At 39.1% G+C, this 57,671-nt stretch carries 55 protein-coding genes, 3 tRNA genes, 1 other RNA gene and 1 pseudogene (1 of these 60 only partly in view); 26 read left to right on the top strand and 34 right to left on the bottom strand.

Features of this window, described 5'->3' with window-relative positions; genetic code table 11:
• Window positions 1–778 precede the first annotated feature (778 nt).
• Entirely contained in the window at window positions 779–1,666 is an 888-nt protein-coding gene (locus SOI84_RS03520; protein WP_320675029.1) for a Gfo/Idh/MocA family oxidoreductase, read from the top strand.
• 207 nt (window positions 1,667–1,873) lie between these two features.
• Here SOI84_RS03520 and SOI84_RS03515 read toward each other — a convergent pair whose 3' ends face one another.
• On the bottom strand, window positions 1,874–2,257 hold the full coding sequence (locus SOI84_RS03515) for a hypothetical protein (protein WP_320675028.1): 384 nt from the start codon (window positions 2,255–2,257) through the stop codon (window positions 1,874–1,876).
• 292 nt (window positions 2,258–2,549) lie between these two features.
• Window positions 2,550–2,867 carry a hypothetical protein gene (locus SOI84_RS03510; RefSeq protein WP_320675027.1) on the bottom strand — a complete coding sequence of 106 codons (318 nt, stop codon included), beginning with the start codon at window positions 2,865–2,867 and terminating at the stop codon, window positions 2,550–2,552.
• Between the two features lie 318 nt (window positions 2,868–3,185).
• On the opposite strand from SOI84_RS03510, the gene SOI84_RS03505 reads away from it, so the two are divergent.
• Window positions 3,186–4,418, top strand: coding sequence for a hypothetical protein (locus tag SOI84_RS03505; RefSeq protein ID WP_320675026.1), 1,233 nt, complete (start codon window positions 3,186–3,188; stop codon window positions 4,416–4,418).
• Window positions 4,419–4,511: 93 nt separating this feature from the next.
• Here the strand turns inward: SOI84_RS03505 and SOI84_RS03500 are convergent, their stop codons facing one another.
• The 3 genes from SOI84_RS03500 to SOI84_RS03490 are packed head-to-tail and all read right to left on the bottom strand — an operon-like array spanning window position 4,512 to window position 6,928.
• A complete protein-coding gene (locus tag SOI84_RS03500; RefSeq protein WP_320675025.1) occupies window positions 4,512–4,673 on the bottom strand; it encodes a DUF5989 family protein in 162 nt (53 codons plus the stop codon).
• 3 nt (window positions 4,674–4,676) lie between these two features.
• Entirely contained in the window at window positions 4,677–5,069 is a 393-nt protein-coding gene (locus tag SOI84_RS03495) for an SxtJ family membrane protein (protein ID WP_320675024.1), read from the bottom strand.
• A gap of 2 nt (window positions 5,070–5,071) precedes the next feature.
• Window positions 5,072–6,928: a carbamoyltransferase gene (locus SOI84_RS03490; protein ID WP_320675023.1), complete on the bottom strand. Its 1,857-nt coding sequence runs from the start codon at window positions 6,926–6,928 to the stop codon at window positions 5,072–5,074.
• 472 nt (window positions 6,929–7,400) lie between these two features.
• Between SOI84_RS03490 and SOI84_RS03485 the strand changes: the two genes are divergently transcribed.
• Entirely contained in the window at window positions 7,401–8,777 is a 1,377-nt protein-coding gene (locus SOI84_RS03485) for an aspartate aminotransferase family protein (RefSeq protein ID WP_320675022.1), read from the top strand.
• Between the two features lie 52 nt (window positions 8,778–8,829).
• Window positions 8,830–9,282, top strand: a complete 453-nt coding sequence (locus SOI84_RS03480; RefSeq protein ID WP_320675021.1) for a VOC family protein — start codon at window positions 8,830–8,832, stop codon at window positions 9,280–9,282.
• Between the two features lie 45 nt (window positions 9,283–9,327).
• Here SOI84_RS03480 and SOI84_RS03475 read toward each other — a convergent pair whose 3' ends face one another.
• The 7 genes from SOI84_RS03475 to SOI84_RS03445 form a co-directional block, all read right to left on the bottom strand.
• Window positions 9,328–10,077, bottom strand: coding sequence for an acylneuraminate cytidylyltransferase family protein (locus tag SOI84_RS03475; protein ID WP_320675020.1), 750 nt, complete (start codon window positions 10,075–10,077; stop codon window positions 9,328–9,330).
• Window positions 10,078–10,079: 2 nt separating this feature from the next.
• Window positions 10,080–10,865 carry a hypothetical protein gene (locus SOI84_RS03470; protein ID WP_320675019.1) on the bottom strand — a complete coding sequence of 262 codons (786 nt, stop codon included), beginning with the start codon at window positions 10,863–10,865 and terminating at the stop codon, window positions 10,080–10,082.
• Window positions 10,866–11,170: 305 nt separating this feature from the next.
• The gene (locus SOI84_RS03465) at window positions 11,171–12,280 is read right to left on the bottom strand and encodes a glycosyltransferase (RefSeq protein WP_320675018.1); all 1,110 of its coding nucleotides are present in this window, start codon (window positions 12,278–12,280) and stop codon (window positions 11,171–11,173) included.
• A 6-nt stretch (window positions 12,281–12,286) separates the two neighbouring features.
• On the bottom strand, window positions 12,287–13,423 hold the full coding sequence (locus SOI84_RS03460; RefSeq protein ID WP_320675017.1) for a glycosyltransferase: 1,137 nt from the start codon (window positions 13,421–13,423) through the stop codon (window positions 12,287–12,289).
• A gap of 6 nt (window positions 13,424–13,429) precedes the next feature.
• Window positions 13,430–14,050, bottom strand: a complete 621-nt coding sequence (locus SOI84_RS03455; protein WP_320675016.1) for a hypothetical protein — start codon at window positions 14,048–14,050, stop codon at window positions 13,430–13,432.
• Window positions 14,041–14,829: a hypothetical protein gene (locus SOI84_RS03450; RefSeq protein ID WP_320675015.1), complete on the bottom strand. Its 789-nt coding sequence runs from the start codon at window positions 14,827–14,829 to the stop codon at window positions 14,041–14,043. The genes SOI84_RS03455 and SOI84_RS03450 overlap by 10 nt, the downstream gene beginning before the upstream one ends.
• Before the next feature lie 631 nt (window positions 14,830–15,460).
• Window positions 15,461–16,474 carry a glycosyltransferase family 2 protein gene (locus tag SOI84_RS03445; protein WP_320675013.1) on the bottom strand — a complete coding sequence of 338 codons (1,014 nt, stop codon included), beginning with the start codon at window positions 16,472–16,474 and terminating at the stop codon, window positions 15,461–15,463.
• 279 nt (window positions 16,475–16,753) lie between these two features.
• Here SOI84_RS03445 and SOI84_RS03440 point away from each other — a divergent pair, with 279 nt between their 5' ends.
• The 4 genes from SOI84_RS03440 to SOI84_RS03425 all read left to right on the top strand — a co-directional run bounded on the left by SOI84_RS03440 (window position 16,754) and on the right by SOI84_RS03425 (window position 19,863).
• On the top strand, window positions 16,754–17,668 hold the full coding sequence (locus SOI84_RS03440) for a hypothetical protein (RefSeq protein ID WP_320675012.1): 915 nt from the start codon (window positions 16,754–16,756) through the stop codon (window positions 17,666–17,668).
• Window positions 17,665–18,171 carry a hypothetical protein gene (locus SOI84_RS03435; protein ID WP_320675011.1) on the top strand — a complete coding sequence of 169 codons (507 nt, stop codon included), beginning with the start codon at window positions 17,665–17,667 and terminating at the stop codon, window positions 18,169–18,171. The genes SOI84_RS03440 and SOI84_RS03435 overlap by 4 nt, the downstream gene beginning before the upstream one ends.
• The gene (locus SOI84_RS03430; RefSeq protein ID WP_320675010.1) at window positions 18,168–18,899 is read left to right on the top strand and encodes an adenylyltransferase/cytidyltransferase family protein; all 732 of its coding nucleotides are present in this window, start codon (window positions 18,168–18,170) and stop codon (window positions 18,897–18,899) included. The genes SOI84_RS03435 and SOI84_RS03430 overlap by 4 nt, the downstream gene beginning before the upstream one ends.
• Before the next feature lie 67 nt (window positions 18,900–18,966).
• Entirely contained in the window at window positions 18,967–19,863 is an 897-nt protein-coding gene (locus SOI84_RS03425) for an NAD-dependent epimerase/dehydratase family protein (protein ID WP_320675009.1), read from the top strand.
• A 57-nt stretch (window positions 19,864–19,920) separates the two neighbouring features.
• Here SOI84_RS03425 and SOI84_RS03420 read toward each other — a convergent pair whose 3' ends face one another.
• Window positions 19,921–20,877, bottom strand: a complete 957-nt coding sequence (locus tag SOI84_RS03420; RefSeq protein ID WP_320675008.1) for a glycosyltransferase family 2 protein — start codon at window positions 20,875–20,877, stop codon at window positions 19,921–19,923.
• A 370-nt stretch (window positions 20,878–21,247) separates the two neighbouring features.
• Here SOI84_RS03420 and SOI84_RS03415 point away from each other — a divergent pair, with 370 nt between their 5' ends.
• On the top strand, window positions 21,248–22,516 hold the full coding sequence (locus SOI84_RS03415) for a glycosyltransferase (protein WP_320675007.1): 1,269 nt from the start codon (window positions 21,248–21,250) through the stop codon (window positions 22,514–22,516).
• Between the two features lie 131 nt (window positions 22,517–22,647).
• Window positions 22,648–23,265, top strand: a pseudogene (locus SOI84_RS03410) (sugar transferase); the annotation flags it as partial.
• A 7-nt stretch (window positions 23,266–23,272) separates the two neighbouring features.
• Here the strand turns inward: SOI84_RS03410 and cbiB are convergent.
• The 5 genes from cbiB to SOI84_RS03385 all read right to left on the bottom strand — a co-directional run bounded on the left by cbiB (window position 23,273) and on the right by SOI84_RS03385 (window position 27,930).
• Complete coding sequence (cbiB, locus tag SOI84_RS03405) at window positions 23,273–24,301, bottom strand: adenosylcobinamide-phosphate synthase CbiB (protein WP_320675006.1); 1,029 nt, start codon at window positions 24,299–24,301, stop codon at window positions 23,273–23,275.
• A complete protein-coding gene (gene ilvC / locus SOI84_RS03400) occupies window positions 24,289–25,278 on the bottom strand; it encodes a ketol-acid reductoisomerase (RefSeq protein WP_320675005.1) in 990 nt (329 codons plus the stop codon). Before ilvC ends, cbiB begins: the two co-directional genes overlap by 13 nt.
• Window positions 25,279–25,430: 152 nt before the next feature.
• Complete coding sequence (locus tag SOI84_RS03395; RefSeq protein ID WP_320675004.1) at window positions 25,431–26,033, bottom strand: ATP-dependent Clp protease proteolytic subunit; 603 nt, start codon at window positions 26,031–26,033, stop codon at window positions 25,431–25,433.
• A gap of 73 nt (window positions 26,034–26,106) precedes the next feature.
• Window positions 26,107–26,778 carry an ATP-dependent Clp protease proteolytic subunit gene (locus tag SOI84_RS03390; protein ID WP_320675342.1) on the bottom strand — a complete coding sequence of 224 codons (672 nt, stop codon included), beginning with the start codon at window positions 26,776–26,778 and terminating at the stop codon, window positions 26,107–26,109.
• Window positions 26,779–26,853: 75 nt separating this feature from the next.
• Window positions 26,854–27,930 carry a PIN/TRAM domain-containing protein gene (locus SOI84_RS03385; RefSeq protein WP_320675340.1) on the bottom strand — a complete coding sequence of 359 codons (1,077 nt, stop codon included), beginning with the start codon at window positions 27,928–27,930 and terminating at the stop codon, window positions 26,854–26,856.
• 96 nt (window positions 27,931–28,026) lie between these two features.
• Between SOI84_RS03385 and hemW the strand changes: the two genes are divergently transcribed.
• Window positions 28,027–29,304: a radical SAM family heme chaperone HemW gene (gene hemW / locus SOI84_RS03380; protein ID WP_320675003.1), complete on the top strand. Its 1,278-nt coding sequence runs from the start codon at window positions 28,027–28,029 to the stop codon at window positions 29,302–29,304.
• Here the strand turns inward: hemW and panB are convergent.
• On the bottom strand, window positions 29,213–30,031 hold the full coding sequence (panB, locus tag SOI84_RS03375) for a 3-methyl-2-oxobutanoate hydroxymethyltransferase (protein ID WP_320675002.1): 819 nt from the start codon (window positions 30,029–30,031) through the stop codon (window positions 29,213–29,215). The genes hemW and panB overlap by 92 nt on opposite strands.
• Window positions 30,032–30,073: 42 nt before the next feature.
• On the opposite strand from panB, the gene ffs reads away from it, so the two are divergent.
• Window positions 30,074–30,171, top strand: an RNA gene (gene ffs / locus SOI84_RS03370) — signal recognition particle sRNA small type.
• A gap of 11 nt (window positions 30,172–30,182) precedes the next feature.
• On the opposite strand, the gene ftsZ is transcribed toward ffs, so the two are convergent.
• The 6 genes from ftsZ to SOI84_RS03340 form a co-directional block, all read right to left on the bottom strand.
• A complete protein-coding gene (gene ftsZ, locus SOI84_RS03365) occupies window positions 30,183–31,298 on the bottom strand; it encodes a cell division protein FtsZ (protein WP_320675001.1) in 1,116 nt (371 codons plus the stop codon).
• A 166-nt stretch (window positions 31,299–31,464) separates the two neighbouring features.
• On the bottom strand, window positions 31,465–32,265 hold the full coding sequence (locus SOI84_RS03360) for a cell division protein FtsQ/DivIB (protein WP_320675000.1): 801 nt from the start codon (window positions 32,263–32,265) through the stop codon (window positions 31,465–31,467).
• On the bottom strand, window positions 32,262–32,672 hold the full coding sequence (locus tag SOI84_RS03355; protein ID WP_320674999.1) for a hypothetical protein: 411 nt from the start codon (window positions 32,670–32,672) through the stop codon (window positions 32,262–32,264). Before SOI84_RS03355 ends, SOI84_RS03360 begins: the two co-directional genes overlap by 4 nt.
• Window positions 32,673–32,720: 48 nt before the next feature.
• Window positions 32,721–33,782, bottom strand: a complete 1,062-nt coding sequence (locus SOI84_RS03350; RefSeq protein ID WP_320674998.1) for a D-alanine--D-alanine ligase family protein — start codon at window positions 33,780–33,782, stop codon at window positions 32,721–32,723.
• 59 nt (window positions 33,783–33,841) lie between these two features.
• Window positions 33,842–35,191 carry a tRNA (N6-isopentenyl adenosine(37)-C2)-methylthiotransferase MiaB gene (miaB, locus tag SOI84_RS03345; RefSeq protein WP_320675339.1) on the bottom strand — a complete coding sequence of 450 codons (1,350 nt, stop codon included), beginning with the start codon at window positions 35,189–35,191 and terminating at the stop codon, window positions 33,842–33,844.
• 220 nt (window positions 35,192–35,411) lie between these two features.
• A tRNA-His gene (locus SOI84_RS03340) sits at window positions 35,412–35,484 on the bottom strand.
• A 34-nt stretch (window positions 35,485–35,518) separates the two neighbouring features.
• Between SOI84_RS03340 and SOI84_RS03335 the strand changes: the two genes are divergently transcribed.
• From SOI84_RS03335 to SOI84_RS03325, 3 genes are read left to right on the top strand one after another with little or no spacing between them, the layout of a single operon-like run.
• The gene (locus tag SOI84_RS03335; protein WP_320674997.1) at window positions 35,519–35,959 is read left to right on the top strand and encodes a DUF4359 domain-containing protein; all 441 of its coding nucleotides are present in this window, start codon (window positions 35,519–35,521) and stop codon (window positions 35,957–35,959) included.
• Between the two features lie 12 nt (window positions 35,960–35,971).
• Window positions 35,972–37,216 carry an amidohydrolase family protein gene (locus SOI84_RS03330; RefSeq protein ID WP_320674996.1) on the top strand — a complete coding sequence of 415 codons (1,245 nt, stop codon included), beginning with the start codon at window positions 35,972–35,974 and terminating at the stop codon, window positions 37,214–37,216.
• 30 nt (window positions 37,217–37,246) lie between these two features.
• The gene (locus SOI84_RS03325; protein ID WP_320674995.1) at window positions 37,247–38,590 is read left to right on the top strand and encodes an FAD-binding oxidoreductase; all 1,344 of its coding nucleotides are present in this window, start codon (window positions 37,247–37,249) and stop codon (window positions 38,588–38,590) included.
• Window positions 38,591–38,625: 35 nt separating this feature from the next.
• Here SOI84_RS03325 and SOI84_RS03320 read toward each other — a convergent pair whose 3' ends face one another.
• The 4 genes from SOI84_RS03320 to murA all read right to left on the bottom strand — a co-directional run bounded on the left by SOI84_RS03320 (window position 38,626) and on the right by murA (window position 42,488).
• Window positions 38,626–39,882: a bifunctional folylpolyglutamate synthase/dihydrofolate synthase gene (locus tag SOI84_RS03320; protein WP_320674994.1), complete on the bottom strand. Its 1,257-nt coding sequence runs from the start codon at window positions 39,880–39,882 to the stop codon at window positions 38,626–38,628.
• Complete coding sequence (locus tag SOI84_RS03315) at window positions 39,879–41,096, bottom strand: aspartate aminotransferase family protein (protein ID WP_320674993.1); 1,218 nt, start codon at window positions 41,094–41,096, stop codon at window positions 39,879–39,881. Before SOI84_RS03315 ends, SOI84_RS03320 begins: the two co-directional genes overlap by 4 nt.
• Window positions 41,072–41,153: transfer RNA gene (locus tag SOI84_RS03310), tRNA-Leu, on the bottom strand. The genes SOI84_RS03315 and SOI84_RS03310 overlap by 25 nt, the downstream gene beginning before the upstream one ends.
• A gap of 39 nt (window positions 41,154–41,192) precedes the next feature.
• Window positions 41,193–42,488: a UDP-N-acetylglucosamine 1-carboxyvinyltransferase gene (murA, locus tag SOI84_RS03305; protein ID WP_320674992.1), complete on the bottom strand. Its 1,296-nt coding sequence runs from the start codon at window positions 42,486–42,488 to the stop codon at window positions 41,193–41,195.
• Window positions 42,489–42,687: 199 nt separating this feature from the next.
• Here murA and SOI84_RS03300 point away from each other — a divergent pair.
• The 6 genes from SOI84_RS03300 (at window position 42,688) to SOI84_RS03275 (ending at window position 47,096) form a co-directional block, all read left to right on the top strand.
• Window positions 42,688–42,771 (top strand) — tRNA-Leu (locus SOI84_RS03300).
• A gap of 37 nt (window positions 42,772–42,808) precedes the next feature.
• On the top strand, window positions 42,809–43,057 hold the full coding sequence (locus tag SOI84_RS03295) for a hypothetical protein (RefSeq protein WP_320674991.1): 249 nt from the start codon (window positions 42,809–42,811) through the stop codon (window positions 43,055–43,057).
• Window positions 43,058–43,088: 31 nt separating this feature from the next.
• Window positions 43,089–43,919, top strand: a complete 831-nt coding sequence (locus SOI84_RS03290) for an RNA methyltransferase (protein WP_320674990.1) — start codon at window positions 43,089–43,091, stop codon at window positions 43,917–43,919.
• Window positions 43,916–45,361, top strand: coding sequence for a dihydrolipoyl dehydrogenase (lpdA, locus tag SOI84_RS03285; RefSeq protein ID WP_320674988.1), 1,446 nt, complete (start codon window positions 43,916–43,918; stop codon window positions 45,359–45,361). Before SOI84_RS03290 ends, lpdA begins: the two co-directional genes overlap by 4 nt.
• Before the next feature lie 65 nt (window positions 45,362–45,426).
• Complete coding sequence (gene trpC, locus SOI84_RS03280) at window positions 45,427–46,311, top strand: indole-3-glycerol phosphate synthase TrpC (protein WP_320674987.1); 885 nt, start codon at window positions 45,427–45,429, stop codon at window positions 46,309–46,311.
• 98 nt (window positions 46,312–46,409) lie between these two features.
• A complete protein-coding gene (locus SOI84_RS03275; protein WP_320674986.1) occupies window positions 46,410–47,096 on the top strand; it encodes a hydantoin utilization protein A in 687 nt (228 codons plus the stop codon).
• A 24-nt stretch (window positions 47,097–47,120) separates the two neighbouring features.
• Here the strand turns inward: SOI84_RS03275 and sodX are convergent, their stop codons facing one another.
• The 3 genes from sodX to SOI84_RS03260 form a co-directional block, all read right to left on the bottom strand.
• Window positions 47,121–47,501: a nickel-type superoxide dismutase maturation protease gene (gene sodX, locus SOI84_RS03270; RefSeq protein ID WP_320674985.1), complete on the bottom strand. Its 381-nt coding sequence runs from the start codon at window positions 47,499–47,501 to the stop codon at window positions 47,121–47,123.
• Window positions 47,473–47,946, bottom strand: coding sequence for a superoxide dismutase, Ni (gene sodN / locus SOI84_RS03265; RefSeq protein ID WP_320674984.1), 474 nt, complete (start codon window positions 47,944–47,946; stop codon window positions 47,473–47,475). Before sodN ends, sodX begins: the two co-directional genes overlap by 29 nt.
• Before the next feature lie 94 nt (window positions 47,947–48,040).
• Window positions 48,041–48,643: an FKBP-type peptidyl-prolyl cis-trans isomerase gene (locus SOI84_RS03260; RefSeq protein WP_320674983.1), complete on the bottom strand. Its 603-nt coding sequence runs from the start codon at window positions 48,641–48,643 to the stop codon at window positions 48,041–48,043.
• 196 nt (window positions 48,644–48,839) lie between these two features.
• On the opposite strand from SOI84_RS03260, the gene SOI84_RS03255 reads away from it, so the two are divergent.
• Window positions 48,840–50,318 (top strand): apolipoprotein N-acyltransferase, encoded by a 1,479-nt coding sequence (locus SOI84_RS03255; RefSeq protein WP_320674982.1) that lies wholly within the window; start codon window positions 48,840–48,842, stop codon window positions 50,316–50,318.
• 11 nt (window positions 50,319–50,329) lie between these two features.
• Here SOI84_RS03255 and mnmA read toward each other — a convergent pair whose 3' ends face one another.
• A complete protein-coding gene (mnmA, locus tag SOI84_RS03250) occupies window positions 50,330–51,520 on the bottom strand; it encodes a tRNA 2-thiouridine(34) synthase MnmA (protein WP_320674981.1) in 1,191 nt (396 codons plus the stop codon).
• Between the two features lie 81 nt (window positions 51,521–51,601).
• Here mnmA and SOI84_RS03245 point away from each other — a divergent pair, with 81 nt between their 5' ends.
• Both SOI84_RS03245 and SOI84_RS03240 read left to right on the top strand, forming a co-directional pair.
• Window positions 51,602–53,173, top strand: coding sequence for an NAD(P)H-hydrate dehydratase (locus tag SOI84_RS03245; RefSeq protein ID WP_320674980.1), 1,572 nt, complete (start codon window positions 51,602–51,604; stop codon window positions 53,171–53,173).
• A gap of 134 nt (window positions 53,174–53,307) precedes the next feature.
• On the top strand, window positions 53,308–54,249 hold the full coding sequence (locus tag SOI84_RS03240) for an RpoD/SigA family RNA polymerase sigma factor (protein ID WP_320674979.1): 942 nt from the start codon (window positions 53,308–53,310) through the stop codon (window positions 54,247–54,249).
• A 51-nt stretch (window positions 54,250–54,300) separates the two neighbouring features.
• Here SOI84_RS03240 and pdhA read toward each other — a convergent pair whose 3' ends face one another.
• Complete coding sequence (gene pdhA / locus SOI84_RS03235; protein ID WP_320674978.1) at window positions 54,301–55,395, bottom strand: pyruvate dehydrogenase (acetyl-transferring) E1 component subunit alpha; 1,095 nt, start codon at window positions 55,393–55,395, stop codon at window positions 54,301–54,303.
• Between the two features lie 141 nt (window positions 55,396–55,536).
• On the opposite strand from pdhA, the gene SOI84_RS03230 reads away from it, so the two are divergent.
• Both SOI84_RS03230 and ffh read left to right on the top strand, forming a co-directional pair.
• Window positions 55,537–57,519, top strand: coding sequence for an IMS domain-containing protein (locus tag SOI84_RS03230; protein WP_320674977.1), 1,983 nt, complete (start codon window positions 55,537–55,539; stop codon window positions 57,517–57,519).
• Between the two features lie 64 nt (window positions 57,520–57,583).
• On the top strand, window positions 57,584–57,671 hold the start of the coding sequence (ffh, locus tag SOI84_RS03225) for a signal recognition particle protein (RefSeq protein ID WP_320674976.1). 1,376 nt of this gene lie beyond the right edge of the window; 88 of the gene's 1,464 nt are visible here — the first part of the coding sequence; the start codon lies at window positions 57,584–57,586; its stop codon lies beyond the right edge, outside the window.

The raw sequence follows: 57,671 nt of genomic DNA, 5'->3' as shown, positions 1-57,671 counted from the left end.
TTTAGCCATTAGTCATATTCATCATTTGACAAGTACTTATAAGCCATCGCAGAGGATTATTGAAGCAAGTTCTTGGAATCTTCTCAGCATGTAAGACCAAGAAAACCGTCCAAGGGTAGTTTCCGATTTAGACCCATTGTTACTGTGTTTCTACTCCGAGCAGGATCTACCTCCCTCCACCCCCCCCCACACACACTTTCTTTGTAGTTCACCCATTAATAGTCAAGCAAATTCAAAAGCGACTTCTTAGTAAAGACAGCATATTGACAAACTTCTTTTTAGCAGTGATGGTCCTTTTCCTATTTCTCCAAAGGAATTTGATCCCATACATTACGAGATGAAATTCGATACTCGTTTATTTTTTTTAAACTAATTAAAGTCAGAACTCAAAGACGGCTTCTTTCTCAAGCTAGGACTAGAAATTAAAACTGTAGTTGTCTTATGCGACATTTACAGTAAGATTCTTGAAAGTTAATTACCAATGCAGATTCCGAATGTCGAAACAATCTGGTTTGGGTGCATAAAGATATTGAAAATTGGATTGAACTCAACCTTTAACAGACGATTTGAGAATCCTAGCTTTCTTTACCCAGAAGGTATTAAGTCGTTTCGATAAGGTGCTAGTATGATTTAAAGATTTATGGGTATAATTGTTCTAATAGGTTCTCATGGATGTTTCAATTTTCCAAGATGATGGAAACCCTCTATGTTTCACTAATTAGAAATAGTCCTCAGTAGTAATAATGAGCCGAATGTTTCTACCACGGATGGTTGTTCAATGAGATTTGTTATTATCGGTTATGGAAACTGGGGTTCTAGAGCTGCAAAAGCAGCATCAGATTTACTTGATCGTAATCTAATCTTTATCATTTCAGCAACAAATTCCAAAAAAGCACTTTCAGATGGTTTTAATATAATTGAGAGCATCGAAGAATTAAACAATAATGATAAGTGCTATATCACATCAAGCCCAATGAGGCATTTTGAAGATATTAAAGAAATTCGAAAAACTAGCTTTTGTGAATGTCTAGTTGAAAAGCCATTTGTTACCTCATTGGAGAAAATTAAAATCCTCCAGACATCTGGAGATCTAACTAATTGTTACTCAGCACAGGTTCATAGATTCATGAACATTATTCGATTTTTAACAATACAAAAAATAAAGCCTTATAAAATAGTTGTAAAATGGGCAGATATTTCTAGGTCTGATTTAAATCAAAAGATAAGTTATCACTTGGATATTTTGCCACATATCATTGGAATTATTGACGAGGTTATTGGTTCATACCATGAGTATAATAACATTAAGGACGTATTTCATACTGAGGATAATTTTAAATGTCTAATCATTAACAAAGAAATAGAACTTGAAATTAATATTAGTAGAAACTGTAAAGAAAGAAAAAGGATATTTGAATTCTATGGAGAAAAAATTTACTTTGTAAATCTTGACCACCAAACAGTAACTGAGAATAAACGCATTTCCAATAAACAAAAAATAGAAGGAGGTGGCCTAAGACCAATGCTATTCGATTACATTCAGAAAAGAGATGGAACCTGGCAAGATAAAAGAGTAAGTATTAGTAATGCCTATAAATATTTGAAGGCTTGTGATAAAATAAGTTCACTATTAGGGATTGACAATAGACAATTTGTTGACAGTTGAAAATTATTTTTAGCACAATCTTTCATTTTTAAATTACTGAATCGTTGTTTTGGAACGCCTATTAGCTCAATGAAAAATATTGAATATACGTCGCTAAAAAATTCGAAGAAATCTATCAACTTTTTATCCGTATTTACATTAATCCCTAAATATGAATGTGATATTTTTCAATTACATTTAATACTATCCCAAGAATTATCTAATCCTTTATCTCCCTTTAAAAGCACAAACCTGATTTATCACACCCATAATTAATTTGTCGCCATTTGGATCTTTCCATTGCAAATCCCCGTTAAAGCCCCTTCTGCCTATCGCAACATCTTTGAATGTTTTTTCATCACAATTAATATTCATTGTGTAAAGTATATCTTTTGTTATGCTAGCTTTATTTTTTGGGATAAATCTACTATAAACTTCTATAGAGCTATCTTCGTTGTCCTTGATACTTTTTTTGTCCCATAGTTGCCTGCCAAATTGACTTTTAGGAACTTCAACCCACTCGTGTTGTAGAGCATATATCTTTTGAGGGCAAAGAGCAATTAAATAGACTAAAAGTCCAAAATAAATTATTTTGCTCAGAATTACCTTCATTGATTTGAAAAAGTTCCATTGACATCTATACTAGCTATTTATCTTCCGCTTTCATTTGCTTTTCATGAAGTATCAAATGATAGATCATTCAATTATTGTAGGTTATTCATTTACCTCCAAGCTTTATTATTCTGATTTTCTTAATTTGGCGATAGTATTTTGACTCTAGAAAGTAGAGTTCTAGTAATAGCTTTCCCTATCCTCGTTAAATAACTTTGATTAGTCTATTAGACAACGTTAAGATGATTTATTGTTTGAGGAGTATAGATTCATATGTTTTGATTATTCCTGATTAAGCGTCTGCATTTTCAAATTGTTTTGCTAGTTTGAAAGCTTTTCTGATAATTAAATAAGCTCCGTATAATCCAGCGATCAACGGTAGAATTATTAGTGGATTAGGACTGTAGTTTGAATAGTTCTTAACTCCGTCCACGTATTCAACTCCTGAACACTTCATATAGAAAAAACTTGTACAAATTATGCCCCATCCAATGATTGAAAGGATTCCTCCTTTTTTGTCACCTTCATAAAATCTATCTAAACCCCATCCCCATCCAATTACTAGCAAGATTCCTCTTGTTATGGCATTTTTCTCTTGCTTGCTTAGCATTGCTAGTTAAAGGTTAATGTACCTAGTAAACATAACTCGTTTTTTGACTTTGTGTAAATACTTTGCTATGTTTTAATCTTATGTTCTCAAAAGGGTTTTAAGCAACTAAGGACTTGAAGCTGAAAAAGTACCTTTCTCCTCTCATAAGGGACATGTTGAAAATGATTCAGTATGTCGCACCAGTCACTATATTGAAGCTCATGGTCTAATTATAATAAATTCCTTTCCCTATGATCTATATGCAATAATATGGATTAGTAGCAAGCACAAATCTTTCCATAAAAAGCAAATCAATCAACCCTTTCTTATTTATCATTCATGAGTCTTCGCAAAAATATTTTTTTAATTTGTGGAGGTGTCCTAGGAGGGATAATTTTGACTGAGAGTTTCTCATTACTTTTTCTACACTTAGTAAATGTATCGCCAGAAGTAAACGCAATAAATACAAAATCACATAAAGGCTTTCGTTATCATTCTCATAAGCAATTCCGCCTTTCCCAACCATTGCCCTATTTAGGATCAAACTATTTTGATTGGTTTATCAAGGAAGAGTGGTCAGATCAGCACCCAGAATGCTTTAGTGGAATTAGCCATCGAGGTCAAGGCATTTCTTTAACGATGGGAAATACTCCAAATTGTCGTGGGAAGACCATTCTAAATGGTTGGAGAATAACAACTAATGCCCCGAAAGAGTTTAACAAAAGAATATTTATTTATGGAGGATCGACAGCACAGAATTCTGAAGTCCCAAACAATCTTACTATTGCTTCTTATTTGCAGAGAATAGTCAATAATACAGTTCGTGAAAAGATCAAAGTAGAGAATCGAGGTTTTACAACAGTAGTTACCTCTCAACAAAATAATTTCTTGAAACAGGAAAACATTGGGGAGAATGATATTGTAGTTTATTACGATGGAGGTAATAATATTTGGCAAGGTGTCGCGAACGGCAACCCTAAGGGAACAATAATAGGAAGTAATACAAGTCAAAGAAGATTGGTTACATTCAAAAAAAATCTCTCGAATCTCAATACTTACAAGTTTTTAAAGTTAATCAAACCCAAAAAAAATAAACAATGCCTTATTTATAACGAGCCTGATGCTAGACAATTAAATGAAAGGGCAAATCGGTCCTTTGATCAACTTAAGGAAGATTTGATTTATGCAAGAAATTTCACAACTGATAAAAAAGCCTATTTCATTCATCTATTACAACCCCATTTGTTTTCTGTCACTCTGGCTGAACTTACCAATTATGAGAAGAAACTTTCTCAGACAACTCCCTCTGAGATGATACCTTGTTTTACCCAACTTTACATGAGAACCGGCGATTCTGTTTTTCGAAAAAGACACCAAGAACTCAAGTCATTAAATATAACTTCCTATGATATTGGAGGAGTATTTGCTAATAGAGAACTTAACCCTAATTTAGAAAAAGTAGAAGCCAATAAAGAGATCTATTTAGATTTTATGCACGTAAATGAAGTCGGGAATAAGATAATTGCTCATGAAATATTCCGCATTCTAAAAATTAATAAGTTGATTAACTGAACTATATCCTCTTCTTTTCGACAACTATCAGTCCCCAACCTATTTCTAAAAATAATATTCTTTTGTGCTTTTAATCTCTATTGTACATAATGCCTAAAATATTGTATAGATAAGTGGAGCAACAACAGAACTTTGGGTAAATAAAATAAGAGCACCCATTAAAACTATTGTGATAATCAATGGAGCCAACCAGTACTTCTTACGGACTCTTAAGAGTTCCCATATATCTTTTAGCAACTCCAATAATGCTTCCATGGTTTAAAAGATCCGAGTTAAATCAATTTTATGATTCTTTCTGACCTCTCGATAAGAGTACTCATTATTGATTTTTTTTCTTAACGGATCATACCCTAATAATCGCATAGCGAAAGCAATAGGTTGTAGTACGGCAAGAAAAACTATGCCAAGAATTATTCGACTATTAACCCAACCTAGGGCATGCCCTAGTGCCATCCAGCCTTTGTATGGTGTATTCAGTAGGCTTGGTTTTAGTAACCCAAGGATCAATGCGGGAATGCCTATCAATAAAGTCCAAGCCCTAAATGAATGCCCACCAATTGTGGGCAGAATCCATCCTATAAAAATTGGAAATGCCAATCCTATTAAGATGCCAAATTCACGAAGCTTTTTTGTAGAAATAGAATGTTGCATCGTCAATCTAATTCAAATTCTTGTTTCCAGGTTTCATCTCTTTCTATCTTTGGTTGATTATCCTTGAGGAGTATCTGGTTTTGGAGCACTAGTATATCCATCTCTGTTCTCATGAAACAACGATAGGCATCTTGTGGAGTACAAACAATTGGCTCACCCCTTACATTGAATGAAGTGTTTACAATTGTTGGACAACCTGTTTTCCGTTTAAATGCATTAATCAATTGATAGTAACGAGGATTAGTTTTTCTATTCACGGTTTGAACTCTTGCGGAATAGTCAACATGAGTAATTGCTGGAAGTGATGATTTTGGGATGTTTAATTTTTCAATTCCAAAAAGATTATTTTGCTCTTTTGTCATTTCTTTGCAGAGTTCTTTCTTGACAGGGGCAACTAATAACATATAGGGACTTTTTATATTTAGCTCAAATACATTAGCCACCTCCTCTTCCAGGACTGATGGTGCAAAAGGCCGGAAACTCTCTCTATATTTGATCTTCAAATTCATAACACTTTGCATTTTTTGGTTACGTGGATCGCCAATAATTGATCTTCCACCTAACGCCCTAGGTCCAAATTCCATAGCACCATTAAACCAACCAATAACTTTGCCTTCATCTAGGCTTGTAGCAAGTTTGTCAAAAAGCTCTTCATCTTCTAGCTCCTCAAACGTAGCATTGATTTCCTTTAAATAACGAATGATTTCTTCATTCGTAAACTCACAACCAAGATAGGTTCCCTTCATTGAGTCATTTGGATCTATGATTCTTGGTTGTTTCATGTGTTGATACCACCCTATAAGTGCTGCACCTAATGCAGAGCCCGCATCACCACTAGCGGGTTGAATCCAAACGTTCTCAAATACCTTTTCTTGAATTAACTTTCCATTCGCAACACAATTAAGGGCTACTCCACCCGCAAGACATAGATTCTTAATACCAGTTTCTTTTTTTAGAGATCTTGCAAGCTTGAGGACAACTTCTTCTGTCACGACCTGAATTGATGCTGCTAAATCCATATGAAACTGCGACAGATCGCCTTCACTCTTTCTAGGTGGCGATCCAAAAAGTTTATGAAATTTCCGACTTGTCATTCGGAATCCACGATGATATTTAAAGTAACTTATGTCTAGTCTGAATGTGCCATCTTCTTTAATATCAATCAGATTATTCTTTATCTCTTTTACATACTTTGCTTCCCCATAGGGCGCTAGGCCCATTAATTTATATTCGCCAGAATTAACTTTAAATCCGCAGTAATATGTAAATGCTGAGTAGAGAAGCCCTAGAGAATGTGGAAAGCTGATTTCCCAAAGAGGTTTAATTTCGTTATTGCTCCCAATCCAAGCAGAAGCTGTTGCCCATTCTCCTACTCCGTCCATGCAAAGTACAACTGATTCTTCGAAGGGGCTCGGGAAAAAAGCTGCTGCAGCATGTGATTGGTGATGCTCAGAAAAAAGCAATTCTGGCATGATGGGCTCAACCCCATTAACCAATTCTTGTTGTAAGAGTTTACATTTTTTTGTGAGCTCTGACTTTAAAAAGAGTTTTTCTTTTAACCAAACTTGCATTGCTGCAATGAATGAACGTCCTCCTCTTGGCGCAGCCCCTAGATATGTCTCTAATAAACGTTCAAACGTAAGAAGTGGTTTCTCGTAGTAGATAACCGATTTAATATCTCTAAAGTCAATATTCTGAGACGCAAGGCAGTACTGAATTGCATTTTTTGGGAAACCAGAATCGTGTTTCTTTCTAGAAAATCGTTCTTCCTGGACCGCTGAAACAATCTCTCCATCGCGTAGCAAAGCAGCGGCACTATCGTGATAAAAACAGGAAATTCCAAGTATGTGATTAGTCAATTCCAGAAACGATTGTTTGAATTTGGTTCTGAATTACATTTTACTGGATCCTCAAATCTCTTTCTAAATCTTGATATGAGTGTTTAAATTTGTTTTGCTTCCCCTCAGGTCAATATGACCAACCTCGATATTGAGAGATTAGTCCTCATCTCGAAGCTTTCAACTATATAGAACTTTATTCATAAAGATCTAAAGCCTGAAGCACCTTATCTATCTGCCTTGGGAACGCTAATCAGGATGGCAACAATAGTGCTACTTTGCCAATCGCTTATAGCCATAGAAAAAGAATAACAGTAGCTAAGAGTTATTTTTAGGAAAATCTTTATATGTAAATAAAATCCAAAGCTAATAAGTTTGAATATTTTAATCTTATCGTTTAGCTAAGTCTTGCTCCACGACGATTTTAATAGCGGTCACCAAACTTTAAGTTTCAGTATTTAAGCTCGGGCCCACGAAGATGTAAGATTAAAGTTTGAAACTTTCATTACCAATGAAAAGGTTTTTCTTAGGTAGTACAAAATTAAAGACAAAGCATAGAACTATTTCAACTGAAATACCCAATAAGAGGGATATTGAAGACTTGGAGAATTTATTTTCCAATGAAAGCCAATCTATGCATGGACAATATCCCATGATTTGGGATAAAGCATACGATTGTTATGTTCAGGATAGACATGGAAATAAATGGATAGATTTTACTAGTACTATATTTCTAACCAATGCGGGACATGCCAACAAACAAATTATAAAAGCTATTAAAAAAACAGCTAAAAAATCACTTTTACATAGTTATACCTATGCCACTTCAGAGCGCATTAATTATTTGAATTTTTTAATTCAAAATACTCCAGAAGAGTTTGAAAAAGCATTTTTATTGTCAGCGGGTACGGAAGCTACAGAGGCTGCATTGAAACTGATGCGTTTGCATGCTCAATCTAGGAATAAAAAAAGGCCGGGAATTATATGTATAGAGGGTAACTACCACGGAAGAACGATGGGGGCACAATTGATGAACTCTAATGAATCACAGAAGAATTGGATAGGATTTAAAGATCCAAACATTCATTTCCTCCCCTTTCCCTATGAATGGCAACTAGAAGGTATTGACCCAAGAGAATTTATTCAAGATTCTCTAAATAATCTTATCGCTAGAGAAAATTTAAATCCTAAAGAAGACATATGTGGTTTTATGTTAGAAGCATATCAAGGTTGGGGAGCCTGCTTCTATCCGAAAGAGTATGTACAAGTAGTCCGTGAGTTTTGTGACGAACATGATTTGCTTTTATGCTTTGATGAAATGCAAGCAGGCTTTGGCAGAACTGGTAAATTATTTGGTTATCAACATTATGACGTAAAAGCGGATATTCTATGTTGTGGTAAAGGCTCCTCATCAAGTCTTCCATTGTCAATAGTACTTGGGTCGAAGCAAGTGATGGACCTATCCCCCAAAGGTTCTATGAGTTCGACACATTCGGCAAACCCTATTTGCTGTAGCGCAGCTCATGCAAACTTTAAATTTATTTTAGAGAAAGAGTTAATTAAAAACTCAGAAGAGTTAGGTATCATTCTTCATCATGAATTACAGAGAATACAGGCAAATCATTCTAATATTATTAGCCATGTTCAAGGCAAAGGCTTAGTTGCAGCAATAATCTTTAGAGATTCTAATGGTAACAACTTAACTCAATTAGCAACAGATATTTGCTACCATTCATTACGATTAGGGTTGTTATTAGTGAATACAGGACGAGAATCAATAAAGATAGGCCCGCCATTGTGCATTTCAAAGGAGGCATTGTTGGAAGGAATTAAAGTAATTGAAGAAGCAATTATTTCCTGCAGCCAGTAGTATTGATTCGTTTGGTGCTAAAATATTTTATAAACAAATAAATCACTAACAGATGGCAGTTGTTACCACTTTTATCAGACACGTTGGTCTAGTAGTTGAAGATTTAAACGCTTCAAAGGATTTTTGGATTAACTGTGTTGGCTTTGAAATAATGAAAGAAGCATTGGAGACAGGCAGCTTTATGGATAACATGATGGACCTGAACAATGTGGAAGTTCAGACATGTAAGCTCAAGGATAAAAATGGAATGGTGTTAGAACTTTTGCATTTTAATAGTCACCAGCATAAGCCTCAATCTGAAAGAGAAAACTTGATAGTATATCGACACGGCTTTACCCATGTAGCATTGCAAACTTCTAATATAGATTTATTAATTAAGAATTTGCAAAAATATAATTGCAAGCCTTTTAATATGCCAATGACTTCTCCAGATGGAGCTGCACGAGTAGTGTATTCAATAGGGCCAGAGAATATTCTTCTAGAGCTTGTTGAATTACAAGGCTAATACTGAAGAATCGTTTTCCTAAAATGGGTTCGAATTTTAGTCCTCCTAATTCTCTAGACTTTTAATTCTTGCTTCCGCAAACGCAAGGTCTTCAAAGCAGTCAATATCTACAGGGTACCTTTCATTAGTAATGTAAAACTCAGTTTGATCGTGCATTATCCGCTTATATCTAATTAGCGTTTCTATATTGGTGATATAAAAGTTACCGCTAATAAAATAATTTCTACTTTCGTACTCTTGCCTATTGCTCGACACAGCACAAAAATCATTTGGCTTTTCCTCAATATATGACCAATTCCTCATGTCTTGGTTTAATTTGATGCACTCAGATGGATCCTCTCTCATCTTATTAATTGCAACTAATGTTTCCATTCTATTTGATTGAAATCTTTTTATCGCTAACCGCACCTCTTTAAGATTTCTTATGGGATATGTTGGTTGCAACATTACAATTGAATCATATTTCTTTAAGTTAGAGTTTATATAATTAGAAGCGTGGATTAGACAACCAATTATACTAGAATTATCCATAGCTAGATCGTGAGGGCGTCTAATTTTTTTTGCATTGTATATTTCAGCTCGATCTAATATAGCCTCATCATCACTAGATAAGAATGTGTCATGCTTTAGATTTGATGCAAACTCTAATGTATAATCTACTAGAGGCTTTCCGTTTAAACTTATTAGATTTTTACCAGGAATACCTTTAGATCCTCCTCTTGCAGGAACTATAATTGCTATATCTAAATCGATAGTTGAATGAGACTTAGAGCTCGACATTTCTTTTTTACCCATTATTAAAAGGAGCTTTTGTGAAGCTTGTTTCTATTTAATTCCACCATTTTTCGGTACCATTCACTGTGGCCATCTTTAACAGAATCCATTATGGCATGAAACGAAAGTCTAACTACAAGAACCCGACCAGCATTTCTGGGGACTTGTTTTGCAAAATGGATACTTGTGGAGTGGTGAATAGTACAATCACCTGCTCCCAATTGAGGGTTAAAGAGGTCTAATTTCTCATAATCTGATTTATTTTTTATAGTTAATGAAAAGCCAGGCTTTTCACTTGCTGAATGCTCCATGGTTGTTGATATTGGAATTTTATAATATATTAGGCCTCCTTTATTTCCATATTGCTCATTTAGTGAAATGTAGAATGTGATTGACTTAGCAGACTTTAGCCCAAAATAAGCATTATCCTGATGAGCCGGTATTTCTGATGCATGTGCATAACGTGAATGTAATTCAAAAGCATTCAGGTATACCTCTTCCCCTAGTAAGTCTGAACTTAATTTAAGTATTTTCGAAGAGATAAACCCCTTAAATAGATTAAAATTATATGTTAGTGGCTTATCAAAATATTTTATATACCTAGCTTTGTTGACTTCTTCAACTACTAAACCTCTTTTATCATTCTTATATTGTTCAATTATCTTTGATTCATTATCCTCAATATGGTCCACAACCTCCTTGCAAAATTGATCGGGAAAAATATTATTTATCTGTATTACTGAGAATTCATTAAATGAATGTCTAAGTTTTTCAGAGTTGGCTGAACCATAACTAAAGACCTGTTCCACGGATGCAAAAACATATACTATATTATAGGCCAGGTTTAGCTTATAAGGCTATTTTGAGTTCATTTAAATATGAAAGATACTTTTGCTATGTCGGCTTGGATTCTATATTCATACGCTATCGAGAATGAATCAAGAATTTAGATTAATTTTCTAATTAAAAATACTTTCAATTTATCCTAAACAAGAGAGCTCTTTTTAGTTAACAAATATTTTTTATTCTGAATTCTTCTTTTCCGATAGGTTAAAAAAAAACGCCTCTAAATTTTACTAATTGGAATAATAAAACTCCAAATTCTTTTTAATAATCACTCTAGGTTAAGAACACTATATAGTTTTTTATATCCTGCTTCATATGAATAATATGCTTCATATATGGAACGAAGGGAGATGTCAAACCTGGGTGGTGGGTAATCATGTATTGTGTTAATAGCTTGTATAAAGTCTGATCCCGAAATGCATTCAAAGATACCTTTGTGATCCGGTAAAGTGTATCCGGTGAAAGCCTCTTTAGTTCCAATAATTGCCTTGCCATACTGAAGTGCTTCGGCTACCTTTGTTTTCATTCCGGATCCATCAAATATTGGTGCTATTACAGCAGATGCTGAATTATACCAGGGAGACAAGGACCTCACCGAGCCAACAAACTTTACGTTCTTATGGTTGGCAAATAAGCCACTATATAGTTCGAAACCATTGCCCACTATATAAAGTGATAGAGGGGCCTTCTCCGAAACATTTTTGATATACCATTCTACACCTTGAATATTCGCATAAAATGGTCCCCCAACAAAAAGCAGATAAGGTTCAATAGGAATTATTTCTTTGTTAACTTCCTCCACGCTTCTAGAATCATCGATAACCAAAGGTACAACTTCAGAAGACTCTTTTTGGTATAGAAATTTAAGTTTCTTTTGGTCATGTGAAGTCAATGTTATTGAAGTATGGCTACACCATATACAAAAGAATTCAGCTATGTAATTTGATAATATTATACCTAAGGCTTTGAGAGTTTTCTTTCTAAGAAATGAACCCCAGAAAAATCGTGATTCTACATTATGGAATAAACTAGTAATATGAACATTAGGACAATAAAGCCGTAGGACAAGTGCTATTAACCCATAATTTGAACCGTCAATAAAAACTAGTTCAATATTATTTTTCTTTACCAAAGTAATTATGGAAAATATTCTCGATGGAGTAAGACCATCTAACATCCCCACAATGGAATAAATATATCTAGCAAAGGCGTTTACTGAATAGGGATATGGACAAAATATTAATAGGCTTTCAGGAAACAATTTATGCAATAAGGACCGATAAGTTTGTGACAGTCTCTCTCGACCACCTATAAAACAGTCACTTAGATCTTTTGTAACTAAAAGGATATTTGTCGACCTTGAAAATTTTTTTTTCATTGACAGTCAAACCTTTTCTTTTGACAAAAGGTCGTAGAAAAGCCCTGAATAACGTGGCAATACAGTATCTGTTGTGAATTTAGTTAGGTGAGATTCTAGAGAAGGTGTTTGAAAAGTATCTTTTTTATATATATTAAGAGCAGATAGTATTGAAATAGCAAGTTCAGGTGGATTGGATACTGGTGCTAGTAGCCCAAATTCCTTAGAAACTAAAATCTCTCTTGGGCCATGAGGACAATCTGTAGAAACCACTGGGCATCCTGAAGCCAGTGATTCAATGATAACATTTTGCAACCCTTCCCAGAGGGATGAACATACAAACAAATCTGCTTTGCATACATAGTCCATAGGATTAGGCTTATAGCCAACAAAGTCAACGAGATGACTAATACATAACTCTTTAGCGAGATCTTTAAGTGAAGATAAATTAGGACCTGATCCTATAATCACCAGTCTTAAATCTTTTTGCGCACTGGCGATTGAAAAAGCATTCAGAAGATCATCATATGCTTTCTGCTTAACAAGACGCCCAACACTAATTATAGTCTTATATCCTTTTGGATTACTATTTTCCAGCCATTTATGATATGAATCTTCCTTGATTGGTTTGATATTGGTTGATGTAAGTACCGGATTGTAAATTGTTTCAATAAAACCACTCTTAAACTTAAATGTCTCATACATTTCTTTTGTAAGGCCCTTTGAAACACTTATCATGCATGTAGCACGTGGAAATAAAAACTTTGCCATAGGCTCAAGGATTAGGCGGTCTTTGTGATTATGTGGCGTGGTTAGCTTCTTGACAAATGAGTTATGTGCGCCTAATACAACTACATGCTTCTGGCGTGTGATAATCTTTCCTAAAATTATTATTATAGACGTCATGTAAAGTGTAGATAAAACTATATCCGGCTTTCTTTTTTTGAGATATAAACTATACTGATATAGTAACGAACGATAGGAATTACAGTTAAATTCAATTACTTTTACATAAGGTAATATTAAAGGAGATAATGTTCCACCCTTCATGCACAATAAATCTACTTCCCAACCAAAATCTGGTAATCCATTTGCCAGCTTTATAACTACTTTTTCTGCGCCACCAACGTCAAGTGTAGGTATAAGAATTGCTAACTTATTCATAGATTGCTAAATCAGATATAGCGAGGCAGATGAAGTAGGTTCTTGGGACCAGGTCCATACATTATGAGAGCGATAGAACAATTCAATCTCTTGATAGAAATCTAGGTTGAGACTGCAATTAGCTATTTCGTTGTGGTAGAATGTTTTATAATATCTTGGAGATGAAGGAACATATGATGACCAATTAGTTTTATAAGTAATATCTGATATTAGAATGGGAGTATTGCAACATCTATGAATAAGCTGAAATAGTAATCTATGATCTAAGTGACCATATTCACCAAAAGGGTTATGGGTGAATATTACATCGTAATCCATTGAAGAAATTGTGGATATTATTTCAACTTCGAATCTCGATAGTGATCCGTCTCGAGTATTTGCCAAATAAAACTCAGATGGATGATCTAAAATGCGACAACCTATACCAAGTCTTTGGCAAATGTCTTGGGTTACAAATTTACGATGTTGACACCAAGACCTTAATTTATTGTTTCGATCCGATGATGCAATTAAGAGGTCTTTTTCAATATTCGACTCCTGGAGTATTGGCCACCCACAAATTAGTTCATCATCACAATGAGAAAATAAAAGCAGTACCTTTTTATTTGATAGGAAATCTATTGCCATTTTATCCTTTCTATTATTTTTTGCTTTAATGCCTTAATAAATTTTTTAAGTCTCCATATTCTATATACATCAGAATGACCTATATGTAGACAAATAGCTTCATTCCATATGTGTTTGCTATTGAGATCTTTTGGTGTACATACACACCACTGTGGTGGTAGAACACAGGGTTGGTACCCTACTCCAAGTATTGATTCCGCCATGTGTACAGGACCTCTCCCTGGATTATTAGTGATACGAAGTAGATATTCCTCTAGAACTAAACGTGCTTTTGAATGTCTAGTACTAAATGCGATAGGACTCATATTATATGCAAGTGAAGTACCTAATGTAATGTCATCTTGAATTCTGTATGTTGAATCTGCACCAATTGTTCCATCAACAAGGAGCATAAGTCTTGGATTAAGTGGTAGTGCGAGCCCAAATACTTTCGCTAGTTCAGCTATAGCAGAAAATTTAGGGGAAACAATCAACATGTCAGCATCCATGCTAATAGCATATTCCTCGTTCGAATTCAGTAACCCATATATACAATAATAGTCGTTAGCTCTCCATCCATAACGTGGACCAGATTTCTTGAAGTGAGGATTAACCTTTACAACCTTTATCGATGGATCAAGCTTGATTACTTGATCTGTATAAAGAGTAACTTTTGCATCAGGGAATATCTTCTTAAATGAATCAAGAGTTGGATTTAGCCGGCTTAATGCTGATAGATCAGCCCCACCTGCATTCAATCGAGATGGGCCAAACTCAGAGAGGATCAATTCTATACTCATGATCAGAAATACCTTCTGCAGTAAATATAGGAATTGCTATACGAAAATCTATATCCATTATCCAAAAGCAGGAATGCTAATTCTTTAGAGCCCGATCTCGTATGCATTGAGTAATTTATGACTATAATACATGGATATACCTTTGATTTAAAAAGATTTATAAGAAAGTGATACTCTTTAAGATCCTTGCCAATAAATAGGACGTCAGAGTTAAGCTTGTTAGCCTTTAAGACTAAGCCAATAGAATCTAAGGGTTGTCTCTTTGTGTCAGATAACTTTTTTTTAATTATATCTCTTTTAAAGAGAGGAGTGTTAGAAGCAGCAATACTAATTGGCCCTAAATAGGAACCTTTAGTTAATTCAGATGATGTCCCTGGCGAGATCACAAATAACTCAATATTGATTTTGGAAAAATCAGTTTGATGAAACATAAGACTATATGCGTTTGGTTTGATATCTGCAATCAAGATAGAAACTGTTTTTTGATCGGTCTCATATAAGAATGAATTAAGGAGAAGAGAGAAGAGATCAAAAGGACTCTTTGAGGAATAAAATGGGTTGTTTCGAATCAACTTATATCCAAAAAAAGAAAGGATCTTGTTAATGTTATTCCGAGCAATCAGTGTTAATTTCATTTTAACTGATTTATATCTGAATTAGGATCAATAGAAGGCATATATTTTTCATAGGAAATATATGTATTTATTGAATTCTTTAAATACTCTAAATGAGTCCTCTCAACTTTTTTACGGAGAACGTCATACATGACAAGTAGAAAGGCAGGTACATGACAAAGTATATAATAGAATCTTGGACAAACTGACCCCCACATAGTAGAAGCCTGTTTGTTGGTTAAATCACCATGGAATGAATACCTGATAAATTTAATTGTCCTTCCAAGGATTTGTAAGAATGTAAGGTATTTAGAATGAAATGGAGTCGTAATTGATAAACAGAATGCATGTCCTCTTGCATACTTTATTTTATTATGAAAGGAAACTGAATCAACAGAATTGTATTCTTTTATGCCAAGTACATCAGTGATAACTAATATATTCTGATTGTAGAATTTTGACCAAAGTGAGGACTCTGGGACTATTAAATCTTCTTCTGGAAACCTATTAGACTTTAAATATGTAGACTTGAAAAACAATAGCATATCTTCTTCAATTAGGTGCTTAAACTCTAGGTCAATCAACTTACACTGAAAGTTAATTCCTTTTGTAATTTGTTTATTCAAGACCGAGCTTTTTGTCTTATATAGGGCAGCCACCCCAATAAAGCTATTCATCGACTCAGGAGGAAGGTTTGACCACTCAGATACTAGATTCTCCAATGCATTAGGAAGTAAAATATCATCAGAATCGCACCAAAGGATGAATTCACCAGTGCAAATGGAGAGAGCACTATTGTCAATCTTTGGTTTTCCTATGTGAAGACTGGAACGCAAATAATAGATAGGAAAGGGAGATGAGGAGGCAATTTTTTGAACCATAATTTCCGTTTCATCATCAGATCCATCATCTCCAACTATCCATTCAAAATTTTTATACGTTTGCTCCTGCAAGCAATTGTAAACCCGACCGATTAAATGGCAACGATTCCATGTAGGAGTTATAATTGATATCTTAGGGCTGTAATTCATAATTAGAGGCTTACAATATATATTTTTTTAAGAAGTTCAAAATCCTTAGCGTGTGGTTTTAAGATGTGTAGGCCAGGAATTAAGATTAATGACCGACTCTCTTTCTATCTTACTATAAATAAGGTTATTGGCTATAGCCTGTCTTAACGCCTTTCCTTTCTCTATTGCCTAAAAGTCCAATATTTTCCCTGCACTTTTGACCTTTCTCACTTAAACTATAACTTATATTTACCCTTCAGGAGAATAATGTATATCGCCTCATGCCCTTTAAGGGTCTCCTTGTTTGGAGGTTCAACCGATAACCCATACTTTATAGAGAAATTTGGATATGGTTCTGTCATTAGCTTTTCCTGTGATCTTAAGACGTATATAACCATTCATGAAGATAAACTAGGTTACAATATTGATGCGGGAAAGTATATTATTAATTACTCCCGTAGAGAAGAAACAAACTCTATTAAAGATATAAGAAATGATCCAGTTCGAGTGGTATTAGAACATTTTAAACCCTCTCCCTTAACTGTTTCAATGACCAGTGATGCCTATTCTCAAGGTAGTGGCTTAGCTTCTTCCTCAGCTTATATTAATTCAATGATCAAATGTTTAACCCTTTTTAACCGTAAGAAATTGACGGATGTAGAGATTTGCAGGCTTTCCTACACTCTAGAATCGAAAATCAACCCGTTTTGTGGTCTTCAGGATCCCTACGGATGTGGGATTGGTGGATTCAAGCGAATAGAGTTTGATAAGGATAAAAGTGTTAAATTTAATTTTTTAAATACCGATCTATTTGATCACTTTGAGCCCCATTTGGTTTTTACTGGAATTACACGCAACTCTTTAGATGTGCTCAAGGATGTTACCAATAACATTGAAAAGGCAAAACCAATCCTAGATACCCTATATTTAGCTTATGATCATTTACTCTTACAGAATTATGACGATTTTCTGCAACTAATTAACCAAACATGGACTCAGAAAAAGCAAACCTGTAGTTCTATTATGGCTAATGAACGATTAAGATCTATAGATCAACAACTTAATGAGAATAGTACTGTCATTTCTCATAAGCTTTGTGGAGCTGGTAATGGAGGCTTTTTTCTTGTATTTTCGCACCCCGGCAAGTTGAGCATTCCACTTCAATCCGTTAAAATCTCTGTAGAAACTAACGGAGTTATTGGTAGTACTTTATGAGTAATCCATTTAGTCAATATGCCACAGCACTTCAAGGAGCTCATATTGAGGAAGAGTTTTATAAGTTTCAAATAGCTTGGAACAAATATTCAAAAATTATCGTACTAGGAAATGGAGGTAGCAACTCGGTAGCATCACATGTATCCCAGGACTATGTAAAATTCCATCATAAAAAGTCTTTAGTCTTCTCTGATCCTTCAATGCTTACATGTCTTATTAATGACTTTGGGATGGCAAAAGCCTATGAAAAATTCCTTGGATATTATGCCGATGATTCTACTTTATGCATTTTAATTAGTTCCGGTGGTGAATCTGAAAATATACTTAATTGCATCAAGTATTGTGAGTCTGGATCTATACCTTATGGAATTCTTACTGGATTTAAATCAGATAACAGAGCCAGGCAAATCTCTCCTAACTCTCTTTGGGATTACCATATAAACAGCACTGATTATGGTATTGTTGAGTGTATTCACCAGATTTTTCTTCACGGAGTAGTATGAGATATTGTTTTGATATAGATGGCACAATATTTGATACCCCGACTGATGCAGAAGGTAGACCTGATTATTTTAATTCTGTTCCTATTCCTATGATGCTACAAGAAGTAAATAAATTATATGATCAAGGGCATTACATCATCTTTTTTACAGCCAGAGGTAGGAGTTCGGGCTTAGATTGGTCTAGACATACCAAGGAACAGCTTGATAAATGGGGATTTAAATATAACGAGCTTTATCCTATGTTTTGTAAGCCAACAGCAGATTTATTTATCGATGATAAGGCAATTAATGTAGATGTATGGAAGAGACAATTACCCTTGGTAAAGGGGATTATTGCGGGAGCTTTTGATTTAATACATCCAGGATATATTCGTATGATGAAATTTGCTAAGTTACACTGTAACCATCTCACTATCGCTTTACATGTTGACCCTTCAACTGAACGACCTAAAAAGCTAGCACCCGTCCACACCACACAAGAACGAATAGAAGTTTTAGAATCAATAAAATATATTGATGAGATTTCTCCCTATACCTCCGAAGAAGAATTCCTTTCTCTTTTGCAAAACTATCAGGTAAGATTTTTAGGAACTGATTACAAAGACGGTTCCTACACCGGAAAAGATCTACCTATAAAAATAATATGGGTAGATAGATCTCATAAATATTCCACTACAGTCCTGAAGCATAAGGTCTTTGCTTCATATAAGGACCATTTCGTAATCTAGACTTGTAGAGAGACTTAATTTTTTACTATAATTTCTAGTGAAGTTATTACTTCTGGTCATTTAAGGCATGATTAAAAGCTTGGTAACTGGTGGAGCAGGTTTTATTGGTTCGCATATTGTGGACAAGCTTTTAAATGCAGGCCACTCAGTAATATGCCTGGATAATGAATTTGCAGATAATGAGATATTTTTCTGGAATGATAAAGCACAAAACATAAAAGGTGATATCCGAGACGCTAATTTGCTCTCCGGGCTGCTTCCGGGTGTTGATTACGTATTTCATTGTGCGGCGGAATCTCGAATTGTTCCAGCAATTAAAAATCCTTTGAATACATTAGATATTAATGTTCTTGGAACAGCAAACTTGCTTCAATGTTCAAGAGAAGCAGGTGTTAAACGAGTTATTTTTTCTTCGACTTCATCGGCATATGGACTTAACCCTGTTCCAAATGTAGAGACTCAGCCTGAAGACTGTTTAAACCCATATTCTGTTTCCAAGGTCTCTGCTGAGAAAATTTGCTCAATGTACTCCAACCTATATGGATTGCAAACTATCATATTTAGATACTTTAATGTTTATGGAGAGAGAGCACCTCGGAAAGGTCAATATTGCCCCGTAATCGGTATTTTTCTTCGGCAAAAAGAAGCAGGGGAATCCCTCACAATCGTTGGAGATGGTAATCAAAGAAGAGATTTTGTTTATGTTGGTGATGTGGCAAATGCCAATTTAATAGCAGCCACCAAGGAAATTTCATCTAACCATTTTGGTCAGGTCTATAATGTTGGCAACGGTTATAATATTTCAATAAACGAAATAGCCAAGTCTATTTCCGATGATTTTATTTATGTTCCTAGCCGAGAAGGAGAGGCTTTTGAGAATTTGGCAGATATTACAAAGTTTAAGTCAACATTTCATTGGGAGCCTCAAATGACAGTTGAGAATTGGATTGCTAAACAGATATAGAACTATACTAGGAATTTTTAACTTTAAGAATTCCAAGAGACCTTTATAAGCTGTTAACTACTTATCAATATTTATCTCTTGATTTAGGGCTTTATACATTAGAATATTCAATGTTGCTTTAACTAAATAAATAATATATTTCATGGATAGCAATAATCTTATGCCAGTTATACAGATCCTATTTGAATTTTTATGATATCTGCTTAATACCTTTAACAGATATAAATAATCACCTGCAATAAAGCAGCTGAATTTTTTGATGCCTCTGAATATTTTCTTAGGCTTTACTAAGGTTAATAACTCTTCCTGATTTTGACTGATATAGTTAAGTCCAACACTAAGTCGCCCCTTGGGAACTAAAGATCCCTTAGAGAAGGTGAAGGATTTTCTGTTAACTCTTAAGTAATAAAGAGGTTCCTTGCAATTAGCAAATTTAACCCCTTCCATCGCCATCTTTGTCCAAAGTGAATAGTCTTCTACAGCTAATTCACCCCCTTCCCCGTATATGAACTCCTGAAGAATCTTGCTTTTAGTTAAGATACTTCCATGGCAAAATGGTACTGAAGTAGCAAGTCTAATCTTGAATTCCTTCTGGCTATAAGGAACATCGAAATGTCTTTTTATGAATGAAGTTTCATTAATAGTATAAAAGGAACACCCACATATGTCGGCTTTTTTAGACTTTAATAAGTTAATTTGTTTTTCGATCCGACTTTTATGGCTTATATCATCTGCATCCATTCTTCCAATATATTTTCCTTTTGCAATTCCTATCCCAAACTTTAATGTTTCAATCAGTCCCTCGTGATCTCGCTTGACTAGCTTAATTCTACTATCATTTTTGGCAATGTTTGTTATTATCTCAACGGAGTTATCATCCGATCCATCATCCACAGCAATAATTTCTAGGTTTTGGTACGACTGGATTAATAGTGAATTTATCGCTTGCTCTATATATCTCGAACCGTTGTAGACGGGTAATACTATCGAAACCAGATCTTTGCTTTTTTCCATGGAAGCGAGTTAATGCTTTTTATTTTAATAGCCTTATTATTTTAACGTAAAAAGAGAATTACCTTTATATTCATTCTCAGGTAACCACTATGCCCTCTTGTAGAGGGTTTTTTTGTCTAATATTTACCTTTTGATCTTATAGCAAACTATTCTATTAGTTTATAAAGATTTTTGTTTGAAAAACTAAAAATATTATTATATGATCCGAAACTTTTTATATATACCCTTCCTTTCCTATTTCCTTATGTGCTGCTTCACTTCTAAAATCTTTCCGATTTGATTAAGGAGATAGGGTGTGATATATATAGAATAAATAGAACCTCAGGACTCAATTAATCTCTCGAGCTCTACTCTTCAAAAAAATATCTAGATGACTGCACAAGATCTCACCAATCTCCCATCAAGAATAGCATTAGTGCATGAGTGGTTTTCAGATAGATCTGTAGGAGGTGCGGAGTCAGTAGTGGAACAGATTGACCTATTGCTTTCTTCACTGGAAAGGCAGCCACAGCTTTTTTCTTTGATTGATGACTTAAGTATTTCTAGAAGATCATGGCTGACTGGACGTAAAGTTAAAACAACCTTTATACAACGCCTCCCTTTTGGAAGATCGCACGTTCAACAATATTTACCGCTTCTTCCATATGCTATTGAACAGTTAGACCTTTCTGATTATTCGCTTGTTATTAGTAGTAGCCATCTTGTTGCTAAAGGAGTTCTAACTTCACCAGATCAAATGCACATAAGTTATGTCCACACTCCAGTGCGGTACGCCTGGGACCAAATGAATTTATATCTAAAGCGATCTGCCTTGTCACGTAATGGACTGGAGCCGATTATTCGTCTTTTACTTCATGATCTCAGAAAATGGGATCAACTTAGTGCCACACGTGTTGACTATCTTCTTTCGAATTCACGTTTCACTGCTCGGCGTATAGCCAAGTTTTGGGGAAGAGAATCTAAAGTTCTTCACCCTCCGGTAGAAGTTGAGAGATTCTTTTGGGATAGAGATAGGAGTGATCACTATCTTTGCTTATGCAGACTTGTCCCCTACAAGCGTGTTGATTTAGTTATTAGGGCTTTCAATCAGTTGCAACTCCCTTTGAATGTTGTAGGAGATGGTCCTGAAAGACGATTCTTAGAGAAAATAGCCGGACCTACTATCAAGATTCTTGGCAAGCAAGATGATTCTCAAGTTCAATCCTTGATGTCAACATGTCGGGCATTTGTTTATGCAGGACTTGAAGATTTTGGCATTGCACCTGTAGAGGCGATGGCTTCTGGGGCTCCTGTTATTGGATTTGGACGAGGCGGGCTGCTTGACACCATTCGATGCGCAACAAGTACTTTGGATGCTCCGACAGGAGTTCTTTTCCCAGAACAAAGTGTGCAATCAATATGTGATGCAGTTAGTTGGTTTGAAGAAGAATGTCTTTGGAAAAGGTTTTCTGCTGAATCTTTGAGAATTTGGGCAGAAAATTTTAGGCCTGAAGCTTTTAGATCTAGACTTGAAAAAATCTTGCTAGAGTTATGGTCAGAGCATCAGACAGCTTGTTCCTTTGCGTCGGCTGGCCCGGCTAGGAAATTTGATTTTCCTTGCAAGTCAGAATCAGAAACTAACTTTACAGAGAGAGGTTAAAAGTTCCTTTGAGGATTTATGTTAGTTTTTTCCAAGAGGTTCTTCACATGAAGTTCTTATGTCTAGCACCTGAGGCTCTTAGACTGCTATCTTAAAGTATTTTGATTTTAATTAAGGGAAAAAAAGTCTTTCTTAGCAGGTCTATTAAAAGATCTGGTGATATTGCTTTCTCAACTTTAGTGCTAACTTTCGGATCCCCTCTTTTTTTGTTAATAGCTTTATTCGTTAGGATTAGTTCACCTGGGCCCGTTTTCTATATTCAACCCCGAGTAGGACGAAACTATAGAAGTTTTGGATGTATTAAATTTCGTACAATGAGAGCTGATGCAGATAAAGCATTGTTAAATGTTTTAGAGAAATCACCATCTTTGAAAAAGGAATTTGAGCGTGACTTTAAACTTCGTGATGACCCACGCATTACACCTATTGGGAGATTTCTAAGGAGATCAAGTCTTGATGAACTCCCGCAATTTATAAATGTACTTAGAGGTGAAATGAGTGTTGTTGGGCCAAGGCCAATTGTAACTGAAGAGTTGGAAAGATATGATGAGGTTATGGATATTGTAGCCTCAGTTAGACCAGGGCTAACAGGCTTATGGCAGGTTAGTGGGCGTAATAATTTAAGTTATACACAGAGAGTTAAACTAGATCTAGAATATGCAAAGAATCGCTCTTTCTTAATGGATTTAGTTATAATCGTTAGAACCTTTGGTGTTCTTTTATTGCCAATGGATAGAGGTGCTTATTGAGAGTTTATTAAGGCATGCAGGTTAAACTTAAAAAGTAAATAGCAAGCCAAGTAATTTCAAGATGGAAAATCATTCTTAGTATTTTTTTTATGCTGCGAATTCCTGCTTGTGGGGAATTTTTTGCTAGCAAAGGTTTTTCTATGTAATTACCTTTATATCGATTTTGACCACCCATTCTTACATCTGCACAATAAGCAAATATTGCTTCTGAGAGGCCTGAATTAGGTGATAGATCTTTGGAGCCTTCTTTTATTGACTTTTTAATCACATAAAAATATTTTCTTAAAGGCTTGGAGACTATTGGGAGAGTGATTACAACAATTCTGCAGGGTAACCAAGTCATTATGTCTTCCAGCCGTGCACCTGCAGTCCCTAACCAAAGCAGCTTCCCTCTTCTATAGCCAACCATGGAATCTATTGTGCTAACTGCTTTGTAAATCCAAACAAAGGAAAGTGGACCTGGAAGCTCTAGTGAAATATGCCAAGAATATAGTCCTATAAACATCCAAAATAGAGGAGCAAAAATTCCATCAACTGCGTTTTCACTTGCCGTTTCAGCGGTTGCGCGAAGAATGTCTTCTTTATTTAGTCCACTTACATCTCTTCCAACAATTTTGCCAAGTCTTTCCCTTGCTGGATTTAAATCGGATATTTCATCAAGTTCTGGTATTTTTTTAAGAACAGCTATTACCCCTTCATATAAGCTTCTTGCTGCTAAACCACTACTTAACCCTACTAAAACTAAAATTTGTCCCAAATAAATTGGAATTATTGATCCTGGAAGGGCTAAACGTTCAATTAGCCAACCACTTATTCCGGAAAATAAAATAAGTGTCGTTGTAAGTAATAAACCTCCAAAGCGAAGCAAATGCTTTTTGTCTTCGGAGAATTTTTCAACATACTCTTGGAGGACTTTAATAAGTGAACCCATTATCACTACAGGATGGGGTGACCATGTTGGATCTCCCACCCATAGGTCAAGAAGAACAGCTGTAGGGATAAGTATTAGAAGTGACTTTTCTGTTATTTCAACCAACTGAACATTGAGCGAAGTCCTTTCCCAACTTTCTCAATAGTTAGCTCAGCATCGCGAGTGCGAAACTTCTTCATCTCAGGTTTGCCAGCATCACATTCCGCTACAAAGTTTTTAGCAAAGGTTCCATTTTGGATGTCAGCAAGAATCTTTTTCATTTCTTCTTTTGTATCCGATGTAATTAACCTTGGCCCGCTTACATAGTCGCCATATTCTGCTGTATTAGAGATTGAATCTCTCATTGCAGTTAGTCCTCCTTTTACCATTAGATCAACAATTAGTTTTACCTCATGGAGACATTCGAAGTAGGCAAGTTCCGGTTGGTAGCCTGCATCAACAAGAGTTTCGAAGCCCGCTTTGACCAGCTCCGACAAACCACCACAAAGGACAACTTGCTCTCCAAATAAATCTGTTTCGGTTTCTTCTTTGAAATTAGTCTCGAGGATCCCAGCTCTAGTTCCCCCTATCCCTTTTGCATATGCCATGGCTAGCGAACGTGCGTTCCCTGATGAGTCTTGTTCAATTGCAAAAAGAGCTGGAACACCCTGCCCGTTTTGGTACTCCCAGCGAACTGTATGTCCAGGTCCCTTTGGGGCAATCATAACTACGTCAACAAAATCAGGGGGCTCAATGAGACCGAATCGAATGTTGAATCCATGGGCAAAACTCAATACATTGCCAGCGGATAAATGTGGGGCTATTTCCTTTAAATAAACATCTTTTTGGAATTCATCCGGTAGTAAAACCATGATCCAATTCGCACGAGCTGATGCCTCGCTCACGCTCAAAACTTCTAGGCCATCTGCGCGAGCTTTATCCGCTGAGCGGCTTCCTTCATAAAGCCCTATAACAACATCTACGCCGCTGTCTTTGAGATTTAGGGCATGTGCGTGTCCTTGGGATCCATACCCAATGATGGCAACGGTCATTCCGTTGAGCAGATTGAGATCGGCATCTGTGTCGTAGTAGAGCTTTGCCATCAGCTATGAATTAAAGAGGTATATAAGGAATGAGCTTACGCAAGCAGGCACATATCAAGGTGGATTTTTTCTTTTAAACCAAATAAATTTGATTTTTCCCAAAAGAGCACTAAGGGTTTTTAATGCTCAAAATCAGAAGGTATAGCTTATTTTTAAGCTTCATTTGGGTGGGAAATGACTCGGTCAATTAGTCCATAATTTTTAGCTTCTTCTGCACTTAGGAAGTAGTCTCGATCAGTATCTTTTTCTATTTTCTCAAAGCTCTGTCCGGTTAAGTTGGCTAATGCCTCATTAAGCATTGCTTTTATCCTTAGGATTTCTCTTGCTTCTATTTCGATATCACTTGCTTGTCTTTGGCTTGTTCCACCAAGAGGCTGATGAATCATGATGCGACTATGAGGCAATGCAACACGCTTCCCTTTTGTCCCTGCTGCTAATAAGAATGCCCCCATCGAAGCAGCAAGACCTACGCAAATTGTTACTACATCACTTTTGACATATTGCATTGTGTCGTAGATGGCCAGTCCTGCACTTACAGAACCACCAGGGGAGTTGATATATAAATAAATTGGTTTGCTGCTGTCCTCTGAGTCCAGATAAAGCATTTGAGCAACCAGGCTATTGGCAACACCATCATTAACTTCTTGACCTAGGAAAAGGATTCTTTCGGCTCCAAGTCTTGTGTATATATCAACCCAACGTTCCATCTGACTGCCAGGTAGGCGGTATGGGACGCTGGGAGTACCGATCGGCATGATGAAGGGGAATATAAAGGGATGTTAGGGACTTTTGGGGCTAGAGATTTGATAAAACATGAGATCCAATTGGTTAGGCCAAAGGAGCTGTTACTGGCAAGTCTTTTCGGCTAGTTAAAACGCGATCTATGAGCCCAAATTCGACTGCTTCATTAGGCGTAAGGTAACTCATCCGATCAGAGTCCGCTGTGAGTTGTTCGACTGTTCTATCGGTGTTTTTTGCAAGAATTTCTAGCATCGTTTTTTTGTTGTGTAGAACTTCTTTTGCACGTATTTGAATATCAGTCGCTTGTCCTTGTGCACCACTGCGAGGTTGATGAAGAACGATTGAGGCATGTGGAAGAGCGGCTCGTTGCCCTTTGGCACCAGCCGAAAGAATTACAGCCGCAGAGCCCATTGCTTGCCCAATACAAATTGTGTGAACAGGAGGTTTTATGTAACTAAGAGTGTCACAAATGGCAAAAGCTTCTGTCTCAAAACCAATGGCATCCCCTGTATACCAGCTTGTGCCAGTTGAATTGATGTAGAAATAGATAGGCTTTTCAGGATTGTCAAATTCCAAAAAAAGCAACTGAGCAATGATCAGCTCAGTTACATCCATGCCAAGTTGGCGCTTGGCATCATCGTCAGAGAATAAAGGCAGCCCCAAATAAACGATTCTCTCCTTCAACAATAGTGAGGGTAGATCCGGGGGGGGTGTGCGCATTACGGCTGAATCGCCGTAATAGGGAGCGGACACCGTCATATCGACAAAACATTGCATGGACTAAGGAGCCTAGCTGGAGTGGGGAGGTCTTTGTTGATTCCTTTGGTTAGATTTTTACGCTTGAGGCTCTTTCCCAAGTCGCCCGAACACTATTCGTCCAGTTGGTGACTGCAATGCACCAGTGATAACAACTTCTAATCTTTGGCCGATCGCATGACTTGCTTTTTCGATGACAACCATTGTTCCATCATCGAGATAGCCAATTCCTTGATTGTTTTCTTTGCCTTCACGGACAACCTTTAGTTTTAGGTGTTCACCTGGTTGAACTTCTGGTTGCAGAGCTATTACAAGCTCACTTAAATTTAAGACTTTTAATTTTTTAACCTGAGCAACTTGCGCTAGATTGTAGTCAGCTGTAATTAGAATTCCCCCTGTATCTGCTGTTAATTTTAGAAGTCGCTCGTCAGTACCTTCCCCTTCATATTTTGTACTATTAATGACTATGCGACGATCATAGGCTTCTCTTAATTCTGTTAGTAATCGTAGCCCTCTTCTTCCTTTTCCTCTCTTTTCATTATTACTAGAATCTGCAAGTTGCTGTAATTCATCAAGAACAGTCTGAGCTACAATTATTTTCCCTTCAACCATTCCAAAGGATATTAGACCTTTAATCCTTCCATCAATAATTACACTAGTGTCTAGAATTTTTGCACTTGCTGGGGTGAGGATTCCTTCCGCGACTAATAGTGCTTCAGTGCTATTTGGGTTGAATAGTCTGAGAAGAGTTCTTCCATGTATGTCAGCCAGGTTATAGCCCAGTACTCCGAAGAAGATGTTGCTGAAAACTGCTGCTAATGGTTTTAGTAAAACAACCTCCCAGGGAAGAGGTAGTAGAAGTATCGGGGCGAGGATAAGGTTCGCAACTAAAAGGCCAAGAATTAGCCCTATAGATCTGCTAACAAGGAGGTCTGTCGGCATTGTGCGGATCTTCCGCATAAACCTTGTGCGAAGTTGTTGGAACAACAACCCTGTAAGCAGGCCGAGAAAGCCGCCAAGTCCTGCCAGGATGTATCTGGGGTTTTCAAATTGTTCTATTTGTTTCCATATATTTTCTGATACAAGACCAACTCCTAGCCAGCTAGTTAAAGCCCCCGAGATTAAAAATAGAACTAGGATTAGTGGATTCACGATTAGATCAATATTTGGTGATTCTCGATTTATTTATCAAGGATGCTTGCCCCAGGCTCTTTTAGAGCGGGTTGATGTCCAAAGAAGGTCTGTTTACACATGAATAATGCCAGCGCTGTTAGGGCCCCTCGTAGTGCATATCTTCACATACCTTTTTGTCATAGGAGGTGTTTCTATTGTGATTTTTCAGTTGTACCGCTTGGTGACCGTGCTGGAGGAGGTGTGGGACCAGGTAGTTCGTCCATTAAGGATTATTTGATACTTTTGCATAAAGAGATATCCATTTGCCCATTAGGGCCACCTTTATCAACGGTTTATATCGGAGGTGGAACACCTTCAATCTTGACTCCTGAACAGGTGAGTTCTCTTTTGGAGCATTTGCAAGAGCATTTTGGAATTCAGATGGGGGCAGAGATTACTTTGGAAATGGACCCTGCCAGCTTTGATGAAGATCTGTTGAGAAATTTCTTAGAGGCTGGAATAAGTCGAGTGAGTCTTGGTTGCCAAAGTTTTAATAATGATTTTTTGGAAAGACTTGGCAGGAGGCATAAGCGACTTGATGCTATAAACGCTTGTAAATGGCTAAATAGTTTTCAAGGAAAGGGAATTCTGGAGAGTTGGAGTATTGATTTGATTCAAAATCTTCCTTGGCAGGATCTTGAGGGATGGAAGAAAGAACTTTCCCAAGCAATAGAGACTGAAGCACCTCATCTATCTATTTACGATCTATCAATAGAGCCAGGTACTGTTTTTGAAAAGAGGAGCCGTAGAGGAGAGTTGGAATTACTTGATCATGATTTAGCTGCTGACAGCATGGAACTGACCAGTGTCATGCTTCGTGAGGCTGGGATCTCTCGTTATGAGGTTTCTAATTATGCCAAGCCAGGACATGCCTCTAGGCATAACCGTGTCTATTGGCATGGTGGAGGTTGGTGGGCTTTTGGTCAGGGGGCGACTAGCTCTCCTTGGGGGAGAAGATTTGCTCGCCCCAGGACAAGAGCCCTATATAAAGATTGGCTTATTAACCAAGAAAAGCAGGGTGTTGATTCATCTTTGTTGAGCTTGAATGCCACTACATTTCCACTCGATGAGAAGTTATTGGTGGGCTTGAGATGTCGCGAAGGAGTTGACATTGAGCAAGCCTTTAAAAATTGGGGTTGGGATAAAGCCCAGCGAAAGAAAAATCTATCTACGTTTTATTCGAAACTAAAAACTGCTTTTGAAAAAGGTTGGCTTCTGAAAATCGGTAATCGAATCAAACTTTCTGAACCGGATGGGATGGCAATTAGTAATCAGATCTTGGTTGAGATTCTGTTGTGGTGGGATTCTCTGCCTGTTGATGCTGTTGTTGAACCCAGGCTTGAAGGGAATCAATAAAAATCTGACGTCCTGGAACCAAGCTTGGACTAAAAGGAGGTTGAGTAGAAGTGAGTCCTAGCAAGTCAGCTGTTACACGAATTTGGCCATCACAGTCTTCTCCAGCACCAATACCAATCACAGGAATTTTTAGTAGAGCTCTTATTCGACTTGCGAGTGCTCCTGGAACATGTTCGATGACTAGAGAGAAGCATCCCGAATCTTGGAGTTGGTTTGCTTGTTTGACTAATCTTTCTTGACTACTGGGGTCAATAGCTTGTTGCTGGTAGCCAGTTTTGTGAACTGATTGGGGAGTGAGGCCGAGATGGCCCATTACGGGAATTCCCATTCTCACTAGACGTTCAATAACTATCAGAACTTCTGGTTCTGCCCCTTCTACTTTTACTGCTGCTGCACACGAGTGCTTAAGAAGTTTTCCCGCTGCTGCCACTGCTTCATCTTGTCCACACTGATAACTTAAAAAAGGCAAGTCACATATCACTAAGGGTTGGTTTTTTAGAGGACTATTGAAACCTCTTCCAACTGCTTTTACATGGTGGAGCATCTCTTCTAATGTGACTGGCAAAGTAGTTGCATGACCTAATACTGTCATTGCTAGCGAGTCACCTACTAGGACTACGTCTGCTCCAGATGCTTCAACGATTGACGAGGAGATACTGTCCCATGCGGTAAGGACAGTAATTGCCCTTCCTTTTTTCTTGAAATCAATTAATTCTCCAGGACGCATGTTTTAAACAGATTTTTAATGATGCATTGCTAGCATTAAGTGGACTCGGGCCCATGCGGCTTCGACGCCCAAACCTGGTCAGGACCGGAAGGTAGCAGCCAAATGGGATGCTCGATGCAGGCGTGGATTCCGGGTCACCTAATTTTAGGGATTAGCTTTCCGCCTCTTTCCTTTGTTGGCGGCGACGTAAGAACTCAGGAATACTTGCACCAGGTTCTCTATTCCCAGATCCTTTGCTTGAGGAGGGAGCTAGTTTGTTTTTTGCTCTTTCGCTCCTGTAAGGCTGATTGCTTTGAAAGCCAGTAGCAATAACTGTTACTTGTATCTCTCCTTCTAGTTTTTCATCCACCACAGCACCCACGATTATGTTGGCTTCTGGGTCAACAACGTCATAGACCACTTCTGAAGCAGAAGTCATGTCTTCGAGAGTCATATCAGTTCCACCACTGATGTTGATCACGCATCCCTTAGCTCCATCGATGCTAGCTGCTTCAAGGAGTGGGCTATTGATAGCAGCTTGAGCTGCTTCAAGAGCTCTTGATCTACCTGAACCCATTCCAATTCCAAGTAAGGCAGTGCCTGCCTCAGTCATTACTGAACGAACGTCGGCAAAATCAACGTTGACAAGACCAGGGCAAGTGATGATGTCACAGATCCCTTTTACGCCCATTCTTAAAACGTCATCAGCATTACGGAATGCTTCTTGGAGTGGTGCACCAGAGATCACATCTTTAAGTCTGTCATTTGGAATCACAATCAATGTGTCTACATTTTCAGCTAATCGTGCAATCCCTTCATCTGCTTGACGCATTCGTCTTTTACCCTCAAATCCAAAGGGCTTTGTGACGATTCCAACTGTGAGAGCACCACTTTCTTTTGCTACTTCTGCTACTACTGGGGCAGCCCCTGTACCAGTACCTCCTCCCATTCCAGCAGCAATAAATACCAAGTCTGCCCCTTCAAGGGCTTGTTGGAGTTCTGTCCGTGATTCCTCGGCTGCTTTTTGACCAATATTTGGATTGCCTCCGGCACCTAATCCTCTCGTAAGGCTTTCGCCTAGTTGCACGCGATTTTTTGCAGCAGATTGTAATAACGCCTGTGCATCTGTATTTAGGACCCTATAGGCGACTCCATCAAGGTCACTAATAATCATTCGGTTGACGGCATTGCTGCCGCCACCTCCTACGCCAATGACCTCGATCCGCGCAGATTGACTTGGGCTAATCCCTGCATTCTGCATGGAGTTGGATCTGTTTCCGCTCACCATCTCCATATCAAATAATTTAGTACTGAGGTTTGGAGCAAAGTATCCTCCAGAGACATTCTGTCTAGATTTTCATCATCGTTCCTGCTTTTTAGTAGTTCTGCAACCCTTAGTTATCGAATCCAAGCTTCTTGAAGCAGTTTGAGGATGCTAAAGCCTTTGATAAAACTCATCTGGTAGGCCCGGTAAATTGCAATTCAGGTTTTGAGGGGTCTCTCATGTCAACGATCATTCCGGGTTTGTTGCGAAACTTTGTAGGGAGGTTTCGATTTAGGTGAGCTGTTGCTTTTAACTTTGTAAGTAGTCGCGGGCTATCAAAACCCAGTTCAATTAGACCAAGCTCTTTTGTCTTTAGTGTCATTTCACCATTGGGAGAGATGATGATTTTTTTTAAGGAACTTCCCAGGTGGTTTCTGTGCTTCAAAACTATTGAGAGTCTTTGCTTGTGACTTGGCATCCATCCTTCTATAGAAAGTTGCGTTGCAGGAGGATTGACCTTCCCTAAGAATTTAATTGGAATCCATTCTCCATTTATGTCCACCATGCCTTTTTCTATTGTTTTCCCCTTCCTTCTCATTCCATAAGCAATAGGTTGTTTCTCTGTAATTAAGATTTCTAGACCTGGTGGGATTAAACGTCGGTGGACTATTGCTTTCTTGATTGGTAACACAGTTTTTAGTTTTTTCTCTAAATCATTAGGGCTTAAACTTAAAATTCTTTGTGGCAATTGAAGGCCTGACATATTAATAATAGTCCCTAGGTCTATATTTTTAGTTCCTTTTACTTGAATTTGTTCACTATATATAGGGCTCCATCCGTTCATTATTAGTAACCACAAAATAGAACAAGAAGAGCCTGTGTAAACAAATACGCTCCATAGAACCTTTAGGTTTTTCCTTAGTTCATTTTCCTGCTCTTTGTCTCCTTTAAAGGATTGAGAGTGTTTTATTAATTTCTTTGCACGTCTCACAAGTCGCAGCGCGCATTTGCCATAAGTTGATCCATCCAGCTGCGAGCACGTTCAGCATCTGAAAAGGGTACGTCCATTTCTTGCCCACCACCTATGAGACGAAGTCTGCATCTGCCTTGAGACTCATTAGTTAATGGTGCCTCTCCAGAAGTTAATGCCATTAATTCCACTACCTCTAGTTTTGTGACTTCAAATGACCCTTTCTCTTGAAAATTTCCTGCTTCAAAGCTACTCCAACTAAGTCTTCCTTTTTTTAGTTGAGCTGCGCAAGAACTGTCCAACTTCGCCAACTCTGCTCCTTTAGCCCAATTTCTAAAGAGGTTCTGCCTGCGCCTTTCGATCCAACCAAGCGCGGGTAGAAGCAAGAATGCAAGCAATAAAGGTAACCAGAGCAGACCATGGATCATTTTTGTTCAAAAAGAGGGTTTAGGCGGGTGGAGGGGCGTTTTAGGTTCTTATTCTGTCGCTGTTTCTACCAATTTGCTCACTAGTTCTTCGAGCGTTACACCTGAGGCTTCCCATAGCCTTGGATACATGCTTTGAGATGTAAATCCTGGCAGGGTATTAACTTCATTTAAAAAAAGCTTTTGATTCTTCTCTTCATAGAAGAAGTCCACTCTTGCCAGGCTATTTACTCCAAGGGCATTACAGGCCTCTATCGATAATTTTTGGATTTCGTCTACAAGGGTTTGTTCAATATTTGCTGGAATAATTATTTGACTAGAATTACTTAAATATTTGACCTCATAGTTGTACCATTCGGCTGAATATTTAATTTCTCCAACCATAGAGGCTTTTAGATTATTTTTCCCTAGAACGCCACACTCAAGCTCTTTTGCTTTAATACCTTCTTCAATAACTAATCTGTTGTCGTAATTTGAGGCTTCTATTAGACCTTTTATTAGTTCTTTTTGGTCTTGTACTTTGCTGATCCCAACAGAGGATCCAAGATTTGCTGGTTTCACAAAGTATGGGTAGATAAGTTGTTTCTCTATACGTCTGATTACTTCCATAAGAAGTTCTTGATTATTTAAATCTTTGGCGTTTACTCCTAAATAGTTAACTTGTGGAAGACCTGCTGCAGTGAAGGCTGTTTTCATTGCTAGTTTGTCCATGCCTAGGGCAGAGCCAAGTACATTTGAACCTACATAAGGCTTTTTCATAAGTGTGAAGAGCCCTTGAATAGTTCCGTCTTCACCATTTGGGCCATGAAGAACTGGAAACCAAATATCAATATCACTAGTTTGATTAGGTAGTTGAGTTAATCCAATATCGGAAGGGCTTTTAGGCTTGTGAGGGATTTTTAAGTAGTTTCCGCTAGATAGGATTTCATTGGAGATTGTGTTTTCATGCCAACAACCCTGTTGATCGATATAAACGGGGATTACTTTATATCGATTTGCATTTCGACCACTACGCAATGCTTTTATAACTGTTACTGCAGACTGGATAGATACATCATGTTCTCCACTGGCTCCACCGAACACCACTCCTATAGAAGTGAATGAGGTATGCATAAGTTTAAAAGTAGAGGGGGTGTTTCATTAAAATTATGGGCTTTTATCAATTTTACTGGTCAAAGAGGAGTCCCACTAAGCGAGAACGATCTCACATTGTTTATTAACACATCCACTAGATCGCCAGGGGTATAAGTTGACCCATCAGGACCTTTTGAATCGAAAAATGTGATTCTGTTGGTACGTGTTCTTCCCATTAGCTGATTTGGGTTCTTAGGGTTGAACCCTTCTGCCAAAACCTCTTCTTTTTGGTTTGAATATCTAAGGTTCTTTTGTAATGCAATCTTTTCAACTAGTGAGTTGATTTTCTTAAGACGTTCTATTTTTAATTCTTCTGGAACTTGATTGGACCATTCTGCTGAAGGCGTGTTAGGTCTAGGTGAATATGCTGCGGTATTTATTTGATCAAAACCTATTTCCTCAATTATTGAAAGTGTTTCACGAAATTGTTCATCAGTTTCTCCAGGGAAGGCAACTATTACATCAGAACTGATTGCTGCATTAGGTGTTTTTTCCCTAATCTTTTGAATGATTTTTAGATACTTTTCAATGGAGTAACCCCTTGCCATTTTTTTAAGAATTTCATTGCTTCCACTTTGAAATGGGATATGGAAATGCTCGCAAACCTTTGGAAGGTCAGCACAAGCAGAGATAAGCCTTTCTGTGAAATATCTAGGGTGACTAGTAGCAAAACGAATTCGTTCTATTCCCGGAACATCATGTATGAAACGTAGAAGATCCGTCAATGTATTTTCCCTTCGGCCTTCAGGAGTTATGCCAGGAAGATCTCGACCATAGGCATCAATATTTTGTCCTAATAAGGTTATTTCTTTGTATCCAAGCTTTGCTAGGGTTTCGATTTCTAAGCGGATAGCGTCGGGCCTCCGAGATTGTTCTTTTCCTCTTACTGAAGGTACAACGCAGTAAGTGCAACGTTCATTGCAGCCGTAAATAACATTCACCCATGCGCATACATTGCTGTCTCGGCGAGCTGTGGTTATATCTTCAAGAATGTGGTGATCATTTATTGCAACCACTTGTTGACCATTATTAACCTGCTCAAGAAGCGTCTCTAAACGGTTTGCATGTTGAGGCCCCATTACAAGATCAATTTCAGGCACTCTTCTTAGCAATGCCTCTCCCTCTTGCTGAGCCACACAACCTGCTATTACAAGTGTTATGCGTGGGTCTTTTTGTTTCCTTAGGGCTTGTCTACCAAGATAGCTGTAAACTTTTTGCTCAGCATTATCTCTAATGGTACAGGTGTTATAGAGGACAAGATCAGCTTCAAGCTCTGCATTAGCTTGGGTATATCCAATCGATTCAAGAATTCCAGCCATTCGCTCTGAATCGGCCTTATTCATCTGACAGCCAAAGGTCGTAATCCAATAGCTTCGTCCTTGGCCCATTTCAGCTATAGGCTTGTTAAGGAGTTGAATTGAAGATAAAGCTGTCAAGGTGGGGGCGCATTTAGTTGGGTTTAGGAGACTGGTGAATCACTTCTTAAGTTTGACCATTAAATGAGGTAATTCTATTTCCTCTATGAAAGCTCTTAGATGGATTCTTGTTTGGTTCAGAGGGTTTTCTTTTAAGATTGGATTTGTGGGTTGATTGTTTTAATAGTCAAAGGGCGAGCGAGGGGATTCGAACCCCCGAATAGCGGCGCCACAAGCCGCTGCCTTAACCACTTGGCGACGCCCGCCGCGTCTTTAAGAATTTACCAATTCATGGGGTAAGTGAATCTCAAAAACAAATTTGGTCATAATTGGGACCAGCTCGGAATCTCTTTGTTGGGTTTTGTAGCGATTGCAGGTTGTGCGTCGGCATTGTTTTATACCAACCCTTCTCTGGAAGAATACAGTTCCTATGCTGGAGGAAAATTAGTCAAGATAGGAACCGAAGAATTATGTGACAGGGGTGTGTTCCCCAAGATGTCGAACCTTTTTTTGGAGAATTGTCCAAAGTTAATATCAACACAAAGAGATGCTTTGGGAAATATCACAGCAAAGTTCACAACCAGATGGAATTTTGGCTTGTTTAGTCTCTATACAACAAAAGTGGGAGGAGAGGACTTCCTTGCCTTTTTGGATTTGCCCGAGTACAAAATTAAAACTTTTGGAGTGGCAGGGCAGTTTCTCTCTTGGGGAGTTCACGTTAAAAGGGTGGAATCCAATTAGCAGTGACCTTATATGAATGAATTAGAAGCGTTAGTTCCAAGAAGCCTAATAGTGCTTGATCGGGGGGGGTCCTGTTTAGTAGGGGCAAATTTTGAGGGACTTAGTCATATTCGTTTGGGATGGGATTCAGGTTTTATTAGGACAATTGAGGAGGTGAAAGGGGCCTCCAGTTCACCTGGTCAGTTATTACTTCCAAGATTAATTGAGCCCCATGCACACCTTGATAAGGCTTTCTCTTGGCCTGATTACCATAATTTTTCTGGTCATTATTTTCAGGCCCTTACTGTTAATCATCAAGAACATAAGGTACGGAGTAAGCAGTGTGTTTTGGAGAGATCAGAACGTGCAATAAAGCTTGCAGTTGGGAATGGAATAAGAGCAATTAGAACTCATATTGATAGTTTTGGAGATATTCGGTCCCCATCCTGGGAGGCTTTGGTCGACATTAAAAATCAATGGAAACAAAAAATAGAGATTCAGCTGGTTGCCCTTACCCCTATTGACTTTTGGGGAACGAATAGCGGTAGGCATATGGCAAAAGATATTGCGAAATCTGGTGGATTAATAGGGGGAGTTGTTCCTTCCTCACCGAGAAGGGCTTCTTTAAGAAAAGATTTGAAAAAGATGCTAATCATTGCAGATGAATTGGGATGTGGTGTCGATCTGCATATTGATGAAAGCCATGAAAACCCTGCTTTTGGAGTTAAAAGTTTGTTAAGTGCTCTTGATGATTTGAGAATAACTATTCCAATTACTTGTAGTCATTTGAGTAGTTTGAGTTTGCTACCTCCCTCTTCGTTATTAAGAATCGCTGAACGAATTGCTTTACATGGTGTGAGTGTAGTGGCGATGCCCCTAACAAATTCTTGGTTGTTAGGAGGTAGAAGATGTTCAAACCCTTCGGTTCGTCCAGTCGCCCCAATCTGTGCCCTTCAGAAGGCAGGTGTTTCTGTTGCGGTTGGTGGGGATAATGTTCAAGACCCGTGGTTCCCTGCTGGCAATTTTGATCCCTTAGCCTTGATGGGGTTCTCACTGCCGATTTCGCAGTTAGCACCTTGGGAACGTTTAGGGCTTGCTCCATTTACTACTTCCGCTGCACAAATCATGGGACTTTCTTGGGAAGGATCTTTACAGATAGGAAGTCCTGCTGATTTCGTTCTTTTGGAGGCAGATGGTTGGGCAGCAGCTCTTGCAACTCCTCCCAAACGAAAAGTCATGATTGGTGGAAGTTGGCTTGATTCGATATCCAAAATTTGATGAGACGTTCTTTGTTTTTGCAATTCTCTGATGACAACACCTGAAGTTTTTAATGATTTGTGCGAGGAGCTTTCTACATGCAAGGACATTGACTTGTTGACGGCCTCTTCAGAGATTGAACGTTTTTCTAAAGATGCATATGAATATTCACCTGTTCTTGTTGATTCTTTAAAGGATTGCCGCGCCGAATTGGTTGTACGTCCGCAATCATTAGATGCGGTCAAGATGGTCGCATCTGCTTGTGCCATAAGAAAGGTCCCATTAACGCTAAGGGGTTCTGGAACTGGAAATTATGGGCAATGTGTCCCTTTACGGGGAGGTGTTGTCATGCTTATGGGGGCTTTCTCAAGAGTCGAGAGCTTTGATCAAAAGACGGGAATAGTTAAGGTTCAACCAGGCTGCCTTTTAAGAGATTTAGAGAGATTTCTTGCGATTTATGGCCGTCAATTGCGTTTGGTGCCAAGCACTTGGCGAAGTGCTTCGGTTGGTGGTTTTTTTGCTGGTGGCTCAGGAGGTATAGGTTCAGTGCGGTGGGGCTTCTTGAGAGATCCAGGTCATCTCATTTCTTTGGAAATTATCACTGTTGAACGGATCCCAAAACAATTGCATTTAGATGCCAAGCATGCAGAGGCTCTTAATCATGCATATGGGACAAATGGAATTGTTACGGCACTGAGTTTGTCTACTACACGAGCGGTTTCCTGGCAGGAGGTGAGCATTGATTGTTCTGATTGGCCTGAAGCCGTTGACCTTTTGCTCTGTTGTAGTCGAGCAGCAATTAATTTAAATTTATGCTCTTTAGTAGAAAAAGATATTGTTAAACATCTTCCAAATTGGTATGGGTTGACGTCTGGAAGCCATCGTCTCCTTTTGCTTGTGGAGTCTGATTCTCTCTCTACAGTTGAGCGTCTAGCAAACTCTAAAGAAGCTACTTTTAGGCATTTAGGGTCTGAAAAGGATCAAAAAGGTGCTGGTTTAAAGGAACTTGTTTGGAATCACACTACTCTTCATATGCGAGCTGCAAATTCTGATTGGACATATTTACAGATGCTTTTGCCACAGCCTGAATTGCCCGTTATGCGATCTTTGAAAAAGAGATGGGGGAATGAATTGCTTTGGCATTTAGAAGTTGTTCGACAGCAAGGGAGTCAACGTCTAGCAGCTTTGCCTTTAGTGAAGTGGAGAGGCAAGGAGCATTTAGAGGAGTTGATTGCAAATTGTAAGGAGCTTGGAGCAGTCTTGTTCAACCCTCATGTACTTACTGTTGAGGAAGGTGGGTTAGGACTTGTTGATGGTGATCAAGTTGCTGCTAAAAGGAGATTTGATCCTCATGGTTTGATGAATCCTGGCAAGTTAAAAGGGTGGAGTGGGTAGTTACTTGCGGGTTTTGGATATCGATAGGTCTGAATTTAATTAAAAATTTTGCTATTTACTGTTGTAATAATATTCTGAGAGAATAAGTTCCCTAATAAGTAAAGGGAGCCAGATATAACAGGCGGTGGATTAGGCCATTCCCCTTCAAGTTTTTTTAGACACTCCTCAACTGAATCAGCAGATTTCATTTGCTTTGAAAGCTCTGGGCAAGCATTTTCTAGTTGATGCTTTGTCCAGCTGAGATGGTTTGGTATTGGTAAAATCCAAGCAATGTCATTTTTTGATAATAAGGTTCTAAGCATTTTTGGAGCTTCTTTTTTTGCCTGTATAGCAAGGATCCAAGTGACTCCATTCTCTTGGTTTTGCCAGCTTTTTCTTTCTTCAGATAGTTGTTCCATTGCTTGTGAATTATGGGCACCATCAATAATTAAGGGACACTTTCGCCAATATACTGATTGCAATCTTCCAGGCCAGTTTGCACGTGCAAACCCTTCTTTAATATCTTTTTGATTAATGTCCCATCCAAGAGCTGTTAATGCTTCGAGAGCTCCTTTTGCAACAGCAGCATTCTTGAGTTGGATTTTTCCTGGCAGTCCAATTTTCCAAGACTCTTCTAATGGCTTTACCCATTTTAATTTTGCATTTTTTTCTTTAACCTTTCTTTCGATAATCTTTTTAACCATAGGTTCCTGCTGAGCACTAACTACAAAAGAACCTTCTGTAACAACTGCTATTTTTTCTAGTGCTATGTCTTCTAATGTTTTTCCTAGAAATTCATGGTGATCCATCCCAATTGATCCTAAGGCAATAATTGGCCTGTTCGGATGGGCGGTTGTGGCATCTAAGCGACCTCCTAGGCCAACCTCTAAAACCATGATGTCAACTTTTTGTGAGTAGAAGTAATCAAAGGCAGCTGCTAAGAGGAATTCAAAGGGTGTTAGGTTCTCTTTCCTTGCCAACTTCCTTAGGCCTTTTAAACGAGAAATAAGCTCTAATGATTCAATCATTTCCCCATTTACTCGGATCCTTTCTTCCCAGTTCACTAAATGTGGTGAGGTGGTAATACCTGCTTTTATGCCAGAACTTTTAAGAGCACTTTCAATTAATGTCGCAATACTGCCTTTTCCATTTGTCCCGACAACTTGAATAGCAGGTATTTCAGCACATAGATTTCCCATAGAGCGAATGACTTTTGTCATTCGCTCTATGTTTAGATCTACTCCTCGAGAGCTAAATTCTTCAATTAAACTATTAAATTCATCCTCTAGATTTTCTTTTGAAGAATCACTCATTTGCTTGTAGCAATAAGACTCGATTTCAGTCGAATAAGTATTTTTTTGACTTCGTTAGATGTAATGGTTAACGGAGGAATTATTCGTACTACTTTCCTTCCAGCTGACCCTATAAGTAATCTTTCTTTGATTGCAGCTTTAACAAGTTGTTCTGCTATGAGCGTTGAATCTTCCTGAATTACTAGGCCTTGAAGAAGACCCCACCCCCTAACTTCTTTAAGTTCATGTGGGAACTCATTAATCAGTTGAACAAGACCACTAGTAATTTGCTTACCTCTTGCTTGAACATTAGAAAGTAATTTTCTTTTTTCAATTTCTTTAGCGACTGTTAGCCCTGCCTTGCATGCGAATGGGTTCCCACCAAAGGTGCTGGCATGATCACCAGGAGAAAATAAGTCTGCCTTTTCTTTTACAAGCAATGCTCCAATTGCATGCCCTCCTCCTAATCCTTTGGCAATTGTGAATGCATCTGGCTCCACGCCCAGTTCTTGATATCCCCACCAGTGACCACTTCGTGCCATTCCAATTTGAACTTCGTCAAAAATTAAAAGAACTTTGTATTCATCGCAAAGTTCTCTTAGGCGTTTGAAGAAGATTTTTGTTCCAGGATTTACACCACCTTCTCCCTGAATCGGTTCGATTAATACCGAGGCAACTTTTGGTCCTTCTGCTTCTAGTCGATAAAGCAATCTTTCAATTGATTGAATGTCATTGAATGAGAAGAACTCAAATCCTTTAACAAGGGGCCCAAAACCTTCATGATATTTCGTTTGTCCTGTGGCGCTAAGTGCGGCAAGCGTTCTTCCATGAAAGCTGGATTTAGCGCTAAGGATTATTGGGTTTTCGATATTTCTTATTAGATGCCCATATTTTCTTGAGAGCTTTATGGATGCTTCATTGGCTTCGGCTCCACTATTGCAAAAGAAAACCTTCTGTGCACAACTATTTTTAACGAGCCATTTTGCAAGTTCTTCTTGCTCAGGTATGCGAAAAAGGTTGGATACATGTTGCAGCCGATTTAATTGTTTGGATAGCTCTCGTCGAAGCGCTCTATCGCTATGACCTAGAGAGCATGTCGCTATACCTGCAACTGCATCCAAAAAGCAATTCCCATTGCTATCCCATAACCAACAACCTTTCCCTCTAGTAAAGGCAATGGGCAATCGATTGTAGGTTTCCATTAAAGCAGTGGGAGCGGTGGGACTTGAACCCACATGCCCGAAGGCGCTCGATTTTGAATCGAGTCCGTCTACCAATTCCGGCACGCTCCCATAATCAGATTTTATGTGAGAAGAGAAGTTTTTTCTTCTTTAGTCTTTTCTCTGTATGTGACCCCCAACAGAATTGAGCTTCTTTTCAAGCCCTGAATAACCCCTGTCTAGATGATTTAGCCCGTTTACAGTACTTGTTCCTTTAGCTGCCATGCTTGCTAAAACTATTGCTGCGGTGGAGCGCAGATCTCCTCCGCTAACAGGGGCGGCGCTCAATTGAGGAATGCCCTCAATTACTGCGGTATTTGTTTGTAGGCGTATTGATGCACCCATTCTTTGTAGCTCAGGAACGTGTTGCATTCGGTTTTCGTAGATTTTTTCAGTCACAACACTTGTCCCTTTAGCAGTTGTTAGTAGAGCCATAAATGGGGCTTGCAAGTCAGTAGGGAATCCTGGATAAGGTTGAGTAGTGATGTCTACAGAGTTGATTTCATCGGCAGCAATTGTGATGCTTGTTTCATAAGTCTTTATTTTGCATCCACAATCTCTTAGCTTTTGGATGATTGCTTTTAGGTGTCCAGGAATTACTGAAGATATTCGAAGAGTTGAGCGAGTAATTGCTGCAGCTATTAGAAAAGTCCCTGCTTCTATACGATCAGGAATCGCAGTGTAAGTACAACCATGCAATTGCTTTACACCAGTGATTGTGATTGTAGTTCCGCCTACTCCAGAGATGCGAGCTCCCATAGTATTGAGCATTTCGGCTAAATCTTGAACCTCAGGTTCTTGTGCTGCATTCTCAATTGTTGTTGTTCCTTGGGCTAGAACAGCAGCCATGAGAATCGTCTCGGTTGCACCAACGCTAGGGCAATCCAAAACTATGGATGCACCTTTTAGGCGTTTGTCAATACCAGGAACTGATGCTTTGACAACTCCGTGTTCAACACTGACTATTGCACCAAGAGCTTTTAGGCCTTTTATGTGCTCAGAAACTGGCCGTGCTCCAATTCGACATCCGCCTGGAAGAGGAATTTTTGCTTGCCCTAACCGTCCTAGTAATGGGCCAATGCAAAAAAAGCTTGCTCTTAATCCGTTGACAAGCTCATAGGGAGGGGCTGAATTAAGGATCTGTTTTGCGTGCAATTCAAGTAAATCTGACTTTTGCTCGCAGTTAACTCCCATTGCAAGAAGGATCTCTTGCATACCTCTCACATCGGTAAGGTTGGGAATGTTGTTTAACGTTATTTTCTCCTCAGTAAGCAGAGAGGCGGTCATAAGTACAAGAGCAGAGTTCTTTGCACCTCCGATCTTGACTTCACCTGCGAGTTTAGAACCCCCCAATATTTCCAGGTGTGGCTTTTGAATCTCTCTTGAGATTTGGCCTACAACTGGCATCCTTTAGAAGAAATCAGTAGGGGCTAATTTTGACAACCTTTTCTTCTTAAGTCCATCTTTTCTTGATTTGCTGTCATTTTCCATTTCCACTTTCATATAACCCTTCTACAAGCTTGTGAGGATAAGGCTGAGATGACTAATAGGTTCGGTGTAACTGTGTATGGTGGGCGAAGATTCTTAGCAAGCGCTTAGATCTTTTGCGGATGTGGCGGAATTGGTAGACGCGCTAGTTTCAGGTATTAGTGGCAGAAATGCTGTGGGAGTTCAAGTCTCCCCATCCGCACTATTTAGAATGCTCAAATAATCTTAGAGTTTGACTAATGATTCTTATTAAGATTTCAAATGCTTCGGAATTGGTTTCCTTCAAATTTGGGGGGCTTGTCGAGAAGTTAACGCCAGATGCGATTGACAATTCTGCGGTAGAAGACTTCGTTATTAAAAGAATGGCTCAGGACCTTTCAAAAGAAGGCGTCAAGGGCGAGATCGCTGTTGTTAATGGCTTGGAGGTTACTGAGAAGAAGTTGTTGCTTGGAGAAGATCTAAAAGTGCGTAAGCAACAATCTTTTTGAGGAGTGAGTTATTAGCTCTTTAGATTTGCCATTGATATCAAGTCGTCGGAATCCTCTGGTTAGACGACTAAGGGCTCTTTCCTCCAGGGAAGGTCGTCAGGAGTATGCAATGTTGCTTTTGGAAGGCACACATTTTTTAGTTGAAGTATTGAGGACTCCCTCCATTCCACATGAAGTTGTTTTTACTAGGAAGTGGATCAATAATCATCCTGATGTATTTAAGAAAATCCCTCAAGAAACTCAACTAAGAGAGGTCACTGAAGCCGTCCTTCAAGCTGCTTTATCAACTAATAACCCTGATGGAGTTGCTTCACTTTTCCCCATCGATGCTTTACCTAAAGCCACTTCAAAGGTTGATTTTGTCTTGGCTCTAGATCGATTACAAGACCCAGGGAATATGGGAACTCTTTTTCGAACAGCTTTAGCTGCAGAAGTCGATGTTTTGTGGTTGGCTTTAGGTGCTGATCCACTCAGTCAAAAAACACTTCGATCATCTGCTGGAGCTGTACTTAAACTTCCTTATGAACGAATAGGGGCGTCTGAGGAGTTGGCTCTTAAGGATTTTAAAGATCGATTAGACAACGCTGTAAGTGAAGGTTTCCAGGTGGTTGCAAGTCTTGCTCCGACAATTCAGGAGATATCTATTCCTTATTGGGAACTTGATTGGCTAAAGCCAACAGTATTGGTTTTAGGTAACGAAGGTAAGGGCATTCATCCTAGTATTAAGGCTTGTTGCACCCACTTCATAACCTTGCCCCACAGTGAAAATGTGGACTCTTTGAATGTGGCATCAGCTGCTGTTCCCATGCTGTTGGAGCGACAAAGAGCCAAAATGAGATCTGAAATACAGAAACAGCGGTGAGCGAAGCTACTTTCGACTTTGACTTGATTGTGATAGGGGCAGGTTATGGCGGCTTTGATGCGGCTAAGCATGCAGCTGAACACGGCCTAAATGTTGCGATAGTCGAATCGCGCGAGATGGGAGGAACTTGCGTTAATCGCGGTTGTGTTCCCTCAAAGGCTTTATTAGCAGCCAGCGGGAGGGTAAGGGAGCTGGCTGATTCGGATCATTTGTTGCAGTTCGGAATACATGCTGCTCCTGTTCGATTTGAGAGGCAGAAGATTGCTGATCATGCCAACAAATTGGTTGAGACTATTCGAACAAACTTGACGAAGACTCTTGAAAGAGCTGGTGTGACGATTCTTCGAGGGACCGGACGCCTGGAAGGGCTCCGCAGAGTTGGTCTAAGAGAAGCAAGCGGGGTGGATAAAGTTTTAAGTGCCAAGGACATAATTATTGCAACAGGTTCTGATCCTTTTGTCCCCCCAGGAATTGAAATAGACGGACGTACTGTGTTTACTAGTGATGAGGCTATAAACCTTGAGTGGCTTCCTAGGTGGATAGCAATTATTGGAAGTGGATATATTGGGCTTGAGTTTGCTGATGTTTATACAGCATTGGGGTGTGAAGTAACACTCATCGAGGCTCTTGATCGAATCATGCCTACTTTTGATCCTGATCTCACAAAGATTGCAAAACGTCATTTAATTGACGGCCGTGATATTGATGCACGTGCAGGAGTTTTAGCAAGTAAGGTTTCGCCCGGATGCCCAGTTAATGTTGAGCTTTCAGATATGAAAACGCGTAAGTTTGTTGAGAAATTAGAAGTAGATGCTGTTCTTGTAGCTACAGGGAGGGTGCCTACTACTAATCAACTTAATTTGGAGTCGGTTGGAGTTGAAACAAGCCGAGGCTTTATTCCCATTGATGATCAAATGCGGGTTGTGATTGAGAAGAATTCTGTACCTAACTTGTGGGCTGTTGGTGATGTGACTGGAAAGCTTATGTTGGCACATACTGCAGCAGCCCAAGGTACAATCGCCGTTGAAAATATTCTTGGCAATGCATCTAAAATTGATTATAGAAGTATTCCTGCAGCAACCTTTACTCACCCAGAGATTAGTGCAGTCGGCCTTACCGAGGAAGAGGCAAAAAAACTAGCCTCTGATGAAAGTTTTGAGTTAGGTATTGTTAGAAGTTATTTTAAGGCTAATTCTAAAGCTCTGGCAGAGCTTGATAGTGATGGACTGATGAAGTTGCTATTTCGTAAGGATACTGGAGAAGTTTTAGGAGCACATATTTATGGTTTGCATGCGGCAGACTTAATACAAGAAGTTTCCAATGCAGTTGCTAGGCGACAGAGTGTAGTTCAATTGTCTTCTGAAGTTCATACACACCCTACACTTAGTGAGGTGGTAGAGGTTGCATATAAGCAGGCTGCAAAGAAAATTTGTTTATCCTAGGTTGTTTGACTCTGAATAAAATATAAGGAAAGTTTCTTTCGTAAATCACCTTCTAAGTATTTAAAATGCAGATTCGTCGTCGCCCACCCAATCCAAGTATTAAAGTCTCTAATTTGGAATATGCAATCCCGCATATAGAAGGGAAGCCAAGAAATATCTTAGAAGAAATTGTTTGGGAAAAAGATCGAGAAATTGAAATTGCCCGGAAAAAGGAACCTTTAGACTCGCTTAAATCGAAAATTAATGCTCTTCCTAAGACCCTTGACTTTCGGGAGGCGCTGAAACAAGCACCTGTAATGCCTGCTGTCATTGCAGAGATTAAAAAAGCAAGCCCAAGCAAAGGGGTTATTCGGGAAGATTTTGATCCGGTTTATATTTCAAAAGCCTATCTGGAAGGAGGTGCTAGTTGTTTATCAGTTCTTACGGATAAGACATTTTTTCAAGGAGGGTTTGATGTGCTTAAACGAGTAAGGAAAACCGTCGATATTCCTATACTCTGTAAGGATTTTATCCTTTCTCCCTATCAGCTTTACCAGGCTCGAGTAGCAGGTGCTGATGCAGTTTTATTTATTGCAGCAATACTTTCCGACCAAGATATGCTTTACTTGCGAAAAGTTGCTTATTCTTTAGGTCTCAATATTATTGTTGAGGTACATGATTTGGACGAATTAGAGAGGGTAATTAATTTGGGTCGATTCTCTTTAATAGGAGTTAATAATCGTGATCTTATGACGTTTGAAGTTGATTTAAGGACAACGGAAGAACTTATCAAAAGCCATAAGGTTGATCTGGAGGGACAGGATATTCTTTTAATAAGCGAATCAGGATTGTTTAATAGGAAAGACCTCGAACGCGTTTATTCTGCTGGAGCTAGTGCTGTCCTTGTTGGGGAATCATTGATGCGTCAGTCTGATGTAGCTGTTGCTCTTAAGAAGTTGATTTGTACCTGAGGAGGCAATGTCGATTTGCTAGGTTGTTTCCCATATCTAAGAAGAGAGGCATTTACTGTTTCCCTAATCTCGAAGAACTAATCTGATAAAACTTTTCTATGCTGATCAGTGTCTTAACTGGAATTGTGGCGGGTGCTCTGCATGTTGTGGGCGGTGCAGATCATTTGGTGGCGATGACTCCATCAGCTTTAGAAAACCCTAAAACTGCTTTTAGAAATGGCTTGGCATGGGGTATGGGACATTCTTTAGGAGTTGTTTGCTTAGCATTAATTGCAATTTTAGCTAAGGATTTGGTTCAGATTCAGAGAATGTCTACCCTTGCTGAGTTTAGTGTTGGTATTGCATTGTTGATAATTGGAGCTCTGGCAATTAGGACCTCTTTAGGGCTAGTAATTCATTCTCATAAACATAAACATAAACATAAAAATGCAAATGAATATGGTCATAATCATGACCATATTCATTTGCATTTTCGTGGCAGGAAGAGGCATAAAAGACATACGCATGCTGCTACAGGCTTAGGGCTTTTACATGGTTTAGCAGGTACCTCTCACTTGTTAGCTGTAATACCTGCATTAGCACTACCACCTATTGGAGCAGGTTTTTATATTGCAGCTTACTTATTTGGATCTATTGCCACTATGGGAGCCTTTGTAGGAGTCATTTCTTTTGCGACATTGAAAGTGGGTAGCCGTCTTTTACCTTTAATTTTTGGCTGTGCTGGCGGACTTTCAGTCGCAATGGGGGTTGTTTGGTTGCACAAAACTACTTCTTATATTATCTAAGCTAACAGCTTTTTTTACTTAAATTTAAGGAGAGATTATTTTCTCAACTATCCCAAATAGGTTATTAGGGTGGATAAAACCATATTGTCGACTATCTATACTATTGATATAGTTATCTCCTCGGAGAATAATTCCTTTGTTGTTATATTTGAGTATTCTTTTTACTGTTAACCCTTTAGGGTCTAACGGATCTTTTGCAATAACAATTGTTCCTTCACTTGGGTTAAATTTGACGCCTTTAATTGGTTTGTAAATCACAAAATCCCCCGGACAGATAGTAGGAATCATTGATTCCCCTACAACTCGACAGGAGTGTCTGAAGTTAAAAATTAATAGAAAGAGAGAGCGAAGGCTTACTCCCTCAATTGTTTCTAACTTAACTTGCGGTAATCCAGTTATCTGCACGCCCTTTTGAGTTCCAGAACATATAATGAATCTTCTCAACTGCTTGCATCAGTTCTTCAGCTTTTGCCTGATCTATATTTACTTTACAAGCACTACACAGTTTTGCTGCTTTCCAGAAGGTGTCATGTAGATCAGGGTAAGTCGATAAATGTTCAGGTTTGAAATAGTCAGTCCAGAGTATTAGGAGTTCTTGTTTTGCTTCTTTAGCTTGCTCTTCCTTAATGGCTACATATCTTGAAAATGTATTGTTATAAGTTGCCCAGGCAATAGGGTCACTATTTTGAGGCGGTTCCATTGCTAGAAGCTTTTTAGTCATCGAGAGAACTGCTTCAGCAGCTACCCGAGCAGATGCGGGGTCGTAGACACCGCAGGGCCCATCACAATGAGCTTTAGCCGTTCGTACAGGCAGGATCTTGGTAATTACAGAAAATGCCGAGCGCAACATCTTTGTTTAATTGATAAAAAAATCTTTCACTACACTAGCTAGATAAATTCCTGTTTGGCTATTTCAAGATCCTTTTTAAAGAGTTTGAAGGGGATCAGACTGCATCCAATAATTCCACTTCGAAAATCAGTGTTGCATTTGGAGGAATTACACGTCCAGCTCCACGACTCCCATACCCTAGGTCTGGAGGTATTACCAGCTTACGTTTGCCACCTACCTTCATGCCTTCAACTCCTTCATCCCAACCTTTAATTACTCGACCAGTACCAAGAGGAAAAGTAAAAGGCCCTCTTCCATAACTACTGTCGAACTCTTTTCCATCCTCTAAGGTTCCTCGATAATTGACAGAAACTGTTTGCCCCGCAGTAGCTTCAGTTCCTTCTCCAACCACCAGATCAGTTATTTGAAGACCGCTAGCTGTGACTCGCGTTTCTTTTGTTTCCAAGGGACCTCCAAAACTTGAGATGTCATTCTGATCTTTTTGGGGAGCCATGGCAAAAAGATTTGGGTTTGGATCATCTGGATCGAGTTCAAAGACTGGTTTTACAGTGCTTGGATTAGATTGCACTACCTCAGGCTGAATTTTTGAGATCTCGCTGGTGGATGCATTGATAGGGGTTGGAGCAATGATTTGGCTAGCTATTGCCACCATTAAGCATGAGATGAAGATGGCGGTACTGATAAAGATGTCGCGCACTGAAGTTTGTGGATTATTTCTGAATATTCTTGCAGGAATTTTGCATTTAGACTTTCTTTGTTCAATTTAAACGTTCTGAAGAATTTCTTTAGCCCTATAAATCTCTTGCGATTAGATTTTCATGACCTCCCCTTTTTGCAAGTGATTTGAGGTTTAGCCCAGCTTGAGAAGGGTGGCTCAAAGTCCATTTAATTCAATGTTCAAAGAAGAACAGTCCATTGCCATGTGCCAGGGAGTATTGGGGGGCCTTTTGGCTGGGCTTGCTTTTTTTGGTGGTGGGATCATTTTTATGCCATCAGCATTGGCTCTACTTTGGTCGGCTCGGCGTTCCAGTCGTGCTTCATTCTTTTGGGGTTTTTTTGCTGTTCTTATCAGTCATTATTGGTTGCTATCGCTTCATCCATTGACTTGGGTTGGGATACCTTCTTCTCTTAGTCTTCCGGTCGCGGTTGGGATTTGGCTCTTATGCGGTGTTTTTGGAGGAATTCTTGTTTTTACTTGGGCTTTATTAGGTAGGTTTTTTGAATTAAAGGTTTGTAGGGGTGGTGGCGAGCAGGAGAGTTTTTGGCATGGGTTTGTAATGAGCCTTGTTTGGGGTCTTGCAGAGGTCCAATTAGCGAAAACTCCATTCTTTTGGATAGGGGTTGGTTCGTCTTTGTTGCCGGAAGATCGAATACTTGCAGGGTTAGCGCGTTGGGTTGGTTCTGGAGGTCTTGCAACATTTCAGTTGCTGGCAGGGTGGTTGATTTGGCGTGTTTCTTTGAGATGGAGAAACCGTCTGATTCGAAATTCTCTTTTGAGAATTGGACTTATTGTTTTGTTAGTTGCGCATGGTTTGGGCTGGTTTGCTTTAAGACCTGTTCAGGCAGTCTCTTCAATTTCAGTAGGAGCGTGGCAATCTGCTGTACCGATACGTGAAAAGTTTTCTGAAGAACAAAAGGCTCTTTCTAAAACATCTTTAGACCAAGCTTTAAAGAATGCCAAAGGAAAAGGTGCTTCTGTTTTAGTTACTCCTGAGGGAACTATCTCTTCAGGAGAAAGGCTAATTAACCCCTCGCCCATACCTTTGTTGTCAGGAGGTTTTCGTTGGATAAGAGGTCAGCAAAGAAGTTCCCTTTTGGTATTTCAAGTGGGTGAAATTGCTCCACATCATGCTCTTGATAAGCATCGTTTAGTCCCTTTAGGAGAATGGGTGCCCTTCTCTTCTGCTTTTAGTTTTAGAGGCCTTTCTGCTTTAGGAGGTCTACAACCAGGAGGTCCTTCACGTTTGTTGAATTGGCAGGGGCCTAATGCTGCTTTAGCGATTTGTTATGAGTTAAGTGATGGGCATTTATTAGGCCAGGCTGTCAAAAGTGGTGCTAAATGGTTGCTGACAATTGCAAACCTCGATCCATACCCTATTGCCCTGCATAAGCAATTTATCGCTATTTCACAATTACGAAGTATTGAATCTCGAAGGGAATTAATAAGTGTCGCAAATACAGGACCTTCAATTCTTGTGAGCACATCAGGAGTAGTCAAGCATTTGTTGCCTTCTTTTTCTCAAGGACTTGCAGTAGAGGAGGTACATCTTTACGAGAAACTTACTATTTACACAATTTTTGGTGAGGCCCCTTTAATTCTTTTTTTAATTGTTGGTATCTTCTTTATATTTAATACTCATGATCGATATTAGAGGCTATTTATTCACTCATTATCTTTATAAATCAGTCCTCCACCAAGCACTATGTCTCCTTGATAGAATACTGCTGCTTGGCCAGGTGTAATAGAAAACTGCTCTTCTTGAAAAAGTAATTGACAGCTTTGGGAAATTAAATCAGTTGTCTTGTTTCTTTTCTCATCTATAGGTACCAGTTCTGCTGGAACAGGCTTACTTCTATAGCGAAGCTGGACTTCTACAATTATTGGTTTCTTAGGAGGAGCAATTGAGATCCAATTTATATCTCCCACAGTACATTTTGATTTCCCGGCTTGAGAACGGGGCGCCACAATGATTTCATTTCTTTCTGCGTTGATTTTGATTACATGCAGGGGTTCTTTCCATCCGACCCCAAGTCCTTTTCGCTGACCAATTGTAAAGTGCTGAATGCCTTCATGCTCTCCAATGACTTCTCCAGTTTGAAGAGTTATATTCCCTTTCTTTGAAGGTAGATAATTATCAAGAAATCCCTTCATTGAGCCATGTAATTCAACAAGGCATAAGTCTTGACTTTCTTCTTTATTTGCTGTTCTTAAATTATATCTATTAGCTTCTATTCTTGTATCTTCTTTAGTAAGTTCACCTAGGGGGAAAACTACTTTCCCAAGAATTTCTTGAGAGAGATCGTATAGAAAGTAGCTTTGATCCTTATTTGGATCTAGCCCCCTTAATAGCTGATTTCTGCCTAGGTTTTCCTCAGTTAATACTTCATCTAGATCCGAGTCATTTGCTATGCGAACTCTTGCATAATGTCCTGTAGCAATTTTACCAACCTTAAGTTCTTTTTGAGCCCAATCTAACATTGGCCCAAACTTTACTGAGCGATTACACTTTGAACAAGGTAAGGGCGTGATTCCATTCTTATAGCCTTCTACTAGACCCTTGATGATTTCATTCTCAAAGATCTTTCTTGAGTCGACTAAGTGGTGAGGGATTTTAAGTTGCTCGCATATACCAGCCGCATCTATTAGCCCGTCAGAACAACAAGCTCCTTTACCATTCATTAGCCATAGGGTTAGCCCATCAACTTTCCAGCCTGCTTCTTTTAAAAGGGCTGCACTAAGCGAGCTGTCTACCCCTCCGGATAGACCAACTACTGCACGGTGATTTCCTGGCCATGCTCTCAACTTCTTAAGGGCTTTTTCACCAGCAGAGGTCGCTGATGTGTTTTGATTCATGGTGAATTTACTGAAGACAATCAGTACTAGTAACTATTTTCATGGTTATCCTTTCATAGTGGGAAATTTGATTTATTTGTTGTGATATGGCCTGAGTTTGATGCTGACCATCTATTAGTGACTTCTGAGCAAATGGCCTGTTTGGAAGGAAGTGTCTTGTCTAGTGGCATGCCAACGCCATCTTTAATGGAGAAAGTTGGGCAAGGCATGGTTTCTGAGATAAAGAAACAATTACCTTTGCTTAAGAATGGTATTCAAGTTCTTGTTGGCCCTGGTCATAATGGTGGAGACGGTTTGGTTGTAGCTAGAGAACTGCATTTAGCCGGCTTCAATGTGGATATCTGGTGTCCATTGCCAATAAAAGCTGAATTAACTGCTAAACATCTAGAGCATTGCTCTTGGCTGGGAATTAGGAAATTAAATCGTCCGCCAGATGCTAATTCTGAAGCATTATGGATTGATGCAGTTTTTGGGTTGGGTCAAATTCGACCAGTTCCGGATTTCCTGGGAAATCTTTTTAGATCTAGAGAGCTTCAACGGCCAAATAGGTTGATAAGTTTGGACGTCCCTACAGGTATTTGCTCAGATTCAGGCCAGCCTTTGAGAGAGGGAGCAGCTGTTGCATTTTTAACTCTTACAGTTGGCTTAAAGAAACAAGGCCTTCTTCAAGATGCTGCCCTGAAACATGTCGGCAAACTGAAAAGAGTAGAGATGGGGTTGCCTAATTCTCTTTTAGAGGGGTTGCCAAGATCTCAGCCTCGACTCCTTCTTGAAAGTGATCTGGATAGTGCTCCCTATCCAGAGATAGATCCAGTGGCAATGAAATATCAGAGAGGTAGGGTTTTGGTGATAGCCGGTAGTGAGCAATATAAAGGTGCTGCACATATAGCCCTTAAGGGAGTATTGGCTAGTGGTGTGGGATCCATAAGTGGTTTTTTTCCAGAGAAAATGACTTCTGGCCTGTGGCAAACAGTTCCAGAAATTGTTGTTAAAGGATCTTATGGAGAATCTTCAAAAGACCTATTTGATTTCGCGAAATTACTTTCTGATTGTGACTTCTCTAAGTTTGATGCAATTTTGATAGGGCCAGGCCTAGGAAAAGCAGAACAATGTTTTTCAGCTTGGGATAGACCTCTTCACGGTTTTCAGGGCTTGTTGGTGTTAGATGCTGATGCGATTAATCAAATCTCAGATTTTACCCAGGGAGTGAAGTGGCTTCAGACTCGTCAGGGGCATACTTGGATAACACCTCATCACGGTGAGTTTCAGAATTTATTCCCGAACATTGATGCTTCTGATCATTTCAAGGCTGCTGCTAAAGCAGCAAAATTAACTGGTACAGGAGTTTTGTTGAAAGGTGCTCATAGCCTTGTGGCTTCGCCCTCCGGGCAAATATGGCAACTAGAGGATACTTTTTCTTGGGCGGCACGATGTGGTTTTGGTGATTTACTCGCGGGTTTTGCGGTTGGACTTGGTGCGATTGGTGCTGCTTCAGCAAAAAAAATCGATGAGGAGCTCCTTGCTCTTGCGATGTTTTTACATGCACATGCGGCTAAAAAGTCTAAAAAAGGTTCTTCAGCAGGATGTGTATCTGAATCTCTTGCAAATATCATCAGGACTCTTCAAACCAAAGATGTGGCTTTGAGCACATGAAACTGTCCTAATTAGGACGTTTTTCCTTGAATTGTGTAGTTTTAACAGTATGAATCTGAAGGGTTTTTGAAGCTATTAGCTCTTTTGAAATATTCGTAGGAAAGTCTACTTAATTAAAAAGGGGATACCCAGAGATGGTTTCTTCAGCTTCCAAACCTAAGGATTCAGTTCAGAGGCGAAGTAGTGATCCAGTCAGTTGGTATCTTGCGACTATTGGACGAATTCCTCTTTTAACTCCTGCCGAGGAAATTGAGTTAGGGAATCAAGTGCAGTTGATGATGACCCTGACAGAGGATGATTCAATACCTGATAACAGCCAGAAATTAAGCTCTAAGCAGAAAAGAATGGTTCGAATTGGGCGTCGAGCAAAAGAAAGGATGATGAAAGCAAATCTTAGGTTGGTAGTTAGTGTTGCTAAGAAATATCAAGGTAAAGGCCTCGAGCTCCTTGATCTCATTCAGGAGGGCTCTTTAGGGCTTGAAAGAGCTGTTGAAAAGTTTGACCCTACAAGAGGCTATAAATTCTCAACATATGCTTTTTGGTGGATACGTCAAAGCATGACACGAGCAATTGCTTGTCAGTCTCGAACTATTAGGTTGCCAGTCCATCTAAGTGAAAGGCTTACCACCATAAGAAAAGTAAGTCTTGATTTGGCTCACAAATTAGGAGCGATGCCAAACCGTCAGGAAATCGCAGAAGAAATGGATATGCCTTTAGAGGAACTTGACTCTCTTTTACGGCAAGCACTTACAACTAGCAGTCTTGATGCTCCTGTCAATGGGGATGAGGGCAGAAGCTTTTTAGGTGATCTTATTGCCGACTCGTCTTTGGATGAACCTTTGGAAATTGTTGAACAGCGAATACATCAGGAACAGTTAGGAAGATGGCTGGCCCATCTCAGCGAGCAAGAACAACATGTTTTGAAATTGAGATTTGGTTTAGAGGGCAATGAGAGACATACCCTTGCTGAGATTGGAAGACATTTGTCCGTATCACGAGAAAGAGTTCGTCAGGTTGAATTAAAAGCCTTGCGCAAATTGCGTAATCTCACTAGAAAATTACCTGGTGGCATTTAACTTCTAAGAAAAAGCGTTTTAACTTCTCAAAGTCTCAATCTTTGCAGAATTTTATTGCTCTTCCGCCCATATATATTTTGTTAGATCTTCACTACTAGGTTCAGGAGCATTAAGAGCAAACTCAATTGCGTCAGTTACTTCATTGTCTATTTCTTTTTCGATTGCTCTCAACTCTTCAGAGCTAGCTAAAGATCTTTCAATAAGATCTTTTTCGAGAGTTTTCAATGGATCTCTCTCAGCCCAAAATTGTTTTTCTTCTTGTTGACGGAGCTCATCAGGGTCTGCAAGAGAGTGTCCTCTGAACCTATAAGTAAGGCACTCAAGAAGTGTGGGGCCCTCTCCATCCCTGGCTCTTTTAATTGCTCTTTCTGCAGCGGCTCTAACAGCAAGAACATCCATTCCATTAACCTCCTCTCCTGCCATTCCAAATGAATTAGCTTTTCTCCAAATCTCTGGCTCGCTGGTGGCACGATCATGCGCCATGCCAATTGCCCATTTGTTGTTCTCAACAACAAACAGGATGGGCAACTTCCAAAGTTGCGCCATGTTTAGACACTCGAAAAATTGGCCGTTGTTACAGGTCCCATCTCCAAAGAAAGCTGCTGTAACAGCATCACTATTTTTGTCACCAAGAGCGTCTTTTTTGTATCTGCTCGTAAAGGCTGCCCCAACAGCAACAGGAATACCTTCACCAATAAAAGCGTATCCGCCTAAGAGATGATGCTCTTTTGAAAAAAGATGCATAGACCCTCCACGACCTTTGCTGCAGCCTGTCTCTTTGCCAAATAGCTCGCTCATTACTTCGCGAGCAGGCACTCCAGCACTTAGTGCATGTACATGATCTCTGTAAGTGCTGCAAAACCAATCGTGCTTTTTCTTCATCGCTCCAATTACCCCTGAGCTAACAGCTTCTTGTCCGTTATAAAGATGAACAAAGCCAAACATTTTTCCTCGGTAATACATTTCTGCGCATTTATCTTCAAATCTTCTGCCCAGAGTCATGTCTCTGAAGATTTCAAGGCCGGTTCCTTTGTCAATATCTGCTTGTTCATTTGTGGCAAGCCCTGACAGGCGTTCAGCATGCTCTCCGGCGCCTAAACCCTTGTCTAGAGGCTTGATTGTTGGGCTTTTGGCTTCGTTAGTCATGATAGATTTCCGAGCACTTGATTTAAGACTGTAAGGTCCTGTTGAGTATAAATGGGCAAAACCCCTCTCTCTGTCTAGAGTTTTATCTCAATAGCTTTGACAAGGTTGGAACTCCCGATAGATCATTTCCGATTGCTAGGCGTGAGTCCATCTGCAGAGGCAGAGGCTGTACTCAGAGCTTTGCAGGTTCGTTTAGATCATTCCCCCGAAGAGGCCTTTACTAGAGAGGCCCTTACGCAAAGAGCTGATCTTTTGAGATTATCAGCTGATTTGCTAGCAGATAAAGAACGCCGTGAGGATTATGAGTCTGCGTTGCTTGGTGGAGCATTAGGACTTGAGCTTTCTTCAAATAAAGAGATCGGCGGCCTGATTTTGTTGTTGGAGGCTAATGCTGCCTATGAGGCCTTTAAATTGGCTTCCGATGCATTGCAGCCTCCCCAAGCCCCTGCCTTGGGGAGTAGTAGAGAAGCAGATCTAACTCTTTTAGCATCACTAGCTTGTAGAGCTGCCTCCTTACAAGAGCAAGAAGATAGGCATTATGAGTCTGCTGCAGAGCTTTTGCGCGAAGGTATAAAGCTTTTACAGAGGATGGGAAAGCTGCCCGATCAGCGAAAATTATTTAAGGAAGAGCTAAATGCTCTTTTGCCATATCGAATACTTGATTTAGTGAGTAGGGACCTTGGCGAACAATCCCTTAGGAAAGAGGGCTTGAAGCTTTTAAATGATTTTGTTTTACAAAGAGGAGGTCTTGAGGGAGGGAGAGGATTCAAAGATCAATCTGGGTTAGAACAAGCTGAATTTGAGATTTTCTTTCAGCAAATTCGAGGGTTTCTTACTGCTCAGGAACAAATAGACCTTTATACCCATTGGAAGAAAAAAGGTTCTAAAGATGCAGAAATCCTTTGTGTATTGTCTCTTGCTGCAGCTGGATTCTCTTGTAGGAAACCAGAACGAGTTTGGGAGGCACGCAAAAATCTTGAGCGTCTGAATCTTGATGGCGTTGATTCTTTGCCTTTGCTTGGCTCTCTTGATCTTTTACTAGCAGATGTTGACTCTGCTAGTAATCGTTTTCTTGCTAGCCCAGATAGTGTTTTGCAGGATTGGTTGAAAAATTACCCTACCGATAAACTTGCAGCATTTTGTGATTATTGTCGGGATTGGCTCAGAAGGGATGTCCTCCCGGGGTATAGGGATGTCAATGCCAACTCTGTTGATTTAGAAGCTTGGTTTGCTGATAGAGATGTGCAGGAGTTTGTTGAGAGATTGGATCGCAAAGGGGTCCGGGGCAAGGCGTTTTCTTTTTTGTCTTCAATAACTCCTGATGTTTTCCCCTCTTCAATTACAGAAGCTGAGGAACAGAGTTTAAAAGAAGTTTCTGAAGACTTAGAGAAAGAAGCCCCTGAAGAGACCGTGAAAAATATCTCCTCAGACTTGTCTGGCAAGGAGACAAATTCATTTCCTGTTTTTAGGGCTATGCAAGGGGGGTTAAAAGAATCCTTTAGGAATCTCTATTTAATGAGGAGAGGAATACGATTAGGGGTGTTCTTTTTAATTGCATTTATGGGCATTTCTGGTGCTTTTGCACTTCTTTCTCAACGATATAGATTTTCGAACTTTCAAATGCAACAATTGCCAAGATCACAGGATGCGAGTAAGGAAAATCTTTTAGAAGAAGACAAAAATGATATTAAATTGCGTGAGAAATCAATTAAGGAAAACCTTGATTTTAAGCTTTTAACTATAGATAAGCCTAACAAGAAGCAACTTCGCACTTTAATTGAATCATGGCTAATAGGCAAATCTTCTATTTTGGCTGGAAATGAAGATATTCTTCTTTCAAGAGTCGCCAGACCCAATCTTGTAAAGAGAGTCAAGGAGCAAAGAAAAAAAGATTTAAAAGCATCTAATAAGCAGGATATTAGAGCTAAAATTATCTCTTTAAAAATTGTAAGTAGGACCTCACGTCGTATTGAGATAGCTACTGTTATTGCTTATACTGATAAAAAATATAATTCTAAAGGAAGAATAATTTCAGAGACTAATATACCCAAACTTAATGTTACTTACATCCTAGGCAAAGATCCAGATGCTTGGCGCATGCAAGCCTACCTTAGCGGTGGTTGATTAAAACTATGGCTAAAGTTAATCTCTAATACTGTTTTATTGAAAATCTACCTTAATTGACTTTATGTTTGATGAACTGTCAGCCCGTTTTGAAGATGCCGTAAAAAGTCTTCGAGGCCAGGCTTCTATAAGTGAAGACAACATTGAGCAAG

It is taken from the genome of Prochlorococcus sp. MIT 1341 (genome assembly GCF_034092415.1).
Lineage (GTDB): Bacteria > Cyanobacteriota > Cyanobacteriia > PCC-6307 > Cyanobiaceae > AG-363-P08.
The sequence above is the reverse complement of the archived record's forward strand: the minus strand, read 5'-3'. Positions and strand labels throughout refer to the sequence as shown.

Coding starts and splice junctions, on each gene's coding strand:
- SOI84_RS03520 (WP_320675029.1), top strand. CDS start 779: ATGAGATTTGTTATTATCGGTTATGGAAACTGGGGTTCTAGAGCTGCA.
- SOI84_RS03515 (WP_320675028.1), bottom strand. CDS start 2,257: ATGAAGGTAATTCTGAGCAAAATAATTTATTTTGGACTTTTAGTCTAT.
- SOI84_RS03510 (WP_320675027.1), bottom strand. CDS start 2,867: ATGCTAAGCAAGCAAGAGAAAAATGCCATAACAAGAGGAATCTTGCTA.
- SOI84_RS03505 (WP_320675026.1), top strand. CDS start 3,186: ATGAGTCTTCGCAAAAATATTTTTTTAATTTGTGGAGGTGTCCTAGGA.
- SOI84_RS03500 (WP_320675025.1), bottom strand. CDS start 4,673: ATGGAAGCATTATTGGAGTTGCTAAAAGATATATGGGAACTCTTAAGA.
- SOI84_RS03495 (WP_320675024.1), bottom strand. CDS start 5,069: ATGCAACATTCTATTTCTACAAAAAAGCTTCGTGAATTTGGCATCTTA.
- SOI84_RS03480 (WP_320675021.1), top strand. CDS start 8,830: ATGGCAGTTGTTACCACTTTTATCAGACACGTTGGTCTAGTAGTTGAA.
- SOI84_RS03475 (WP_320675020.1), bottom strand. CDS start 10,077: ATGGGTAAAAAAGAAATGTCGAGCTCTAAGTCTCATTCAACTATCGAT.
- SOI84_RS03465 (WP_320675018.1), bottom strand. CDS start 12,280: ATGAAAAAAAAATTTTCAAGGTCGACAAATATCCTTTTAGTTACAAAA.
- SOI84_RS03460 (WP_320675017.1), bottom strand. CDS start 13,423: ATGAATAAGTTAGCAATTCTTATACCTACACTTGACGTTGGTGGCGCA.
- SOI84_RS03455 (WP_320675016.1), bottom strand. CDS start 14,050: ATGGCAATAGATTTCCTATCAAATAAAAAGGTACTGCTTTTATTTTCT.
- SOI84_RS03450 (WP_320675015.1), bottom strand. CDS start 14,829: ATGAGTATAGAATTGATCCTCTCTGAGTTTGGCCCATCTCGATTGAAT.
- SOI84_RS03445 (WP_320675013.1), bottom strand. CDS start 16,474: ATGAATTACAGCCCTAAGATATCAATTATAACTCCTACATGGAATCGT.
- SOI84_RS03435 (WP_320675011.1), top strand. CDS start 17,665: ATGAGTAATCCATTTAGTCAATATGCCACAGCACTTCAAGGAGCTCAT.
- SOI84_RS03430 (WP_320675010.1), top strand. CDS start 18,168: ATGAGATATTGTTTTGATATAGATGGCACAATATTTGATACCCCGACT.
- SOI84_RS03425 (WP_320675009.1), top strand. CDS start 18,967: ATGATTAAAAGCTTGGTAACTGGTGGAGCAGGTTTTATTGGTTCGCAT.
- SOI84_RS03420 (WP_320675008.1), bottom strand. CDS start 20,877: ATGGAAAAAAGCAAAGATCTGGTTTCGATAGTATTACCCGTCTACAAC.
- SOI84_RS03415 (WP_320675007.1), top strand. CDS start 21,248: ATGACTGCACAAGATCTCACCAATCTCCCATCAAGAATAGCATTAGTG.
- ilvC (WP_320675005.1), bottom strand. CDS start 25,278: ATGGCAAAGCTCTACTACGACACAGATGCCGATCTCAATCTGCTCAAC.
- SOI84_RS03395 (WP_320675004.1), bottom strand. CDS start 26,033: ATGCCGATCGGTACTCCCAGCGTCCCATACCGCCTACCTGGCAGTCAG.
- SOI84_RS03390 (WP_320675342.1), bottom strand. CDS start 26,778: ATGACGGTGTCCGCTCCCTATTACGGCGATTCAGCCGTAATGCGCACA.
- hemW (WP_320675003.1), top strand. CDS start 28,027: ATGAATAATGCCAGCGCTGTTAGGGCCCCTCGTAGTGCATATCTTCAC.
- panB (WP_320675002.1), bottom strand. CDS start 30,031: ATGCGTCCTGGAGAATTAATTGATTTCAAGAAAAAAGGAAGGGCAATT.
- ftsZ (WP_320675001.1), bottom strand. CDS start 31,298: ATGGTGAGCGGAAACAGATCCAACTCCATGCAGAATGCAGGGATTAGC.
- SOI84_RS03355 (WP_320674999.1), bottom strand. CDS start 32,672: ATGATCCATGGTCTGCTCTGGTTACCTTTATTGCTTGCATTCTTGCTT.
- SOI84_RS03350 (WP_320674998.1), bottom strand. CDS start 33,782: ATGCATACCTCATTCACTTCTATAGGAGTGGTGTTCGGTGGAGCCAGT.
- miaB (WP_320675339.1), bottom strand. CDS start 35,191: ATGGGCCAAGGACGAAGCTATTGGATTACGACCTTTGGCTGTCAGATG.
- SOI84_RS03330 (WP_320674996.1), top strand. CDS start 35,972: ATGAATGAATTAGAAGCGTTAGTTCCAAGAAGCCTAATAGTGCTTGAT.
- SOI84_RS03325 (WP_320674995.1), top strand. CDS start 37,247: ATGACAACACCTGAAGTTTTTAATGATTTGTGCGAGGAGCTTTCTACA.
- SOI84_RS03320 (WP_320674994.1), bottom strand. CDS start 39,882: ATGAGTGATTCTTCAAAAGAAAATCTAGAGGATGAATTTAATAGTTTA.
- murA (WP_320674992.1), bottom strand. CDS start 42,488: ATGCCAGTTGTAGGCCAAATCTCAAGAGAGATTCAAAAGCCACACCTG.
- SOI84_RS03295 (WP_320674991.1), top strand. CDS start 42,809: ATGATTCTTATTAAGATTTCAAATGCTTCGGAATTGGTTTCCTTCAAA.
- trpC (WP_320674987.1), top strand. CDS start 45,427: ATGCAGATTCGTCGTCGCCCACCCAATCCAAGTATTAAAGTCTCTAAT.
- SOI84_RS03275 (WP_320674986.1), top strand. CDS start 46,410: ATGCTGATCAGTGTCTTAACTGGAATTGTGGCGGGTGCTCTGCATGTT.
- sodN (WP_320674984.1), bottom strand. CDS start 47,946: ATGTTGCGCTCGGCATTTTCTGTAATTACCAAGATCCTGCCTGTACGA.
- SOI84_RS03255 (WP_320674982.1), top strand. CDS start 48,840: ATGTTCAAAGAAGAACAGTCCATTGCCATGTGCCAGGGAGTATTGGGG.
- mnmA (WP_320674981.1), bottom strand. CDS start 51,520: ATGAATCAAAACACATCAGCGACCTCTGCTGGTGAAAAAGCCCTTAAG.
- SOI84_RS03240 (WP_320674979.1), top strand. CDS start 53,308: ATGGTTTCTTCAGCTTCCAAACCTAAGGATTCAGTTCAGAGGCGAAGT.
- pdhA (WP_320674978.1), bottom strand. CDS start 55,395: ATGACTAACGAAGCCAAAAGCCCAACAATCAAGCCTCTAGACAAGGGT.